The sequence below is a fragment of the Moraxella oculi genome, assembly GCF_023336735.1.
Lineage (GTDB): Bacteria > Pseudomonadota > Gammaproteobacteria > Pseudomonadales > Moraxellaceae > Moraxella > Moraxella oculi.
The window spans coordinates 1-57,671 of record NZ_JAMBAQ010000006.1 but is presented as its reverse complement, the minus strand read 5'-3'; the positions used below and the strand labels follow the sequence as shown (position 1 = coordinate 57,671).

General features: G+C 42.6%; 49 protein-coding genes and 6 tRNA genes (1 of these 55 running past the window's edge). 31 read left to right on the top strand and 24 right to left on the bottom strand.

What is annotated here, in order from left to right; genetic code table 11:
- Nucleotides 1-130, bottom strand: partial view of a DUF2382 domain-containing protein gene (locus M2R47_RS04315; RefSeq protein ID WP_249099475.1) — the beginning only. It extends 722 nt beyond the left edge of the window; only the first 130 of its 852 coding nucleotides appear in the window; it begins with the start codon at nucleotides 128-130; its stop codon lies beyond the left edge, outside the window.
- A gap of 438 nt (nucleotides 131-568) precedes the next feature.
- On the opposite strand from M2R47_RS04315, the gene M2R47_RS04310 reads away from it, so the two are divergent.
- Nucleotides 569-970 carry a ribosome-binding factor A gene (locus tag M2R47_RS04310; RefSeq protein ID WP_249099474.1) on the top strand — a complete coding sequence of 134 codons (402 nt, stop codon included), beginning with the start codon at nucleotides 569-571 and terminating at the stop codon, nucleotides 968-970.
- Entirely contained in the window at nucleotides 970-1,887 is a 918-nt protein-coding gene (gene truB / locus M2R47_RS04305; protein ID WP_249099471.1) for a tRNA pseudouridine(55) synthase TruB, read from the top strand. Before M2R47_RS04310 ends, truB begins: the two co-directional genes overlap by 1 nt.
- 102 nt (nucleotides 1,888-1,989) lie before the next feature.
- Here truB and M2R47_RS04300 read toward each other — a convergent pair whose 3' ends face one another.
- Complete coding sequence (locus tag M2R47_RS04300) at nucleotides 1,990-3,405, bottom strand: amino acid permease (RefSeq protein WP_249099468.1); 1,416 nt, start codon at nucleotides 3,403-3,405, stop codon at nucleotides 1,990-1,992.
- A gap of 198 nt (nucleotides 3,406-3,603) precedes the next feature.
- Nucleotides 3,604-4,458 carry a taurine dioxygenase gene (tauD, locus tag M2R47_RS04295; RefSeq protein WP_249099465.1) on the bottom strand — a complete coding sequence of 285 codons (855 nt, stop codon included), beginning with the start codon at nucleotides 4,456-4,458 and terminating at the stop codon, nucleotides 3,604-3,606.
- Between the two features lie 219 nt (nucleotides 4,459-4,677).
- On the opposite strand from tauD, the gene M2R47_RS04290 reads away from it, so the two are divergent.
- The 8 genes from M2R47_RS04290 (at nucleotide 4,678) to pnp (ending at nucleotide 12,564) form a co-directional block, all read left to right on the top strand.
- Nucleotides 4,678-6,372 carry a nitrite/sulfite reductase gene (locus M2R47_RS04290; RefSeq protein WP_249099463.1) on the top strand — a complete coding sequence of 565 codons (1,695 nt, stop codon included), beginning with the start codon at nucleotides 4,678-4,680 and terminating at the stop codon, nucleotides 6,370-6,372.
- A gap of 8 nt (nucleotides 6,373-6,380) precedes the next feature.
- Nucleotides 6,381-6,896, top strand: a complete 516-nt coding sequence (locus tag M2R47_RS04285) for a DUF934 domain-containing protein (RefSeq protein WP_249099460.1) — start codon at nucleotides 6,381-6,383, stop codon at nucleotides 6,894-6,896.
- Nucleotides 6,897-6,905: 9 nt separating this feature from the next.
- Nucleotides 6,906-8,294: a siroheme synthase CysG gene (gene cysG, locus M2R47_RS04280; RefSeq protein ID WP_249099456.1), complete on the top strand. Its 1,389-nt coding sequence runs from the start codon at nucleotides 6,906-6,908 to the stop codon at nucleotides 8,292-8,294.
- A 162-nt stretch (nucleotides 8,295-8,456) separates the two neighbouring features.
- The gene (locus tag M2R47_RS04275) at nucleotides 8,457-8,747 is read left to right on the top strand and encodes a Bor family protein (protein ID WP_249099453.1); all 291 of its coding nucleotides are present in this window, start codon (nucleotides 8,457-8,459) and stop codon (nucleotides 8,745-8,747) included.
- 20 nt (nucleotides 8,748-8,767) lie between these two features.
- The gene (locus M2R47_RS04270) at nucleotides 8,768-9,061 is read left to right on the top strand and encodes a Bor family protein (protein ID WP_249099451.1); all 294 of its coding nucleotides are present in this window, start codon (nucleotides 8,768-8,770) and stop codon (nucleotides 9,059-9,061) included.
- Nucleotides 9,062-9,190: 129 nt separating this feature from the next.
- On the top strand, nucleotides 9,191-9,793 hold the full coding sequence (locus M2R47_RS04265; protein WP_249099447.1) for an opacity family porin: 603 nt from the start codon (nucleotides 9,191-9,193) through the stop codon (nucleotides 9,791-9,793).
- A 178-nt stretch (nucleotides 9,794-9,971) separates the two neighbouring features.
- Nucleotides 9,972-10,238: a 30S ribosomal protein S15 gene (gene rpsO, locus M2R47_RS04260; protein WP_249099445.1), complete on the top strand. Its 267-nt coding sequence runs from the start codon at nucleotides 9,972-9,974 to the stop codon at nucleotides 10,236-10,238.
- 235 nt (nucleotides 10,239-10,473) lie between these two features.
- Nucleotides 10,474-12,564 carry a polyribonucleotide nucleotidyltransferase gene (gene pnp / locus M2R47_RS04255; RefSeq protein ID WP_249099442.1) on the top strand — a complete coding sequence of 697 codons (2,091 nt, stop codon included), beginning with the start codon at nucleotides 10,474-10,476 and terminating at the stop codon, nucleotides 12,562-12,564.
- 166 nt (nucleotides 12,565-12,730) lie between these two features.
- Here the strand turns inward: pnp and M2R47_RS04250 are convergent, their stop codons facing one another.
- From M2R47_RS04250 to M2R47_RS04240, 3 genes are all read right to left on the bottom strand, one after another.
- Complete coding sequence (locus M2R47_RS04250) at nucleotides 12,731-13,732, bottom strand: adenosine kinase (protein ID WP_249099439.1); 1,002 nt, start codon at nucleotides 13,730-13,732, stop codon at nucleotides 12,731-12,733.
- Between the two features lie 56 nt (nucleotides 13,733-13,788).
- Nucleotides 13,789-14,241 (bottom strand): universal stress protein, encoded by a 453-nt coding sequence (locus M2R47_RS04245; protein ID WP_249099436.1) that lies wholly within the window; start codon nucleotides 14,239-14,241, stop codon nucleotides 13,789-13,791.
- 208 nt (nucleotides 14,242-14,449) lie between these two features.
- Nucleotides 14,450-15,949 (bottom strand): mechanosensitive ion channel, encoded by a 1,500-nt coding sequence (locus tag M2R47_RS04240; RefSeq protein WP_249099434.1) that lies wholly within the window; start codon nucleotides 15,947-15,949, stop codon nucleotides 14,450-14,452.
- A gap of 341 nt (nucleotides 15,950-16,290) precedes the next feature.
- Here M2R47_RS04240 and M2R47_RS04235 point away from each other — a divergent pair, with 341 nt between their 5' ends.
- From M2R47_RS04235 to recG, 3 genes are all read left to right on the top strand, one after another.
- Nucleotides 16,291-17,127, top strand: a complete 837-nt coding sequence (locus tag M2R47_RS04235) for an FKBP-type peptidyl-prolyl cis-trans isomerase (protein ID WP_249099431.1) — start codon at nucleotides 16,291-16,293, stop codon at nucleotides 17,125-17,127.
- Between the two features lie 175 nt (nucleotides 17,128-17,302).
- Entirely contained in the window at nucleotides 17,303-17,869 is a 567-nt protein-coding gene (locus M2R47_RS04230) for a hydrolase (RefSeq protein WP_249099428.1), read from the top strand.
- Between the two features lie 252 nt (nucleotides 17,870-18,121).
- Complete coding sequence (gene recG, locus M2R47_RS04225; RefSeq protein WP_249099424.1) at nucleotides 18,122-20,227, top strand: ATP-dependent DNA helicase RecG; 2,106 nt, start codon at nucleotides 18,122-18,124, stop codon at nucleotides 20,225-20,227.
- Nucleotides 20,228-20,276: 49 nt separating this feature from the next.
- Here recG and M2R47_RS04220 read toward each other — a convergent pair whose 3' ends face one another.
- Nucleotides 20,277-21,590: a S41 family peptidase gene (locus M2R47_RS04220; RefSeq protein ID WP_249099421.1), complete on the bottom strand. Its 1,314-nt coding sequence runs from the start codon at nucleotides 21,588-21,590 to the stop codon at nucleotides 20,277-20,279.
- Nucleotides 21,591-22,004: 414 nt separating this feature from the next.
- Here M2R47_RS04220 and M2R47_RS04215 point away from each other — a divergent pair, with 414 nt between their 5' ends.
- Nucleotides 22,005-23,018, top strand: a complete 1,014-nt coding sequence (locus M2R47_RS04215) for a homoserine kinase (protein ID WP_249099420.1) — start codon at nucleotides 22,005-22,007, stop codon at nucleotides 23,016-23,018.
- A gap of 354 nt (nucleotides 23,019-23,372) precedes the next feature.
- Nucleotides 23,373-24,260: a class II glutamine amidotransferase gene (locus tag M2R47_RS04210; RefSeq protein ID WP_249099416.1), complete on the top strand. Its 888-nt coding sequence runs from the start codon at nucleotides 23,373-23,375 to the stop codon at nucleotides 24,258-24,260.
- 181 nt (nucleotides 24,261-24,441) lie between these two features.
- On the opposite strand, the gene M2R47_RS04205 is transcribed toward M2R47_RS04210, so the two are convergent.
- A complete protein-coding gene (locus M2R47_RS04205) occupies nucleotides 24,442-25,521 on the bottom strand; it encodes a zinc-dependent alcohol dehydrogenase family protein (RefSeq protein ID WP_249099413.1) in 1,080 nt (359 codons plus the stop codon).
- 409 nt (nucleotides 25,522-25,930) lie between these two features.
- On the opposite strand from M2R47_RS04205, the gene htpG reads away from it, so the two are divergent.
- From htpG to M2R47_RS09485, 4 genes are all read left to right on the top strand, one after another.
- On the top strand, nucleotides 25,931-27,868 hold the full coding sequence (htpG, locus tag M2R47_RS04200) for a molecular chaperone HtpG (RefSeq protein WP_249099411.1): 1,938 nt from the start codon (nucleotides 25,931-25,933) through the stop codon (nucleotides 27,866-27,868).
- A 3-nt stretch (nucleotides 27,869-27,871) separates the two neighbouring features.
- On the top strand, nucleotides 27,872-28,015 hold the full coding sequence (locus tag M2R47_RS04195) for a hypothetical protein (RefSeq protein ID WP_249099409.1): 144 nt from the start codon (nucleotides 27,872-27,874) through the stop codon (nucleotides 28,013-28,015).
- A 171-nt stretch (nucleotides 28,016-28,186) separates the two neighbouring features.
- The gene (locus M2R47_RS04190; RefSeq protein ID WP_249099406.1) at nucleotides 28,187-29,032 is read left to right on the top strand and encodes a DUF3025 domain-containing protein; all 846 of its coding nucleotides are present in this window, start codon (nucleotides 28,187-28,189) and stop codon (nucleotides 29,030-29,032) included.
- Between the two features lie 94 nt (nucleotides 29,033-29,126).
- Nucleotides 29,127-29,261: a hypothetical protein gene (locus M2R47_RS09485; protein ID WP_283162907.1), complete on the top strand. Its 135-nt coding sequence runs from the start codon at nucleotides 29,127-29,129 to the stop codon at nucleotides 29,259-29,261.
- Nucleotides 29,262-29,357: 96 nt separating this feature from the next.
- Here M2R47_RS09485 and M2R47_RS04185 read toward each other — a convergent pair whose 3' ends face one another.
- The 3 genes from M2R47_RS04185 to M2R47_RS04175 all read right to left on the bottom strand — a co-directional run bounded on the left by M2R47_RS04185 (nucleotide 29,358) and on the right by M2R47_RS04175 (nucleotide 30,257).
- Entirely contained in the window at nucleotides 29,358-30,032 is a 675-nt protein-coding gene (locus M2R47_RS04185; protein WP_249099403.1) for a metal-dependent hydrolase, read from the bottom strand.
- A gap of 55 nt (nucleotides 30,033-30,087) precedes the next feature.
- Nucleotides 30,088-30,163, bottom strand: a tRNA-Gly gene (locus tag M2R47_RS04180).
- An 18-nt stretch (nucleotides 30,164-30,181) separates the two neighbouring features.
- Nucleotides 30,182-30,257, bottom strand: a tRNA-Gly gene (locus M2R47_RS04175).
- Nucleotides 30,258-30,536: 279 nt separating this feature from the next.
- Here M2R47_RS04175 and pgsA point away from each other — a divergent pair.
- Nucleotides 30,537-31,184 (top strand): CDP-diacylglycerol--glycerol-3-phosphate 3-phosphatidyltransferase, encoded by a 648-nt coding sequence (pgsA, locus tag M2R47_RS04170; RefSeq protein ID WP_249099400.1) that lies wholly within the window; start codon nucleotides 30,537-30,539, stop codon nucleotides 31,182-31,184.
- Nucleotides 31,185-31,338: 154 nt separating this feature from the next.
- Here pgsA and M2R47_RS04165 read toward each other — a convergent pair whose 3' ends face one another.
- From M2R47_RS04165 to nadR, 3 genes are read right to left on the bottom strand one after another with little or no spacing between them, the layout of a single operon-like run.
- Nucleotides 31,339-31,767: an Mpo1 family 2-hydroxy fatty acid dioxygenase gene (locus M2R47_RS04165; RefSeq protein ID WP_249099398.1), complete on the bottom strand. Its 429-nt coding sequence runs from the start codon at nucleotides 31,765-31,767 to the stop codon at nucleotides 31,339-31,341.
- A 54-nt stretch (nucleotides 31,768-31,821) separates the two neighbouring features.
- On the bottom strand, nucleotides 31,822-32,565 hold the full coding sequence (gene pnuC, locus M2R47_RS04160) for a nicotinamide riboside transporter PnuC (protein WP_249099395.1): 744 nt from the start codon (nucleotides 32,563-32,565) through the stop codon (nucleotides 31,822-31,824).
- Between the two features lie 46 nt (nucleotides 32,566-32,611).
- Entirely contained in the window at nucleotides 32,612-33,616 is a 1,005-nt protein-coding gene (gene nadR, locus M2R47_RS04155; RefSeq protein WP_249099394.1) for a multifunctional transcriptional regulator/nicotinamide-nucleotide adenylyltransferase/ribosylnicotinamide kinase NadR, read from the bottom strand.
- Between the two features lie 301 nt (nucleotides 33,617-33,917).
- On the opposite strand from nadR, the gene M2R47_RS04150 reads away from it, so the two are divergent.
- Complete coding sequence (locus M2R47_RS04150) at nucleotides 33,918-34,160, top strand: PspC domain-containing protein (RefSeq protein ID WP_249099391.1); 243 nt, start codon at nucleotides 33,918-33,920, stop codon at nucleotides 34,158-34,160.
- A 65-nt stretch (nucleotides 34,161-34,225) separates the two neighbouring features.
- Here M2R47_RS04150 and M2R47_RS04145 read toward each other — a convergent pair whose 3' ends face one another.
- Together M2R47_RS04145 and M2R47_RS04140 are read right to left on the bottom strand one after the other, a co-directional pair.
- Nucleotides 34,226-34,558 carry a Bax inhibitor 1 family protein gene (locus M2R47_RS04145; RefSeq protein ID WP_249099388.1) on the bottom strand — a complete coding sequence of 111 codons (333 nt, stop codon included), beginning with the start codon at nucleotides 34,556-34,558 and terminating at the stop codon, nucleotides 34,226-34,228.
- Between the two features lie 75 nt (nucleotides 34,559-34,633).
- Nucleotides 34,634-34,777 (bottom strand): hypothetical protein, encoded by a 144-nt coding sequence (locus M2R47_RS04140; RefSeq protein WP_249099386.1) that lies wholly within the window; start codon nucleotides 34,775-34,777, stop codon nucleotides 34,634-34,636.
- 585 nt (nucleotides 34,778-35,362) lie between these two features.
- On the opposite strand from M2R47_RS04140, the gene glyQ reads away from it, so the two are divergent.
- Nucleotides 35,363-36,295 (top strand): glycine--tRNA ligase subunit alpha, encoded by a 933-nt coding sequence (gene glyQ, locus M2R47_RS04135; RefSeq protein ID WP_249099383.1) that lies wholly within the window; start codon nucleotides 35,363-35,365, stop codon nucleotides 36,293-36,295.
- 230 nt (nucleotides 36,296-36,525) lie between these two features.
- Nucleotides 36,526-38,604 (top strand): glycine--tRNA ligase subunit beta, encoded by a 2,079-nt coding sequence (glyS, locus tag M2R47_RS04130; protein ID WP_249099378.1) that lies wholly within the window; start codon nucleotides 36,526-36,528, stop codon nucleotides 38,602-38,604.
- Nucleotides 38,605-39,012: 408 nt separating this feature from the next.
- Here glyS and M2R47_RS04125 read toward each other — a convergent pair whose 3' ends face one another.
- The 6 genes from M2R47_RS04125 to M2R47_RS04100 form a co-directional block, all read right to left on the bottom strand.
- On the bottom strand, nucleotides 39,013-39,495 hold the full coding sequence (locus M2R47_RS04125) for a DUF411 domain-containing protein (RefSeq protein WP_249099376.1): 483 nt from the start codon (nucleotides 39,493-39,495) through the stop codon (nucleotides 39,013-39,015).
- Between the two features lie 164 nt (nucleotides 39,496-39,659).
- A tRNA-Thr gene (locus tag M2R47_RS04120) sits at nucleotides 39,660-39,734 on the bottom strand.
- Between the two features lie 11 nt (nucleotides 39,735-39,745).
- A tRNA-Gly gene (locus M2R47_RS04115) sits at nucleotides 39,746-39,819 on the bottom strand.
- Nucleotides 39,820-39,847: 28 nt separating this feature from the next.
- Nucleotides 39,848-39,931, bottom strand: a tRNA-Tyr gene (locus M2R47_RS04110).
- A gap of 80 nt (nucleotides 39,932-40,011) precedes the next feature.
- Nucleotides 40,012-40,087 (bottom strand) — tRNA-Thr (locus M2R47_RS04105).
- A gap of 292 nt (nucleotides 40,088-40,379) precedes the next feature.
- Nucleotides 40,380-40,619, bottom strand: coding sequence for a helix-turn-helix domain-containing protein (locus M2R47_RS04100; RefSeq protein WP_249099374.1), 240 nt, complete (start codon nucleotides 40,617-40,619; stop codon nucleotides 40,380-40,382).
- A gap of 110 nt (nucleotides 40,620-40,729) precedes the next feature.
- Between M2R47_RS04100 and M2R47_RS04095 the strand changes: the two genes are divergently transcribed.
- From M2R47_RS04095 to M2R47_RS04070, 6 genes are read left to right on the top strand one after another with little or no spacing between them, the layout of a single operon-like run.
- Complete coding sequence (locus M2R47_RS04095) at nucleotides 40,730-41,590, top strand: helix-turn-helix transcriptional regulator (RefSeq protein ID WP_249099367.1); 861 nt, start codon at nucleotides 40,730-40,732, stop codon at nucleotides 41,588-41,590.
- A gap of 10 nt (nucleotides 41,591-41,600) precedes the next feature.
- Nucleotides 41,601-45,143: a dynamin family protein gene (locus tag M2R47_RS04090; RefSeq protein ID WP_249099364.1), complete on the top strand. Its 3,543-nt coding sequence runs from the start codon at nucleotides 41,601-41,603 to the stop codon at nucleotides 45,141-45,143.
- A 10-nt stretch (nucleotides 45,144-45,153) separates the two neighbouring features.
- On the top strand, nucleotides 45,154-46,131 hold the full coding sequence (locus M2R47_RS04085) for a hypothetical protein (protein WP_249099361.1): 978 nt from the start codon (nucleotides 45,154-45,156) through the stop codon (nucleotides 46,129-46,131).
- Nucleotides 46,132-46,146: 15 nt separating this feature from the next.
- Nucleotides 46,147-49,404 carry an ATP-binding protein gene (locus tag M2R47_RS04080; RefSeq protein WP_249099356.1) on the top strand — a complete coding sequence of 1,086 codons (3,258 nt, stop codon included), beginning with the start codon at nucleotides 46,147-46,149 and terminating at the stop codon, nucleotides 49,402-49,404.
- Nucleotides 49,362-50,078 carry an HNH endonuclease gene (locus M2R47_RS04075; protein ID WP_249099354.1) on the top strand — a complete coding sequence of 239 codons (717 nt, stop codon included), beginning with the start codon at nucleotides 49,362-49,364 and terminating at the stop codon, nucleotides 50,076-50,078. Before M2R47_RS04080 ends, M2R47_RS04075 begins: the two co-directional genes overlap by 43 nt.
- Before the next feature lie 15 nt (nucleotides 50,079-50,093).
- A complete protein-coding gene (locus M2R47_RS04070) occupies nucleotides 50,094-50,489 on the top strand; it encodes an SMI1/KNR4 family protein (protein WP_249099350.1) in 396 nt (131 codons plus the stop codon).
- Between the two features lie 137 nt (nucleotides 50,490-50,626).
- Here M2R47_RS04070 and M2R47_RS04065 read toward each other — a convergent pair whose 3' ends face one another.
- Nucleotides 50,627-52,132 carry an anthranilate synthase component I family protein gene (locus M2R47_RS04065; RefSeq protein WP_249099571.1) on the bottom strand — a complete coding sequence of 502 codons (1,506 nt, stop codon included), beginning with the start codon at nucleotides 52,130-52,132 and terminating at the stop codon, nucleotides 50,627-50,629.
- Between the two features lie 273 nt (nucleotides 52,133-52,405).
- A complete protein-coding gene (gene polA / locus M2R47_RS04060; protein ID WP_249099348.1) occupies nucleotides 52,406-55,315 on the bottom strand; it encodes a DNA polymerase I in 2,910 nt (969 codons plus the stop codon).
- A gap of 168 nt (nucleotides 55,316-55,483) precedes the next feature.
- On the opposite strand from polA, the gene M2R47_RS04055 reads away from it, so the two are divergent.
- Nucleotides 55,484-57,067: a peptide chain release factor 3 gene (locus tag M2R47_RS04055; protein WP_249099347.1), complete on the top strand. Its 1,584-nt coding sequence runs from the start codon at nucleotides 55,484-55,486 to the stop codon at nucleotides 57,065-57,067.
- Nucleotides 57,068-57,574: 507 nt separating this feature from the next.
- The coding region (locus tag M2R47_RS04050) for a GTP-binding protein (RefSeq protein WP_079393000.1) at nucleotides 57,575-57,671 on the top strand (97 nt) is incomplete at its 3' end.

Genomic DNA, 57,671 nt, shown 5'->3' with positions numbered 1-57,671 from the left:
CTTCTACTTTACCAATTTTTTCTTGTCCAATGCCATAAGCATCTTTACCGATTGGGTTGTAATAACCTTCGCCCAATACTTCTTGATTGGTAGTTTCAATGTCGTGTAAGCGTACTAATTTACTCATCATCTGTTCCTTTTATTAAATTATTAAAGTTGGCTTGATCCAACCAAATGAACGATTGGCGGCCCTATCCTCATATTACTAGTAAGGAATGTAATCACATGTCTGTGGCTACACATTCTAGTATAGGCAATTTTAGGTTCAATGATAGGCTTTTTTTGTCAAAAGATAAGAGGGTTGGTTGGTATTGTGCGACCCAAAGTAAATCAATGTAAAGTTGAGTAAATTTTGTGTTTGTTAAAATAACTGCATCAATGATGAGTGCCGATGCTTTTTTGAAAGTGTATTGCCATGTCAAAAAATGCGATTGATATTTAGGTGGTGTCGGTTAATTGGGTTTCATTGGTTTAATTTGTCAAAATAAGCTATACTATGAGTCATGCTACTAAGGAGGAGTGCTTCACGCTTAGCATGTCCAGTTTCAAACAATGATAGGAAAAGCTTATGAACCAACGACTACAACGCTTAGCTGATCAAATCCAGCGTACTTTGTCGGTATTGATTCGTGATGAGATTAACGACCCACGCTTAACAGGTTTTGTTACCATATCAAGTGTTAAAGTCAGTCCTGATTTGGGCTATGCTGATGTGTATGTAACGATTTTAGAGCCTGCTAATGATGGTGGCATGAATGCTGATGCTCATCGTGAAAGTCTTGAAGTGCTTAAAAATGCCGCAGGGTTTTTGCGTACAGAGTTATCCCACACCATGAAAACTCGCACCACGCCACGCCTAAGGTTTCACTATGATGAAATCACCGCTCATGGTAACTACATGACCAACTTGGTCAACGAAGCGATGAAAAAAACAGGTGAAAACCAAGCGAATGATACGGAAAATGGTTAATGGTAAAACACATCGTTTCTGGCGTACTGCTACTTAATAAACCAAACGGCATCAGCTCACATACGGCACTGAATCAAGCAAAACGCCTATTCATGTCTGAAAACTTTGACAGTAAAAAAGCAGGGCATACAGGCACGCTTGATCCAATGGCGACAGGATTGCTGCCAATTTGTTTGGGTCAAGCAACCAAGTTTACCGCCTTTGGACTTGCAGCTGATAAGGGGTATCATGCCGTCATCAACCTAGGGATTCGTACCGACACAGGTGATGCTGATGGGCAAGCTATGATTACCTCACCCATTCCTAAGATTAATCAACAGAGGTTGGATGAGATTGCCAAGCAGCTACTTGGCAAGCAGATGCAAGTTCCGCCCATGTATTCAGCTCTCAAAAAAGACGGTAAAAAATTGTATGAGTATGCCAGAGATGGGGTGGAAATTGAGCGAGAGGCTCGTGCGATTTTTATCCATCATTTGTCGTTGCATAAAGTCAGTGATGCCAAAATTGCCCTCAATGTCATTTGCTCTAAGGGTACTTATGTGAGAGTTTTGGGTGAGGCGATCGCTGAGCGTCTTGGGACGGTTGGGCATTTGAGTGCTTTGCACCGCACACAGACAGGTGGTTTTGATGTGAATGATGCCATCAGTCTTGATGAGCTTGCCAATTTGCCTTTTGATGAGCGGTTTACCAAACTTTTACCCATCGACGCATTATTGACGCATTTGCCCATCGTGATGTTGAATGAGGTTGAGGCGGTACGCATTGGCATGGGGCAACGACTTAATGTCAAGCATCACATGGAATGCTTGGGTATGAATGATGGTTGTCAAGTTCGCCTTTATCATCATGATAAATTTTTGGGTGTTGGTCAAGTCAGTTCAAGTGCAAGGCTACAACCTACTCGCTTGGTGGCATGATTATTACTTGAAAAAAACGGCTTGAAAATGCCAATCGGATTTGTCATGCAAGAGGTTGCTTGGTTGTGTTGATTGAGGCTGGATTTTACATCGCACCATCCATTATTTTTGATGAGTTGTTTTTTTGTGCTTATGATTGACATGATGAATGATGAATAGTGATACCAGCCATATGGGTACAAGTTTTATTCCCAATGATGTCTCATTATTTTGTAAAAAAATCCATAGCACGCCACCAAAAAACAGTAAGCACAAAACACACAAAGACCTGCCCAAAGGCATCTGATACACTGATTTGCTATGCAAGTCAGGAGCAGTATATCGATAACGCAAATATGCTGTAGCTATCGTCGCCCAGATGAGTATGAAGCATGCTGATGAAATGGTGCTGATGATCGTAAAGGCTTGCATGATGCTGTCTGTGCCATACAATAGTACAAAACTGATTGACAAATAAATTGCTGAATATACCACGCCATAAGCAGGCACGCCTGAGCGGTTTAATTGCCCAAAGCACTTAGGTGCGTTGTTTTGTTGGCTAAGCCCGTAGACCATTCTGGCAGACGAATACAGCCCGCTATTGGCAGATGATAAGGCTGCTGATATCGCCACAAAATTAATGATGCTTGCCACACCCACAAAGCCGATGAGTTCAAATAACTGTACAAATGGACTTGTGCCAACTTGGATATTGGCCAAAGGAATGTTCATTAAAATCACTGCCAAAGAGCCGATGAAAAATAACGCCACTCTGATGGGAATTTGATTGATGGCTTTGGGGAGATTTTTGGTAGGGTTATTGGTTTCGGCTGCTGCCGCTCCAACAAGCTCAGCACCTGTATTTGCTTGTACTGCCAATTGAAAGGCGGCAAAAAACCCAGTCAGTCCCATTGGCATAAAGTTGTCTTTATCAAATAAATGCCAAACAGAGGCTTTTTGTGCACCGACGGTATGACCCACCACCGCCAACCATATTCCCACGCCGATGATGGCAACAATGGTGATGACTTTAATCAAGGTTAGGTATTTTTCTGCCTCGCCAAACCATTTTACCGACAATAAATTAATCAATACAATCACACCAATATTCAATAAAGCAGGTAGCCAAAGCGGCATATCAGGATACCAAAAAAGCACATACCCTGTGATGGCAACCGTATTGGCAATGGCAATAATCAGCCAGCATAACCAATAAGTCCAACCGACCACAAAAGCCATGCCACTCCCCAAATATACATAAATCACATCAATAAAAGAGCGATACGACAAATCAGAAAGTAGCAGCTCGCCCATCGCACGCATCACCAAAAATACAAACACTCCCACAATGCCATAGACAATCAGCACCGAGGTACCAGCCAAAGCGATCGTCTTGCCTGCACCCAAAAAAAATCCTGCCCCAATCACACCCCCAATCGAGACGAGCTGTAAATGGGTGGCGGTCAGCTGGCGTTTCATTGTCGGTCTGGTGGATTTTTTATTGGTTGAAATGGGCATTTTTGAACTGTCGGCTGGCATTTGGCTTAACCTTTTTAATTTTTGGTAAATAAAAACCACCAACCCCAATTTTTTTAGAAGGGTTTGTATGGATTGGTGGGTTTTTGAATGGATGAATTTAACATTATCGAAAAAACAGGTTGGATTTTGACCATTGCTTTTGTTGAATGAATTACAATTTGCCTTGATGGTTGGCTTTCATTTTAAATTCCGTTACTTTTATACGACTTTCTTTTGATGTTGTTGGTCATAAAACGGCACATCGCCCACCACTGTGGCACGGTGCATAATCCGATGATTGTCGCCGTAATCAAACAGTGCTTTGTGCTGGGTGGAGCGATTATCCCAAATCACCACATCGCCTTCACACCACTTGTGGCGAATGACAAAATCGTCTTGGATGCTATGAGCGAATAACCTGTCCAAAAGTTCACGACTCGTCTGCTCATCAAGCCCGTCAATATGGCTGGCAAAACCTTCCGTAACAAACAAAATCTCTTTGCCTGTTTCAGGGTGGGTACGCACCACAGGGTGGCTGATGGGTGGGTTGTCTGCGATGGCTTTTTGTAATTTTTCATCGTCTGCTTGGCTTTGCCCAAAGCGTTCTGGCGGAAACGACAGGCGAATGTCGTGAGTGGCGGTCTTGCCACGAAGCAAATTTTTGATGTCATCGTCAAGAGCATCAAATGCTGATGTTTGGCTTGCCCATAGCGTATCGCCTCCTGTAGGTGGAATTTTAACCGCTCGTAGCACACAGCCAAGCGGCGGAGTTTTACTAAAAGTAACATCGGTATGCCAAAGCTCATTATCTTTGAGGTTGGTCTGATGGCTATCAAGCACAATGATTTCTGGCACATCGGGGACGGTCGGAAATACAGGGTGAATGTGCAACTCGCCAAAAATGCGAGCGATCGCCACTTGTGCTTGAGTGGTTAGACGCTGATCTTTAAAAAATAGCACTTGATGACTTAAAAGAGCTTTTTTAATCGTGTGTCGATCATCATCGGTCAACTGGTTTAGGTCTATGTCAGAGATGATTGCACCGATGGTAGATTTAAGGGGTGTGATGTTCATATGTTTGTCCAAAATGAATGGCTTTGGATTTATTAAAGCAGATATTGTTTGGCAATATAAAGCTGTTTTTTAGGATTTTGATATTCTATATTTGAATAAATGTTATATTTATCATCATTGGATATTCCAATTAGTAATAATAAAACTGTGAATTGGCATTTAATAAATCATTTAAGAGCGACTATCATATTGGTGCATTAGCCACATAGGATCAGCCAAATGTATCAATATTCTTACGCCGACCAAACTTTGGTGAATGAACGAGTTGCTCAATACCGTCATCAAACCCAGCGATTCTTGGCAGGTGAGTTGTCAGAAGAAGAATTTTTACCCATCCGCCTACAAAATGGGTTGTATATTCAACGCCACGCACCAATGCTGCGTGTCGCCATTCCTTATGGGCTGATGGCAAGTCATCAATTACGCACGCTGGCAAAAGTTGCTGATGAATTTGATCAAGGTTATGGGCATTTTACCACTCGTACCAACATTCAGTTTAACTGGGTTAATTTGGAACAAGTGCCTGACATTTTGCAATTATTGGCAGACAATCAAATGCACGCCACTCAGACATCGGGTAATTGCATCAGAAACACCACCACCGATCCTTTTGCAGGAATAAGCCCTGACGAAATCGCCGACCCACGCCCTTATTGTGAAATCATTCGCCAATGGAGTACTTTTCATCCAGAATTTGCCTATTTGCCACGCAAATTTAAAATTGCGGTGATTGGCTCAAAAGCCGACCGAGCCGCAAGTCAGCTACACGACATCGGATTGCATTTGGTTCGACAAAATGATGAGCTTGGCTTTGAGGTGATTGTCGGAGGTGGGCTTGGACGCACGCCCATTATCGGTAAAGTGATTAAAGAGTTTTTGCCACGCCGTCATTTGTTAAGCTATTTGGATGCGATTTTGCGTGTCTATAATCTAGAAGGCAGGCGAGATAATAAATATAAAGCTCGCATTAAAATTTTGGTAGAAAGCTTAGGGGTAAAAGAATTTGCCCAAAAGGTGGAAAATGAATGGCAGTTTAGTAAGGATGGCGAACTGACCCTATCCGACGATAATTTTGATAAGGCACAGCGTCATTTTACATCGCCTGATTATGAACGCTTGGATCTATTAAGTGCAACCGACAAATTAAACTCTCAATTAAATGACGATCAGGATTTTAAAAATTGGTATGAGCATAATACGGTTGGTCATAAAGTTAACGGCTATCGTGCGGTTGTGATTTCTTTAAAAGCAGGCTTAATTAAACATAAAGACGGCACGGAAAAATTTGTACCGTCTGGCGATATGACAAGCTCACAGATGAATGCCTTGGCGGATTTGGCGGACAAATACAGCTTTGGCGAAGTTCGTGTTACCCATCAGCAAAATGTGATTTTATCCGACATTAAGTTTGGCGATTTGTATGCGTTGTGGAAGGCTTTAAATGAATTGAATTTGGCACGCCCAAACATTGGCACACTCACCGATATGATTGTTTGCCCTGGCTTTGACTATTGTTCTTTGGCAAATGCCACGACGCATAATATTGCCGAAAATATTGAACAAGCCTTTGACGATCTGGATTATTTATATGACTTGGGTGATATTCGTCTGAATATGTCGGGCTGTATGAATGCTTGTGCGCATCATCATATTGGCGATATTGGCATTTTGGGCGTGGACAAAAAAGGCGAGCATTGGTATCAAATCAGTCTTGGTGGTAATGGTGGAGCAGACGCAAAACTTGGGAAAATCTTAGGAAGAGCCGTGCCTGCTGATGAAGTCGCTAATACCATTTTGACCATTGCCCAAGTTTATAAAGCAGGTCGTCGAGAAAATGCCGATGAGGTTGAATGCTTTGGCGATTTTGTGAGTCGTGTGGGCATTGAACCGTTTAAAACGGCGGTTTATGGTTGATTGGAGTAATGACAATGTATTTGGTTGAATTTAAAAATCAAAAAATCAAGCAAGAAATCGTCAATCTGTCTTTATTAACCAACAAGCTTGATGAGTTGGCAGAAAGTCTGATGACGCAGTTTTTGGCAAATGAACACGCAGAAGACACCCTTGATTTGGCATTATTAGATGAATTTGATAAGCTTGCCAGTCGCACCAAAAACATCTTACTGACAGCCGATAACACGACAGATGAGATTGATGAACTGCTCAAAAAACCGATTGATAAAGCAGTGTTTTTTGTCAAAGATTTTAAAGATGGACGGACATTTAGCCTGATTCGTTATTTAATAAATAAAGGTTTTGATAAAGAAATTTATCTTTTGGGTAACTATGGCTTAGACCAAGCCAATTATTATCTTAAATCAGGGGCGACAGGATTTTTTGTCAAAGATGAACAGTTAGACACGCTTTTAAAAACCCTCAGTGATTTAAAGAGTGGGCATTTTGGACAGTCGGCAAAGGCTTTGCCAATGTTTCAATAGGGAAGTCAGATGAACACCTTGCCATTATTTTTTAATTTACAAAATCGCTCTGTGCTAATCATCGGTGGTGGCGAAGTTGCCATTCGTAAAGCTGGCTTGATAAAATCGGCAGGGGCGAACATTACGGTCATTGCCAAAAATATTCACAATGATTTAAAGGTCTTATTAAACAATGATGGGCTAGCAGATAGCAATCATCGGCTGATGATGAAATCTTATGACAAAACCGATTTAAATGCTGATTTTGCCTTTTGTGTTGTTGCCACTGATGACAATCAGTTAAACCGCCAAATCTACTACGATTGCAAAAAAATTCATCTGGCGGTGAATGTGGTGGATACGCCAGCATTGTGTGATTTTATTTTTCCTGCGATTGTGGATAGAAATCCAATTACGGTGGGTATTTCATCAAATGGCAATTCCCCTGTATTGGCACGCCTTATCCGTGCCAAAATAGAAACGCTGTTGCCTACTAATATCGGTGTGTTGGCAAAAATGGCAGGCGAATTTAGAGACACGATTAAAAAACGCCTGCCTAATGTCAATGCCAGACGCAAGTTTTGGGAAAAAATCTTTGGCGAAAATTTAAATGGTGTAGGCGTGTTTGCTGATGCTCAAAACATCAATCTTGAAGAATTACACGCTCAATTAGCCAACTTTGAAAAAGCCAGCCATCATCAGGGCGAAGTGTATATTGTTGGAGCGGGGGCAGGTTCGGCTGATTTGCTGACTTTCAAGGCATTAAGATTGATGCAGCAAGCCGATGTGGTGTTGTATGATGCGTTGGTGCCTGATGAGATTTTGGATTTGTGTCGGCGTGATATTGATAGAATTTTTGTGGGTAAAAAACGCTCGTGCCACGCCAAAAGTCAATCTGACATCAATCAGCTGCTGGTGGATTTGGCAAAGCAAGGCAAAAGAGCATTGCGCCTAAAAGGCGGAGATCCTTTTATTTTTGGGCGTGGTGGCGAAGAAATGCAGGCGTGCCAAGTCGCAGGCGTGCCATATCAAGTCGTGCCTGGCATCAGTGCAAGCCTGGCAGGGGCAAGTGGTGCAGGCATTCCTTTGACACATCGTGGCGTGGCGACCAGCGTGCGATTTTTGACAGGGTGCTATCAAATGGGTAAGAGTTTTGATGGTCTAAAAAGCACCTATCAAGCCGATGAAACGCTGGTGTTTTATATGGGATTGCACGCCCTTGACAAGGTTGTGGCAAGTTTGACAACGGAGTTACCAAGTGATATGCCTGTGGCGATCATTTCGCACGCCAGCCTACCAACTCAAAAAGTATTGGTGGGGGATTTAAGTAATATTGTAGAAAAACAAGCAATTGAAGGTTTGCCAGCCCCTGCAATCATCGTGGTGGGAAGGGTGGTTGATTCATACCTAGGTGCTTGATTTTGATGCTGCCATGATTCACAAAAAAAACAATTTGATGACAATCCAGACGGAAAAGTCAAAACCTAAAAACCTATTTGTTGTTAAGTGAGTTGTCATTGCCTATTCGTTGATTTTTTGTTAAAATAAATTTTGCATTTATTTTTATTTAGGATTAATGTTATGAAAAAAGCATTTCTTGTGGCCATGCTGGCTGCTTTAAGTACTGGCTGTGCAACCCAAACTTATCTGCTTGCACCAAAAGACACCAGCGCACAACCGACTTATGACAAGGCACAGACATTCTTCGTTAGTGGCTTGGCTCAAGAGCAAAGTGTTGATGCCAGTAAGGTTTGCAATGGTGCAGAAAATGTTACTCGTATTGAAACTCAAAAAAGCTTCATCAACGGTCTTTTGGGAACACTTTCTTCTGGCATTTACACACCTCTTCAAATTAAAGTTTATTGCAAATAATTCTAGACAGGAATCGATGTATGAAAAAGTTAGCCACTGTTGGATTACTAAGCCTAGCGACCATTTTGTCAGGCTGCGCAGCCCAAACTGCTCTCATTCGTGATACTAATAAAACCACCCCAGCTTATAGCCAATCTCAAAGCTTCTTTATTGGTGGCATCGCCCAAGAAAAAACCATAGATGCTGCTAAGGTGTGTGGTGGTGCTGATAAAGTTGCTTCTGTACAAAGTAAGGATGAGCCAAAAGATTTGTTACTATCTATCGTAACCTTAGGCATCTACTCTCCAAAGACTTCAACGGTTTATTGCCGTTAATCAAAAAAAGGCTAAGACACCCTTAAAAAAGCCAAGCTGCTTGGCTTTTTTATTTTTATGTGAGTTCGTTCATTTTTATTTGATGAGTTGATCGACATATGATCAATGATAGAATCTAAGGTACTGATTATGAGAAAGCTATTCCCAGCACTATTCATTGCAAGTCTGTCTGTTGTTGCTAATGCTAAAATCAATCACCCCTATGTGCAGGCTTCTTTGGGGTTGTCAACAACTAATGCCAAAGAATCTCAAGCAGATGTCAATCTTAAAGATTCTGATAAGGCATTTTCTGTGGCTGTGGGCGGTAAACTCAATGCGGGTCGCTATGCACTAGATTACACGAATTTTGGTGAGGTTGAGCATGAACAAAAAGGCTTTGATGTTGCGACAGACTATTCAAAGCGTAAACTAAAAACACAATCTGTGGGCGTGTCTGCGTTTTATGATTTTACTCCAGTTGCACAGTTCACTCCTTATGTGGGCGCTCGCTTGGGTGTGAATAAAATGAACTTGGATGCCAAGCACAGAACGACCATTGGTAGCAGTGTTTATTATGCATCTACCGCTCAAAAGAAAACTCAAGCAGGTCTTGGGGTGGTGGCGGGTGCTTCTTATGAGGTGAACCCAAAATGGGTGATTGATGGCAGTGTTCAATATAATTATTTGGGTAAGTTACAAAATACTAAAGTTGATGAGCATGGTGCCAAAATCGCTGTCAGATACAGCTTCTAATCCTGCCTGACCATGGATTGAGAGCATTTGTTTTTTTATGCCACTTGGCATTAACAGTTGTTTTAAAATGACTTTTTAAAATTTGTGTGCTATAATACACGCTTTGTATCATTAGGCAAGCTTTGGCAATGCAATGCTTGCCTGTATCATTCGCATTGCATTATTTTAAGGATTGGTTATGTTAACTAACAAAGATCGTGAAGACATCATCGCCAAATTCAAGCGTGGCGAAAATGACACTGGTAGCCCAGAGGTTCAAGTTGCTCTATTAACTGCTCGCATTAACGACCTGCAGGGACATTTTAAGACGCATAAAGCTGACCACCACAGCCGTCGTGGTCTGATCCGCATGGTTAACCAACGCCGTAAGTTACTAGATTACCTAAAAGGTAAGGATCTGGATCGTTATACTGCATTGATTGGCGAGCTTGGATTACGCCGTTAATCGGCTTTGGGTTTAGGTTGGTTTTTTACTGACACACCCTAAGATAAAACGGTGTTTTTTTATAAAACGCCGTTTTGTTTTTTTAATTTGAATCGTTGTGATCACTGGTTACCCTAGAATGCTAATCGATGGGTTTTGCTCCTGATAATAATGATGAGGCAGTGGATTGATGACTTAAAATTCATTGATTAGCCTTTTATGGTAAGGTGATTGAAAATTTTTAAAGGAAGTATGTATGTTTAATATCATTCGTCAAGAATTTCAATACGGCAACCAGCAGGTTGTTTTAGAAACGGGTCGTATTGCTCGCCAAGCCAATAGTGTGCTTGTGCATATGGGTGATGTCTCGGTATTGGTTGCAGTGGTGGTACGCCCAGAAGCGGTGGCTGGTCAAGATTTTTTCCCATTGACCGTAAACTACCAAGAAAAAATGTACGCATCAGGTAAGATTCCTGGGGGCTACGGCAAGCGTGAAGGCCGTGCGTCAGAATTTGAAACCTTGACCAGTCGCCTGATTGATCGTCCGATTCGCCCGCTATTCCCAGAAGGCTACTATAACGAAATTCAAATCACTGCCACAGTCATTTCAAGTGGTAAGACCCAAGATGCCGACATTGCGGCAATGATTGGTGCTTCTGCAGCACTTGCGATTTCTCCTGCGCCATTTAATGGCCCCATTGGTGCCGCCCGAGTGGGCTTTATTGATAATGAGTATGTACTCAACCCAAATTTGGCTCAAATGAAAGCAAGCCAGCTTGATTTGGTTGTAGCAGGTACAAAATCAGCTGTTTTGATGGTTGAATCTGAAGCTGATGAACTGAGTGAAGATCAGATGTTGGGTGCAGTGCTTTATGGTCATGCCCAGCAACAAACGGTCATTGATAACATCAATGCCTTTGCAACGGCGGTGGGTAATGCCAAAGCCGAATTCATCGCTCCTGCCATCAATGAGGCATTGGAAACCCAACTAAAAGAGCAGTTTACTGCTAAGGTGAGTGAGGCTTATACCATCACTGTCAAACAAGATCGCTATGCACGCCTTGATGAGCTTGCTAAAGAAGCATTGGCTTTGGCAGGAGATGAAAATGCAGAGGATTATGCCCAAAAAGCCAAAGAAGTCAAAGAGTTGTTTGAGACCTTAAAATATCGTACTGTGCGTGATAACATTTTATCTGGTAAGCCTCGTATTGACGGTCGAGACTTGGAAACGGTACGCGCACTTGATATTCAAGTAGGAGTTTTGCCATACACGCATGGTTCGGCATTGTTTACTCGTGGAGAGACCCAAGCTCTTGTAACCACGACTTTGGGCACAAGCCGTGATGTGAATTTGGTTGACAGTTTGGCTGGCACCAAGCAAGATCATTTCATGCTACATTATAATTTTCCACATTATTCAGTGGGCGAGACAGGTCGTGAGGGTGGTCCAAAACGCCGTGAGATTGGGCATGGTCGCTTAGCACGCCGTGGCGTTCAGGCAATGTTGCCAGCAGCAGATCGTTTCCCATACACCATTCGTGTGGTCTCAGACATTACCGAGTCGAATGGCTCAAGCTCAATGGCGAGTGTGTGCGGTGCGTCTTTATCTCTCATGGATGCAGGTGTACCTATGAAAGCACCTGTTGCAGGTATTGCCATGGGTCTGGTGAAAGAAGGCGATAGATTTGCCGTGCTTTCAGACATTTTGGGTGATGAGGATCATTTGGGCGACATGGACTTTAAAGTGGCAGGCTCAATCAATGGCATCACTGCATTGCAGATGGACATTAAGATTGAGGGAATTACTGCTGACATCATGGAGCAAGCACTGCGTCAAGCACATGCAGGGCGTATCCACATTCTTAATGCCATGAATGAAGTCATTGCCACTTCTCGCACCGAAATCAATGCTCACGCACCAAACTATGCCACCATTGAGATCAATCCTGAGAAAATCCGTGATGTGATTGGTAAAGGCGGTGCAACCATTCGTGCTTTGACAGAAGAGACTGGTGCGACGGTTGATATTGATGATAATGGCGTGATTCGCATCTTTGGTGAGTCGAAAGCGTCTACTCGTGCGGCGATTGCCAAAATTGAGGCCATTACTGCTGAAGTGGAAGTTGGTATGGTCTACGAGGGTACGGTTGCTCGTATTGTTGAATTTGGTGCGTTCGTTACCATCTTACCTGGTACTGATGGTTTGGTACACATCAGCCAAATCGCCGATGAGCGTGTAGAAACCGTCAGCGATTACCTAAAAGAAGGGCAGGTGGTTAAAGTGCAAGTTCAAGACATTGATAATCGTGGTCGCATCAAGCTCACCATGAAAGGCGTGGAGCAGTAAGCCATCATAAATGTGCATGCCAACGCTTTTTTGTGATTGGCTTGTGGTGATTTCTGATCTGTTGAGTGTCATGGAGCTTGTATGGGTTCGATGACACTTTTTATTGCTATTAATCAAAAATGAGAAAAATCGCTCAATGGGTGAGCGATTTTTTTGTACCGAAGGATTAGCCTAAAACTTTCATTTTAATCGCTTGATATTCTTGGCTTGTCAAGCGTGGTCCAAACTGTGCTACAACAGAAGCTGCGACATGGGCAGCAAGCTGTCCGCATAGATCTGGTGCGTGATTGCGAGTTAAGGCGTACAAAAAAGCCCCAGCGTAGTTATCGCCTGCACCATTGGTATCCACCACCTTATCAATAGTCATGGACGGCACGCTGATGACATCACCTTGGTTGGCAATGAGAGTTGGTTCACTGCCATTAGTAATCACGACCAAACCGGCAAGTTTTCCTAAGCTTTTTATGGCAGATTCTTGGCAAGTTGTACCTGTGTATGTTTTGGCTTCTTCCAGATTGCAAAATATGGCATCAACGCCACCTAAGAGCATCTCATCTAGGCCGGACTTGGCAAATTTGACCACGGCAGGGTCGGCAAAGCTGACTGCAACTTTGATGCCGTTTTCTTTGGCAAGCTGGCGAAGCTGCATGATGCCTGTGGTAATTGATGGCGACATGGCAAGATAGCCTTCAAGATACAGCCAGCTGGCATTTTTGAGTGTGTCGAATTTGATATTGTCTTGATTGATTTGGCTGCTTGTGCCTAAGTGCGTCTGCATGGTACGCTCACCATCTGGCGTAACCAAGACTACGCATGAACCCGTCGTACCATCATGGTCAATGGCGAAAGCTGCGTCTGTCGATACGCCCGATGCTTTCAAATCATTTAAGTAAAATTTGCCCTTGTCATCATCACCAACCCTGCATTGATAAAATGCCTGACCACCTAAAGAAGCAAATGCTACCATGCTGTTGGCGGCTGAGCCACCACCTGCTTGTTTGGCGATTTGATTGCCTGTTTGGCTAAGCGTGGCAAATAACTCATTTTGAGCATCAAGGTCGGCAAGTGTCATGTTACCACGAGTCAATCCTGTTGCAGTCAGCGTCTCATCTGTAATTTGAAATTCGGTGTCCAAAAGAGCGTTGCCAATGGCGATGATGTCGTACATAATGATCCTAAATAAGGTAATAAATCAACTAAAAATACTAAGATGGTCAATATCCATCAATTGGACGATGTCAGCTGAACTACAAGTAAATCACTATCAATATCGGGCAAGATGCTGTCTGCTGTCGCACCTGTCAGCCATGCCGATAAACCTGTACGCTTATGGCGACCAATGACGATCAGATCAACAGCATGTTGATGACAATAATCCACAATGCCTTTATGTCCTGAAATGGCGGTTTTGATATTGACATGATGGGCGTGCAACTCATTTCTGCTAAGAATCTGCGCTAAGCGTAGTCGAGCTTCTTGACAGCGTTGGTTGTTGATGTTTTCACTTAAGGCAGATGAAGGGATGGATTCATAGCCGAAGCCAATCATGGTTTCTTCAACGACATGCAGCACGGATAATTGGGTGTTTGGCGATGTATTTAAAATCCATTTTGCTTTGGCAGCGACCAAATCAGTATCATCTTGCAAGTCGGTTACCAATAATACATGTTGATACATTGCCTTTCTCCTTTTTTAAATGCTGGCCATCAACAATTAACCAATTGAGCGTTTGGCTAGTATAACAAAATTCATGAGTACCGTCAGCTTGTTTTTTAATCATGATTGGACCGTTTTTTTGGTGATTGAATATGACTTGGACAATAAAAAAACAAACGGCATTTGACGCCGTTTGTTTAAAATGAAATGGCTTGATGAAAATGCGACATCAATCATCGTTTTTTACATCATTTTTAAGGTGATTGGGTGGGGTGATTTGATTGTCAGTGCGATCTTGTGCTTTGTCCTGGATACGCTTTAATAAGGTTGCGGCTGCCTCACGACCACCCAAACCAAATGCTAGGGCAAATGCCACTGCTACCGCACCTAATGTCAGACCAAAAGCAAGATTGACAATGCTATCAGCGATGCCCATTGCTTTTAGACCCATTGCCAGTACCAAGCCCATGATGAGCACACGGACGATATTGGCAAGGAATTTACTGCCTTGTTCAGAGCGTTCTACGACGCCTGCGATGATGTTTGCAAGCCAAAAACCGATGGTTAAGATAATGGCACCTAAGATGATTTGACTACCAAAAGCAATGAACATGGTGATGATGCCGCTGATGTGATGGAATCCTAACAAATCCGCCGCTGCGATGCTGGCAAATAGCATGGCGAAAAACAAGATGGCACAGCCAATGATGTCAGAAATCTGTTTACTGCCGAATACGCCTTGCAGTCCAAGCTTAGCAGGCAAAGAGTCAATTTGTGTGTTAGCCAAAATGCCTTTAACGATGTTTGCAAGCATGCGTACCACATAATAAGTGATCACCAAGATTGCGACTGCTGTGAAGATGTTTGGCAGAGCCTCTAAGATTTTATTGAGCATGTTGGTTGCAGGACGAGAGATGGTATCAACCTTCAATGCGTCCAATGCGGCAATGGTGAATGGTACGATGATGAGCATGAACGACAGTGAGCCTGCAATTGACGGTAGGCTGTTTTTTTCACTGATGCCTGCTTTGCTGGCAAGTGCTTGAATGTTGAATCCTGCAACCAGATTGGTAACAATGCCACGCACCACTTTGGCAACAATATAACCAATGAAAAACACCAAACTTGCCATCAAGGCATTGGGTATGAAATTAAATGTTTTATCAATCATGTTGGTCAATGGGGCAAACAGACCATTAAGCCCTAGGCGACCTAGCACCATGGTCATTACCATGAGCATGATGAACCAATATACGATGTCAGTGATTGTGCCACTCATCGGTTTTACGCCAGCTTCTTGCGACAGCTTTTCATCCAGTGTCGTTTTGGCAAGTGCGGTATTTAGTGCGTTGCGAGCGATGGTTGCGATTACCCAACCTATCACACCGATGGCAACAGCTGCCAACATGTTTGGTAGGAATGACAGTACTTGGTTAATCATGTTGGCAAAAGGGGCGGAGACTGAGTTGAGGTTTAGCTGATTGAGTGATGCAGACACCCCAACGGCAAGCACAAACCAAAAAACGATTTTGCCAATTAGGCTGTTAAGATCATAATGGCTACCTGTTGACTGGTGCATGTACTCGTTTAGGTTTAATTTGGTCAAACCTTTTTTGGTCAATGATGCCAAGATGAGAGCGGCAATCCAGCCTAAGATGAAAATTAAGATGGCACCAACAATAGAGCCGATCGGGCTTTGTAGGTATTGGTTAAAAATGGCGAAATTCATATAATGCTCCATGATTGAGTATGCTCCAAGTTTAAAGTTTGTGTTTCCTTGATGATGTCAAAATCGTTGAGGTATGCTAATCAACTTTCTGATTTTGGACACATCATAAACGACCATTCATTGTTAAATAATAGCATTAAAATCGCCCTAATCTTGCCTACTGATAATTTTTTATAACAATATTAACAATTCCTATACAGTCAAGCTTTAAATAGCCATTAAAATAAACTCAAAATCATGGCGGCTGGGCATTTTTTTTGGTATGATGTGCTTTCTAGGTCTAGGTGCAGTGCTTTTGTCGCTATTCACCGATTTCATTAAGTTTATTTTTTGAGAGTGTCATGAAAAAATCCACCCTATTGATTGCAAGTCTGATGGCAACGATGGCATTGGCTGGCTGCGATAAAAACAAAAGCCAAGCAGCTGATACTACCACTGCCGTCAAATCTGAAAAATCCACTGTGGTTACTCAAAATAGTACCGAAACCCAAAAAATCAGCTACATCATCGGCTATCAAGAAGGTCTTCACTTAAAAAACAACGCCAAACAAATGAATGAAGAGCTGGATGTGGACATACTTGCCAAGGCGATCAAAGATGCGTATGTGGGCAAACAAAGTGCTTTGACTGATGAGCAAATTGAGGCAGTTGGCAAAGCTTTTGAAGAGCGTAAAATCAAAGAATCTGAAGATAAAGCTGCTAAGAATAAAGCAGATGGCGAGCAATTTTTAGCAGAAAATGCCAAAAAAGACGGCGTACATACCACGGCTTCAGGTTTACAATATAAAGTCATTAAGGAAGGTACAGGTAAAAAGCCGAAAGCTACCGATGTGGTAACGGTGAATTATGAAGGTAGGCTGATTAATGGCGAGGTTTTTGATTCATCATACGAGCGTGGCATGCCAGCACAGTTTAAGCTTAATGAGGTCATTAAAGGTTGGACTGAGGGTCTGCAATTGATGAAAGAAGGCGGTAAGTATGAGCTTTATGTACCCAGCGAGTTGGCGTATGGCGATGTGGGTAGTCCTGGCATCGAACCTAATAGCACATTGATTTTTACTGTGGAATTGCTTGATGATGCCGCTGCCAAAGCTGCCATGGATAAAGTCAGGCAGCAGATGGCCGCCGCCCAAGCTGCAAGCCAAGCACAAGATGCCAATACTCATACCAACAAATAAAATCCCCCCCCCCTTGAATAAACAAGGGGGTTTTTATTGGATGATAAAATGATGAAAAGATGATTGTATTGTGTTAAGCACATGGCGTGTTTTATGATATGGCACAAAAACCTTGACCGACCGCAAAAAGTCTAGTACATTGAATGAGGATTGCATCATAACCTAAGGAGCTTTTATGACTGCCGTTTTAACACGCACTCATCGCATACACCAAGAAGATACTCAGGCGTTACTCATTGACATGCAAGATAAATTTGTGCCGCACATTCATGAGATGGGCAGAATCACCCATCAAGCAAAAATCCTCATCAAAGGACTGTGTCAACTTGGCATTCCTTTAACGGTCAATGAGCAATATCCAAAAGGATTGGGGCGTACGGTGAATGAATTATCAGAGGCATGGAATGAAGCGAGCGTTTTTGAAAAATCATCATTCAGCTCGGTCGATGATGAGCCAACTTGGCGACATCTCACCATGCACAATCGACGGCATGTTATATTATTTGGCATAGAAACCCATGTCTGTGTGCAACAAACAGCCCTTGATTTGCTAGATCGTGGCATGCACCCTGTCATCATCAGTGATGCCACCAGTTCACGAAATCCTCATGATCGTAAAGTTGCTCTAAATCGCATGCAGGCAGAGGGTGCAGTGATAACAACTGTCGAATCAATACTCTTTGAGTTGATTCGTTTTAGTCAGCATCCTGATTTTAAAGCCATCAGCCAACTAATCAAATGACGATCGTGATGAAAAACAAAAAAACCATGATTTTTGTGTCTCATTATCAAATTTAAGCAGTTTGGGGGGTTCATGTGAAATGCTGTTCAACACATCACCCAGTCATCTCAATCATCATTCTGCCACGATACGGCTTGTATGTTGACGCATCATCAGAACAACGGTACAATGACAAGATCCCTTAGTTGATGGGTCAGTAAGTTTGGTCGTCTTATAAAAAATCTCTGTGGTTTGGCGAAGGTGGGGCATGTCATGCCAAATTCATCAATGAATCTTATGGTTAATCTGCCCATGACAGCACTGTCAGGGGTGGGCGATGCGTTGGCTGGTCGCCTAAAAGAGCTGGGCATTCATCGAATTTTTGATATGTTACTGCATTTGCCACGAGAGTATGAAGATCGCAGCCATCTTGTACCGATTCGTGATGTTGAGCATGGCATGAGCGTGTTGGTCAGTGGCGTGATTACTCATGTTGATGACAGTCGTACAGGCATGAGTGCGACACTTGATGATGGCACAGGCGTGCTGGTTTTACGCTTTTTTAAAACTTACGCAACATTAAAAAGTACAATGGTGGTGGGGGCAAACATCACGGCGTTTGGTGAGATTAAAGTCAGTCGCTATGGTGTGCAGATGGCTCACCCGGATTATCACATCACAGGCACCAAGACCTTTGAGAGTGGACTATTACCCATCTATCCTGCGGTCAAAGGCTTGCATCAAAATAAAATTCGCCAGCTTGTGCGTCTTGCCATCAATGCCGTATCGCACCAAGCTTTGTGTGGTTTATCGGTAGAGCAGCTTGAGAATGCAGGCGTTAAAGACGCACGAGCTGATTTATGGACAGCTCTAAAATACATACACTTACCTGATCAAAATGCAGATATTTTTAGTCAGACGGCACTGCTAAATGGACTAAAAGAACGCACTCACCCAGCGTGTCGGCGTATCATCATTGAGGAGTTGGTGGCTCATCAATTGGCATTTTTGTATCGGCGTAATGATGTCTATCGACATCAAGCACCAAGATGTCAGAATGCCAGTCCTATGGCGGATGCCTTGATGTCGGGTCTGCCATTTGAGTTGACTTGTGCTCAGAGGCGTGTGATTGGTGAATCTGTGGCGGATATGGCAAACAGCAAACCCATGTTAAGGCTTGTACAAGGAGATGTTGGTGCAGGTAAAACCTTGGTGGCGGCATTGACTGCATGCCATGCGTTAGACAGTGGTTGGCAAGTGGCAGTCATGGCACCTACGGAGATTTTGGCGGAGCAGCATTTTATTAATTTTCAAAAATGGTTTGAGCCTTTGGGTGTGGGTGTGGGTTTTTTGGTGGGTAGGCAAACCATAAAAGAACGAGACGCCATGCTAAGACAAATACTTGCTAATGATGTGCAGATTGTTGTGGGGACGCATGCGTTGTTTCAAGATGGTGTTGAGTTTGCCAAATTGGGCTTGGTCATCATTGACGAGCAACACCGTTTTGGGGTGGAACAAAGACTTCGCCTCACCAATAAAGGAGTGGCTAACACCACGCCTCATCAACTTGCCATGACTGCAACACCCATTCCTAGAACGCTTGCCATGAGTATGTATGGCGACATGGATGTGTCGGTGATTGATGAGTTGCCACCCAACCGAACCCCAATTACGACCGTAACCATCAGTCGTGATCGTCGCGATGAGGTAATTGAAAGAATTCGTGTCAATTGTAAGGCAGGTAAGCAAGCCTACTGGGTATGCCCCTTGGTAGAAGAGTCTAGCGTGCTGGATGTTCAGTCGGCAGAGCTGTTGTATGAGGATTTGTGTGAACGGCTGGATATTAAGATTGGGCTGGTGCATGGCAGAATGAAGGCTACCGACAAACAAGTCGTCATGAATGAGTTTAAATTGGGTAATATTGACCTGTTGGTGGCGACCACAGTCATTGAAGTGGGTGTGGATGTGCCGAATGCGTCCTTGATGGTTATTGAAAATGCTGAACGCTTGGGACTTTCTCAGTTGCATCAGTTGCGTGGGCGTGTTGGTCGTGGCTCTACCAAGTCGTTTTGTGTGTTGTTATACCAAACGCCGTTATCGCCTACAGGTATTGAACGCCTTAATGTTCTAAGGGATAGTACAGATGGATTTGTGATCGCCCAAAAAGATTTGCAACTGCGTGGGGCGGGAGAATTATTGGGTAAGCGCCAAACAGGCGATATGGGTTACTATCTGGCCGACATTGTCAGAGATGAAACGCTGTTGGAAGCCGCCCAGATCATCGCCCATCAGCTCATCAACGATGCCAGTCAGCAACAACTGGCACGGCAAATCATTGATACTTGGCTGCCTGATGTGAAAGAGTACATCAATGCTTAGTCTGTTTTTAGCCCTGTTGTGATACCTTTGAATGACTGTAATGAAGTTATTAAAAACCCGAAAGCTCAATGGCTTTTTTAATCGCAGGGTCATCGACTAATCGAGTGTGCTTGGCAGACCCACTGGTATGTTTGACCACATAATTCGGCATGGTGGGGTGAAATTCATTGATATTGCCCTCTGGATCGACACCCAATTGTTTACTAAATCGCATGGCAAAATGCGTGTTTGGCAGTATCACAATCATTGGGTCTGTACCAATGCCATCACCACCAGTTTGCTCACCAATCAGTGTGGCAAAATGCGTATTTTTAGCAAAAATGGCCAATGTTTCAGCAGAGCTGTACACCTGATGATCCACCAATAAATAAATCTTGCCGTTAAAATGAATACTTTGCGGACTGGGATTGACTTGTATGTCTTGTGTCAAATATCCCTCAAAATTTGTCAAAATATCCGCCAAGGTGTTGGAGACAGGTATGATGCGTTTGATCTCATCAAGATTGATGGGTTTTAGTTCTTTGTCTTTTGTATAAGCTTTGATGTGTGGACCATTTTTATAAAAGCTAAGCAGTTTTAATGAATAGGGTTGTTTGATGATTCTGGGTAATAAAAAATTTGTCCAGTAGCGAGTATCCCCACCTTCATTACCTCGAATGTCGATGATGAGTACAGGATAGTTTTTGGCAGTGGTCAAATAACCCATCAGTGTTGAGACATCTTCGTCATACAGCTGCGAATAGTGTGTCATCTCAGGCACCTTGAGATAAGCCAGTTTGTCATCAATCACTGAAAAAGACAGCGATGGTGGGGGTTGATCCGATTGTAACTTGGCGTCATGTTCTGCGATTTTTTGTTTTCTTAATTCGGCTTCTTGCTCCTTGGTTAAGCCAATTTCAGTGGCGTAATTTTGTTTTAGAATGGGGTCGCGTGTCAAATCGGTATAAATCTGCCAGCGATAGTCGTCATGACGACTTTGGCTATAAATGCCGATGCCATATTCCACATCAGCTTTTGTCATCATGTGCGTGTGTTGGTTGTTGAGTTTTTTTAGCACATCATCCATTAAAAAGAAAAATTCTGTTTTGTTTTTTGCCTGCATCACATGGGCTTTGTGTTTATCATAATCTGCTAAAAAGTCATAGCCAGTATATTGCTTTAATGCTTCGGTATAAGGATAGTCATTTTTGATGATGTCAAACACATAGTCAAAATCTTGCTCAATCTGCGTCTTAAATGGCATGGTTTGTTTGGGTATTTGTCGTGTGTTAATATCAAAAAAACCACTCAAAAAATTTCCAGCGACAAATAATATCGCCAAAGACAATGCTGTGCCAAAAATGATCAATGCTGCTTTTTTCATTACCTACCAGCCATGAATATTTATGAAAACTTTTCATTATAGCATAATCTTAAACCGTAAAAATAAATAAATCAATCAAGATCAGTGTGGGCGGTGTATTGGGGTTGGGTATTGTTGATGTGAAAATGAGGGGTGTTTTTTTATGTTCTCATGTATGTTTTTTATTATGGCAAAATCAGCCAAAAAGATTTAAAATACCCCGGTATTGAGTTGTTGATGTTCTTACAAAAAAACGCCCTAAATAATCACCCTAAAACCCCAACAGATGACATGGCTTTTAAAAAGATGGTCATGTTTATTTTAAGGGGTGAGCGGTACTTGGATGTAGCAATTTGACATCTTAAATCTTGATGGATCATGGATTTGGAGTGGTTGTTTAGAAAATTTTTTAATATTTATTGGAAAAAAGCCGTCATGTCAGTCTACACACACCTTTCGGATGATGAATTTTTTGCGTTTTGTGGCTTATTTGGGGTGGCATTCAAAAAGGCCATGCCAATCACGCAAGGCATCAAAAATTCCAATTGGTTCATTCAGGCCGATACAGATGGTGATGATGAGTATGGCTATGTCTTTACGCTGTTTGAGGAGAGAATGCCAGCTGACATCATCAAGATGGCAACCATCATGCATGCCTTAAAAGACAGATTGCCCATCGCCACACCACTCATCAAGCGGACCGCAAAAGGTCAGGATATTGGCTCTGATTGTGTCATGCGATACGAAAATAAAGCCATTTTAATCGTGCCAACATTGTCAGGGCGGCACCCAACTCATACCGATGAGGCGATGTGTTTTGAGATGGGAAAAGCTTTGGCAACACTTCATCAGACTCTCCAGACACTCAAGCCCATTGAAAAGTATGCTGTGCCGCTTTATGATTGGGTAAGAGTTAAGGAGCGTGAAGTCAGCTTCATGCCTGCTGATGAGGCTTGTTTGATGAATGATATTTGGGCGGCGTATACCAAGCTACCAAAGGATTTGCCACAAGGATTATGCCATCTGGACATGTTCACTGATAATACGCTGTGGGATTTTTCGGATAAAGCAGCCACTTTGACAGGACTGCTGGATTTTACTGAAGTTTCCATTGAGCATTATGTGATGGACATTGCCATTACCATCAATGATTTTTGTACCACTTGGGGGAATGCGATTGATGGCGAGAGTGTTAATTTTAATACTGATAAGATGATCGCCTTTATTAATGGCTATGAGTCTATTCGTTCTTTGACAGCCAATGAAAAAAACGCCTTGCCCATCATGCTGGCGTATTCTGCCACAATTTTTTGGCTGCTTCGGCTTAATGTCATTCATCATAACCGAGAGCAAGGTCGAATGGGTGATGACATCATGGTGAAAAATCCAGACCTGATGAAGCGATTGGCGGCGTATCATTGGGGGCGTATTGCTTGCTCACCGTTTTAAGCGCCTTTATTTGTTGGTTGGTTAAGAGCTGGCAGTGTTGTGGAATTTGGGGTATCTTTGATTGAAAGTTATGTCGCCAGTGAAGAGCGGATTGCCGTGATTGTAAAGAGTGTGTCAAATGAGAAAAGTTTGGCGATGACTTTGTCGTCAATCTAAAAGTTGCCTATGCCTGAAACAATGTACTAACGGCGTGGGCATTCTTATTTTTAACGGTAATTTTAGAGGCAGCCTAAGATAAGATGGAGTGATGATGACGAACAATCATTATTGACAATCATCCCAAAAGGGTGCTTTGTCGCATGCAGGCTGATCAAAGCGACTTCTTGGAAATGTTTAGTGTTAAGTAGGTAATTTATGTGCCAATTATTGGGAATGAGTTGTAATACACCGACTGACATCGGTTTTAGTTTTGCAGGTTTTCGGCAGCGTGGTGGTGCTACTGATCATCATGAAGATGGTTTTGGTATTGCTTTTTTTGAAAAAAGCGATTCTGGAGATATTGGCCTGCGTCAATTTCATGACAATCAGCCGTCTTATCTGTCGCCTGTGGCGGATCTGGTCAATCACTATCCAATTCGTGCGATGAATGTCATTGCCCATATCAGAAAGGCAACCACAGGCGAAAAAAATAACTTGGCAAATGTACACCCTTTTGTGCGTGAGGTGTGGGGTGAACAGTGGGCATTTGCTCACAATGGACAAATGACCGACAGCTTCATTCGTCGCACTCACAGACTTCATACCAATGGTAATGCTGAGCATTATACGCCCGTGGGAACGACCGACAGCGAACTGGCTTTTTGCTATCTGTTAAACCGCCTAAAATCGGCATTCAAAACTCGCCCTTCAGACGAGACTTTGTTTACTTTTTTGACTGCACAGTGCCGATATTTATCTGCGAATGGTCTGTTTAATTGCCTGATTTCCAATGGTCGGTGGCAGCTGGCGTATGCGGGCAGTTTGCTGTTTTATTTGATTCGTCAAGCACCCTTTGGTGAAGCGTATTTGTCTGATGGGGAGATGAGCGTGGATTTTAAAGATGTCACCACCAGCAAAGATAAAGTCGCCGTCATCGTAACCATACCGCTTACCAGTAATGAACACTGGCAACAGATTGCGGTTGATGAATGTTTGGTGTTTAAAGACGGTGCGATAGTTTTTCGTGATACCCCTAGTAAGAAAACCTACATGACCATTGAGGAGGGTATTGCCTTGGCGCGCAGTGTGGGAGCAAGCGTTTAGGGGGTTTTGCTAGGCTTGATGAGATGATGGCAAATGCCACATCTTTCCAAACATTTATTGATAAGCTGTTTTACAAGTGATGATTTGATTGATGGCAATCATCTGTCATGACCATCAAGCTGTTATGACAAAGCGACCAAGGTGATATGGCCGCTTTGTCAGAAGGGATTGATGCAGATGATTAATATTCAATCACCACTTTCATCGCTTTTGTTTCTGAGGCGTGTTTGAACACATCATAAGCTTTTTCAATTTCGCTGAATTTAAAATGGTGTGTTGCCAGTTTGTCCATTGGTAATTTACTGCACTCACATGCCTTTAATAGCATGCCAGTTGTGTTGGCATTGACCAAGCCTGTGGTAATTTTTAGGTTTTTAATCCAAAGTTTGTTCAACTCAAAGCTTACTGGTTGACCATGAACACCCACATTGGCAATGTTACCGCCTTCTTTAACGATTTTTTGGCAAATATCCCAAGTTGCAGGATAACCGACAGCTTCCATGGCACAGTCCACGCCACGACCGCCAGTGATTTCTAACACCTTGGCGACAGCGTCTTCCTTGTTTGGGTTGATGATGTGTGTCGCACCCATCTCTTTTGCCATGGCTAGGCGGTTTTCATCCATGTCAATCACGATGATGGTAGATGGTGAGTACAGCTGACCTGTCAATAGACAGCCCATGCCCACAGGACCTGCGCCTACGATGGCAACAGTATCTCCTGGTTTGACATCTCCGTACTGCACACCGATTTCATGTCCTGTTGGTAGGGCGTCTGATAGGAATACAGCGACATCTGTATTTAGATTGTCTGGCAGGATATACAAAGAGTTGTCGGCAAAAGGAGTGCGTACATATTCAGCTTGTGTACCGTCAATCATGTAGCCCATGATCCAACCGCCATCTTGCTGGCAATGAGAGTACAGTTGCTTTTGGCAATTTTCACAAGAACCGCAGCGGCTCACACAAGAAACGATGACTTTATCGCCTTTTTTGAAGTTTTTGACGGCAGAGCCAACTTCTTCAACAATGCCAATGCCTTCATGCCCTAAGATGCGACCATTCCATTCGCCTGTTTTTTCACGAGCAGTGGCTTCGATTTCTGGGTTTTTGCCTTTCCAAATACCCAAATCTGTACCGCAAATGGTGGTTTTGGTCATTTTTATGATGGCATCTGTTGGGTCGATGATGGTGGGCTTTGGACGGTCCTCAAAACGAATGTCATTTTCACCATAGTAGGTCATCGCTTTCATGGTAGTCATGGTATGCTCCTTTTGTATTGAAGTGATGGACTAAAAACTCATTATTACATTAGCATAATTTGACCATTAGGTAAAGAAAAAAATTTAATAAAATCAATATGTTATATTATATCAAAAAAAGAAATGATCAAAAATATGTGGTGGCATTGACTGTTTGCTTTGCTTGTCATCTTAATGAATGTAACTTTGACAAAAAGTGCATATGAATTTTTTCCATGAAGTGTTGGGTTGGACGGATTGGTAAAAACGGTGGTTTTATGAGAGGCTGGGCTGGTATGTGCTTATTCATTTTTAATTATGAGATGACGGTTGATAATTTTATCATCAAATATCATCACCTACTCTTGAAGAATCCTACCATCAACCCTAAATCATACAAGTTCAAAATCAACCATAATGGAGCAATGACATGAGTGTAATCAACCATCAATTTGAAGCTGAAGTTGCCAAACTTCTGCACTTAGTAACACATTCTTTATACTCAAATCCCGACATTTTTATCCGTGAGCTCATTTCTAATGCGTCTGACGCATGTGATAAGTTGCGTTTTTTGGCAACCACCAATGGCGATTTGTTTGAAAATGATGGCGAGTTGGCGATCAAGCTTGACTTTGACCGTGATGCCAAAACATTGACCATCAGCGACAATGGCATTGGCATGACTGAAGCTGAAGCCATTGAAAATCTGGGAACAATTGCCAAGTCGGGCACCAAAGCATTTATTGATAACCTATCCGAATCTGATAAAAAAGATGGGCATTTGATTGGTCAGTTTGGTGTGGGTTTTTATTCTGGCTTTATCGTGGCGGATAAAATTACCGTTGAAAGTCGTAAGGCAGGCGAGCCAGTCGCTAACGGCGTACGCTGGGTGTCGGATGGTACAGGAGCATTCACCACTCAAACCATTGAAAAGGCAAATCGTGGTACGACCATCACCCTGCACTTAAAAGATGAATACGCAGGGGCAGATGAAGATGGTGATAAAAATTACCTTGACCGCTACAAAATCAAATCCTTAGTTGCCAAATATTCCGATCACATCAGCTTGCCCATTCAAATGCACAAAGAAGAGTGGCAAGATGAACTTGATGACAAGGGCGAAGTGGTTGCAGGCAAAGGTCAATATGTGCTGACCGATGAATGGGAAACCATCAATAAAGCATCTGCCCTGTGGACAAAAGACAGCTCTGAGATTTCTGATGATGAGTATCGGGGCTTTTATAAGAATCTAAGCTATGACTTTAGTGACCCTTTGGCATGGACGCACAATCGTGTGGAAGGGCGTGTGCAATATACCCAGCTTTTGTACATTCCGACCAAAGCCCCATACGACCTATATGCCCGTGAACAGCAACGAGGGCTTAAACTGTATGTGAAGCGTGTGTTCATCATGGATGATGCCGAGCAGCTTCTACCGATGTATCTGCGTTTTGTTAAAGGCGTGATTGATACTGCTGATTTACCGCTGAATGTCAGCCGTGAAATCTTGCAAGAATCTCGTGATGTTAAGGCAATCCGTGATGGTAACGCGCGTCGTATTTTGACTCTTTTAGCAAGCTTGGCAAACAGTGAAGATGATGAAAAACAAGACAAGTTTAAGGCGTTCTATGCCGAATTTGGCGATGTTTTAAAAGAAGGCTTAGGTGAGGACCGAGCCAACCAAGAACGCATTGCCAAACTGTTACGCTATGCCACAAACCAAAACAGCGAGATTTCCACAGGTTTTGCTGATTATAAGGCAAGAATGAAAGAAGGACAGAGTGCGATTTATTATCTGACCGCCGATCATTTAGCGAGTGCCAAAAATTCACCACAGTTGGAATTGTTCAATAAAAAAGGCATTGAAGTGATTTTGATGACCTCAAAAGTGGACGAGTGGGCGATGAATTTCTTGACCGAGTTTGACGGCACGCCGTTAAAAAACATTGCCAAAGGGGCGGTGGATTTGGGCGATTTGACCGATGAAGCTGAAAAAGAAGAAGCCAAAAAACAAGAAGAAGCATTCAAGCCTGTTGTTGACCGCTTAAAAGGGGTTTTGGGTGAGCGGGCCAAAGATGTGCGAGTGTCGAGCCGTCTGGTAGATAGTCCTGCTTGCCTTGTGGTGGGCGATGGCGAGTTGACTCCGCAAATGGCTCAAATGCTAAAAGCAATGGGTCAGCCTGTGCCTGATGTCAAGCCAACGCTTGAAATCAACCCAATGCACCCCCTTATCACCCGCCTTGAAAACAGTGGCGACTTTGATGATCTTGCCCAAGTCATCTTTGACCAAGCGGTGTTGTCAGATGGTGGACAGCTTGATGACCCTGCGGAGTATTTGAAGCGTATCAATAAGCTGTTGCTTAAATGATCGATGGCAGTCCTCATACCCATAAAAAACGCTCAAGCCATTTTGGGCGTTTTTTTATTGCCAGTGTCAATCGGTACGGCACAGCATTCAAGCACTCCTGATACAGCATTGTTTAGGGTAAGTGTTTGGGGTAAGCCAGATGTTTAAAGCTTTATGGTGGGTTTTATGGTAGAATGAGAATTCATCAGCCAGTCATTCTCAAATGGTGCTTTGATGATACAGATTTTCTCATCTGATGTGTTTGCATTGATGATGCTTTGTGAGCGGCGGTAATGATGTTGCTGCTTTAAGAGTTCGTGTTAATTTTAATGTATGATTATGAGTGATTTTTTGACCCAATTTGGCATGATCGATGCTCAAGTGCCATGGCTGATGCCTTATAGACATATTCATCATGCGTTTAAAGACAGCGTGCTAGTGGACGAGCTTTCCGATTGGTTAAATGCTTATTTTAATCAGCAAGCCATCACGCCGATGCTCCACAACACCAATCAGCGTTTAATTTTCGTCAGCCAAGATGATTTGCCGCATGGCACGGCTTATGAAATGCACATTCATCAAACAAGAAACATTCCCACCAGAAACAATCTGCACGACTGGTTCGGTGCTTGCATTTGGTCGGTATTTCCCAAATCAAAATCACTGCTTAATCATGCTCACATTCGTGAGATGGCAAAAGATATGAATGCCCGTGGACGCAATCGTGTTCGTGATGCCATTACGGTTTTTGATGAAAATGGGGTGATTTTGGCAGTCAGTGATGATTGTATTGCTCAAGCATTAAAGCAGTTTGATTGGCAAAATGCGTTGATCGCTCCAAGGCATCACTGGCATGACCCCAAGCGTTCAAGTGCTGATGACAAAGCACAAGTATTTATTTTTGGTCATGCTTTGTTAGAACAGCTGGTTCGCCCCAGAAAGTCTTTGTGTAGCCATGCCCTGACAGTTAAGGTGTCCGCTACTTTTTTTGCTAAAAGTGAAGCGGAGAAACTGACTGCTTTGGATAATCTACTTGCTCAAAAACTTGATGATTGGCTGATTGATGGGGCGACGCCAAAAGACTTATCACCGCTACCGATTTTGGGCGTGCCTTATTTTTGGGAAGGTCAGGACGCATCTTTTTATGATGATGACTTTGTGTTTCGCAAGGGTAGGAGGGCTTGATTTGACACATGTCATTGTGTGATTGGGGCGTATTTCACGCCCATCACATCTAGGAATGTTGCGACAGCATCTTAAATAACACCCAAGATCATCAATGGCAAGGTTAAAAAATTCAGACAGCTGGTGCTGGGCGATTGCCATGATAAAGTTCATCAACGACTTGCTCGTGCGTATCAAAGGACGAGCCATCTGTTTTAATTGCACAGACAGAGTGATTGCCAAAGAGTAAAATGCCCAAGCGCGATTTGTAAAAGCAATGAAACTATCTGCCAATTCTTGAACTTAGGCGGTAATTTATTCAATAATTGAAGTTGCGACATGGGGGTTAGCTGATGAGTCTTTTTAAATTTTGCCAAAATTCTTGATGGGGAGGTGCGTAGATGAATAGCACCCCTATCAAGCCATATAATGCAACATACTGCAAAGGCTTGCTAAATTCAAAAAACTTAAACGCTGTGCCAAAAGATTTTTTAAGACGCAGATTGAGTACATTGACGCTATAGATCTCATCAAGCAGCAAATGCACCATACTACCAACAAACAAAAACGCCCCAATCATCCAGCTGGTGAGTGCTGTCAGATTCATGCCAAAGAATAACCCATGTATCAATAAGAGTGCAAATATTGCCATGTATGGTACGGAATGCACGATGCCACGATGCACTGTCAATCGACTAAAACTTTCAAGCAACAGATACCGAATGATGACAAAGCTACATATCCAAAGCATGAGTGAATTTGCCGCAAGATTGTTGCTATGATTAGCATTGACATGCAAGATGACAATGAGAGTAGAAGTGATCAAGCTGCCTATGAGAAAGCCGTGCTTGGCAGATATCGAATGATCAAGATCAATGTCGGGTAAAACACCACCAATCATACCAGCAATGACGCATAAGATGGCAGTGGTGAATTCAAAAATTTCGGCGTGCATGCCAGTGGTGGCAAGTGCCATGCTAACGATGGCGGCGACGGTCAAATGGGTGCGAAAGTTTGCCATATGGTTGGAAATTAAAATAAAAAACCCAATTCTTGCGAATTGGGTTTGAGATATTTGGAGCGGGAAACGAGATTCGAACTCGCGACCCCAACCTTGGCAAGGTTGTGCTCTACCAACTGAGCTATTCCCGCAGTGATTCATGCAATATTTGGAGCGGGAAACGAGATTCGAACTCGCGACCCCAACCTTGGCAAGGTTGTGCTCTACCAACTGAGCTATTCCCGCAATTGTCAATAGATGACATACATCATTGCATGGGGCGTATTATATAGATTTTTTAATATATGTCAACAACTTTTTTCAAAAAAATAAAAATTTTTGGTATTTTTTGACAATCTTACCAATCCTAGCAAATTTTATCTAAAAAATGGCACAAATAAATCGCCAAAACGGTCTAAAATAAGGTATCATAAACTGCCATGAGCCACTCAATTATCCATTAGTGCATCAACCGCCCAACCAATGCACTATCTAAATTCGAACTTACCAAAATATCCAGTTGTCATGTCTGAGTCAAGCCAAGCTAAGCATACGATTTTTAATCTGCCTAATAATCTGACCATCGCACGCATCGTGATGATTCCTTTATTCATCATCATCGCTTATTGGCCACCAGCACTGGGGATTGGCATGCCTGCGATCACCAATAATGCCATTGCACGCTTTGGCATGCTTGAATATAGCGACAGCATGCTTAGGCATTTTTTATTGACATTTTTATTCATTTTGGCGGCGATGACAGATTGGCTTGATGGCTATCTGGCACGAAAGCTTCAAATCACTTCGGCGTTTGGGCGGTTTTTAGATCCTGTGGCAGATAAGCTGATGGTTGCTGCTGCTTTGGTCATCTTGGTGCAATGGCACGCCAATATCATCATGGCGGTATGTGCCATCGTCATCATCTCACGAGAGATTGCGGTATCAGCACTGCGTGAGTGGATGGCAGAGCTTGGGGCGCGTACAAGCGTAGCAGTGTCATATGTGGGTAAATTAAAGACGGCTTTTCAGATGATTGCCATTTCAGTGTTGCTATTAAATTGGCAAAGCCTTGAAATGATTGGCTATGTATTAATGGTGATAGCGGTCATACTGACACTGTGGTCGATGGTGATTTATCTAAGAGCCGCTTGGCCGTATCTAAAACAGCCGTGATTGATTAATAAACACGCACCATTGAAGCTTTTTGATGGGTGCTTCACACTCAACACGGCAAAGGCACGCCAAGAATCAAGCGGAGTGTTTTCACGATGATTTGGTGATTGGTCGGTGGGTTGATTGGTGGTCATCTGACGGTTTGGTCAGATTGCTAGGTGGCGGGCATAAAATTCATTGCAATCCAGGCAGGTCCGATCAGCAAAAACTGCAAATCTTCAAAAAAAGAGGGTTTTGCACCTTCAATTTTATGTCCGATGAATTGACCAATCCAAGCAAATATGAAGATGCCAACCCACACGCTCCAATGCCAGCTTGCCATGACCACAAGGCCAATACATAAGGCGATGAATGTTGCCATCATCATAAAAAGCACCAACGACAGTCTAAAATAAAACCATAACACGCCCAGGGTTGTCAATGCCAAAAAAATGCCACTAAGATTCATAATGAGTGCGACAATGCTGATGAAGATTGCTGGCACGCAAATGTAATGGATTCTTTTATTGCTGGGGTGTTGATGGCTGATGCTGTACTCAGCCAGCCAGGCATCAAGCGATTTTGTACTGATAAATAACGACATGGTGCCTCATTTCTTCTGAATGCTCATGTTTAGTGGTATTCATGCTTAGTTGTATTAATCATTCTCACTGTGTTGCCAGCCATACAGCCCAACCATGGCATTGACTTGATAAATCATGGTTTGGATGGCAAAGATGATGTTGCCTGACATGATATTGACAATGAGCCATACGAAATTCACCAAAATCCACAGCCACCAGTTGAATGAATAGCGTAAAATCATCGTTACTTGGGCGGTGATTGACAATACAAAAGCAATCACATTGATCCAAAAAAAGCTGATGATGCCAAGAAACTGACTGCCGTCATTTTTAATCATGCCATACCCTTGGCGGATGAGCCAGTCATTTAAAGATGGAAATAATGCCAAACCAATCACGATGAATACAAGCGTAATGCCCCAAACATACTTGCTGGCTGACTTGGGCATCATGCTGCCATCTTCATCGGTATGCTCTTGCCATTTAACCATGCCATAAAGATGAGAACAGAAATTGAATATCGGTGCCAGCATGAGCCCAACAGCACCTGATGTGCCTTGCACAATCACCTCGCCTGCAGTAGCAAGTAGTCCTAGGCCGTTACCAACTAAGTTTTTGCGAAAAGATAGTCCAACTACGCAAAGTAGACCAATGACTGACACGCCAAAATAAAACCAGTCAAGCGGTGCATGTTCTGTGGTTTGCCAAAAGCCAATAAATAACGCTGTTATACCCAGCGAAAACCATGTCAAAATCCATGGTATTGTCCAGTCCTTATCCCCATGCCCTGTGATGTTGTCCAAAAATGCCACTTTCATACCAGATTGCCTTAGCTGTTGTTGTGTTGGAAATTAAACTATAAAATCATGTTTTATGCAATACATGCTGATCAATCAAACGAACCGCCTGTTCATAGCGGCGATGATAGTCGGCATCATCAATCACAAAAGGGTTGATGTCATGGCGTGCCAATATTTCCAAGATGCGACTGGCAAATCGGCTGCGTTGAGAATGACTGCCGAGTCGTCTAATGCCATCTGCCACCCATTTGACATTATTATCAAGATAGATGGTGTGATCCATACGAACCTCATCAGCAAGTGCGGCAACCACAGGGTGAGTGCGTCCTTCATACTCTTCACAAAATGCTTGTGTGGTGGCAAAGTCGGTATCCACAAGCACGATGGGGGCGGTGGCATGTTTTTTGGCATCAAAAATCGCCTGTGTGTGATTGATGGCAATTGGTGTGTAGTCTCGGTATTGCAAGGCTGTTTCTGTACCGCCCAAATCGCTATAAGTATAAAGTCGTCCCATTTCAAGCACGACACTGGCACCATAATGCCCTGCAAGTTTGTGTACTAGAGTTGTCTTGCCAGAGCTTTCACCGCCAACGATGCATACTGTCTGCACATAGTCTGATTTGGCAGAAGGGGCAATCGCGTGAAAATGTGTGATGGGATCTTGATAAATTGTCTCATTGTCATGGTCGTGTTTAGGCAGGTCAAGTTTTGCCAGTTTGCCATTGGTTGTGGCATGTTCTTTCATAAAAATGGTAGGGTTGTCATCATGAGTGATTGCCAGCTTTTGTAGAACTGCATCATCAAAGTCAATCTCATCACCATAGTCGCCTGTCATATCAATATCAAGACTTGCTGTCGTATGTACTTTGATGAAATCAAAGTCCTGGCAAGCTACTTGCACCCAGCGTACCTTGTCTTGTAAAGTCGGCTTAAATCGAGCATTGCCTGATTTTGGGGTGATGATGATGTGTAGCGTGTTGCAAAGTCCAGCGGCCGTATTGATGTCTGCCAAATGTCCTAAGTGTAAAGGTTCAAAATGCCCAATGAGTAGTCCTATGTTGCTGGTCATATGTCGTCCTAGATATCAACGATTGATTTTAACATTATAACAAAAACGCCAATGTTCATCAGATGATTTTTTTTGCTATCGATACTTATTTGGAAAAAATACGGTTGCGACTAAGTTTGAGGTTGGCAAAATTTGACATAAAGTATCAGGTCTAAATCAACTGTGGTACTTTGGTAAAAGACAGTGCTTTTTGATTGAAATTCATCAAAAATAACCATACATTAATTTAATCATTGTCTTGTCAAATCGTGCATGAATGTTTTGGCATTGACTCAATCAGCCATCATATGGAGAAATTTTAATGAAAAAAATGACTAAGCTTCATCGTTCCGTCAATCATCGCGTCTTTGGCGGTGTGCTTGGGGGTGTTGCTGAGTATTTGGGCTGGTCGCCTATGAATGTTCGCATACTATTTTTTGTCGTCATCATTTTAAGTGCAGGCATTACATTGCCGATGGCAGCCTTGGCTTACTTTATCCTATGGCTTGTCATGCCAGAAGCGACACCAGCGTCCTATGCTGTTGAAGAGCTGCCTCGTTCATGATGCGTTGATTAAAAAAAACCACCCAATGATGTGTTTTGGTGGTTTTTTAATCGTGGCTTAAAAAATCAATCCTCTTTGGTTTTGCCAGGAATTCGTTTGATTTGAAGTGTCCATATGTGGTTACCAAAGCCTGCAAACGCTACCATGACCACGATGCCAATAAAAAATAAAACCACCAGCATTAAGTCGGAAGCACCCACCCAATCAAACAGGCGTAAAAAAATATATATAAGCCATACAATGCCTGAAAAGTACGCAAAGCTTCGCCAAGTTGAGAACTTGGACTGACAAGTTGGGCAGCTAAAAATGCCGTAGTTAGCGACAGTTGCATGATAATCACACTGACTTTGACATTCTGGGCATTGGTGTTTGGGTGGGTCCCTTAGTAGATTGCTCATGATAATCTCCCTATGTCATTGAGATTCAATCAAAATTATTGATGTCTGGCAGTGATTAAGAGTTGCTCAAATGCTTTATGTGCGGTGGTATCTGGCAGCCACTTCGGCATGTTCTACGCCACTGTCTATATTGTCTTTCACTCTCTTTAATTTGCCTTTGCATTTCTCTTTCCTCATCCCATCTTTGCTTTTGGCGTTCACCAAGGCGCTCGCCAACACGATAAGTACCCTCAACGACCTTAATTTTTGTATCAAAATGATCTCTTAACGAACCAAGACCCCTGGATCTGGGAGCTTCCATAATTCCATGGCGATTTGTAAGGTTACCCATATTCCTCTTGACTCGTTGGCAACTGATGATTTAAATCAGATGAATACCCTGGTGGAAAAAAGGGGTAGCGTAAGAGGTGTTAAGCGACATGATGCCAGCTAAGGCGATTAGCAAGAAACTAATTGGTCTTTTCATAATTAACTGTCCTTTTTGTTTATCAAGACCTGTTTTTTGCCCTATATGTCATCATTGATCTGTTTTATGGTGGCATGTAGGGCTGCTACTTACCAACTTTGAGGAAATTGGCAGGCTTGGCAAGCGAGACTGAACAACTTCATCTTTTATGATATGAAATAAAATAACAATTGGTCGATGAAAAGTCAAGGCTTTAAAATTAAAAAAGCTTTTTTTAGATAAGGTATTTTTTTAAAAATAACACCTGTATTGCTTTTTGTTAAAAAACAAGTTGCTAATTTCATGGCTTTTGTGTAGAGTAGATGATTTTTTGATGGATTTTTTAGGTATTGCTTATCATGACTTTTCAACAAATCATCTTAACCTTACAAAACTATTGGGCACAAAAAGGCTGTGTGATACTGCAACCGTACGATGTGGAAATGGGGGCAGGGACTTTTCACACCGCCACTTTTTTGCGTGCTTTGACCCCTGAAAAATGGAACGCCGCCTATGTGCAACCGTCTCGGCGACCCACCGATGGACGATATGGCGAAAACCCCAACCGCTTGCAACATTATTATCAATTTCAAGTCGTGTTAAAACCCAATCCTGCCAATATCCAAGAGCTGTATTTGGGGTCTTTAAAAGCCTTAGGTATTGACACACTCACTCACGATGTGCGTTTTGTGGAGGATAACTGGGAAAGCCCAACCTTGGGCGCGTGGGGACTTGGCTGGGAAGTGTGGCTAAACGGTATGGAGGTTACCCAGTTCACCTATTTTCAGCAAGTGGGGGGCATTGAGTGCTTCCCTGTTACAGGCGAGATTACTTATGGGCTTGAACGGCTGGCGATGTACATTCAAGGCGTGGACAGCGTTTATGACCTTGTATGGGCGGACGGCGAATTTGGGCGGATAACTTATGGCGATGTGTTCCACCAAAACGAAGTTGAGCAGTCCACCTATAACTTTGAATATGCCGATGTCGAAAAGCTCTTTGATTTGTTTGATTTTTATGAAAAAGAGGCGGACAGATTGGTTGGTGTTAATCTGCCGTTGCCAGCCTATGAAATGGTGTTAAAGGCGTCTCACAGTTTTAATTTACTTGATGCGCGTGGGGCGATTAGTGTTACCGAACGCCAACGCTTTATCTTGCGAGTACGCACTTTGGCAAAAAAAGTCGCCGAAAGCTATACTATGGCACGAGCCAAATTGGGCTTTCCATTGGCAGATGATGAGCATAAAAAAGAGGCGTTGGAGAAGTGGTTGGTGAAAGAGGGTGGTGAATGACCTACAAATGGCAATGCTCTTTAATGAATTGTAAGCTTTGTCTACGATGGGGAATGTGGGACATATTTGGACGGCATTGGTGAATAAAAGAGCTTGAAGTAGATGATGTGCAATTCGCCTATTTTTCAAACTTTTTTATATGCCCAAAAATAAGCTGGCGTGATACTCACCACCCAGGCATAGACACCCCATATTAACATACTATTAAAATTTAATTCATCAGGTAAATTATGAACACTATTTTATTTGAACTTGGCTGTGAAGAGTTGCCACCAAAATCACTCAAAACCTTGAAAAACGCCTTGCAAGACAATCTTACCCAATCATTGGGCGAGCAAAATATCGTCTTTGATGAGATTAGGTCGTTTTCTGCTCCACGGCGTTTGGCGGTGCAGATTTTTAATGTTGCCAACGATACACCTGACAAGACCGAGACTAAAAAAGGTCCGAGCATCAAGGTAAGTTTTGATGAAGCAGGCGAGCTGACAAAAGCAGGGCAGGGCTTTTTGCAGGGCTTAAATTCGCAAGGGCTGAATGTAACCAAAGACGACTTAATCACCATATCTGACAAAAAAGGCGAGTACATCGGCTATGAGCTGACCGTTAAAGGCGAAAAAGTGGACGATATCTTGCCACATCTTATTCAAAAAGCCCTTGATGAGCTACCGATTGCCAAACGGATGCGAAGTGGGGCGGACAGGCACGAATTTGTGCGACCTGTCAAGTGGGTGGTTTTGATGCGTGATGACACGGTCATTGATGCCACCATTCAAGGACTAAAAACTGGTAAGCAAACTTGTGGACACCGCTTTCATTCGCCAGAGTTTTTTGAGCTTGGCAAGGCTGATAATTACGAAAAATTGCTTGAAAATCATCAAGTTGTTGCCGATTTTGCCAAACGCCAAGCCAGCATTGTTGAGCAAGTCAGTCGGCTATCCGATGAAGTGGGGGCAGATGCCATTGTGCCTGCTGATTTATTGGATGAGGTTACCGCCCTTGTGGATTATCCTGTGGCAATGAGAGCAAGCTTTGATGAGAAATTTTTAAGCGTGCCACAAGAAGCATTAATCAGCACGATGCAAGCTGACCAAAAGTATTTTTGCTTGACCAAAGACGGAAAATTACAGCCTTATTTCATCTTTATCAGCAACATTGACAGCAAGGACAAGTCTGCCGTAATTGCAGGCAATGAAAAAGTGGTACGCCCACGCCTAGAGGATGCCCAGTTTTTCTTTTTGCAAGACCAAAAACGCCCCTTGTTTGCCTTGTCTGAAAACCTAAAAACACGCATTTTTCAAGACAAACTTGGCACAATTTGGGAAAAGTGTGAACGCATTGCCAAATTATCTGCCTTTATCGCCACGCAAATACACGCCAATGTGGACAATGCCACACGAGCAGGGTTACTCTCAAAATGCGATTTGGCAAGTACTCTGGTGGGTGAATTTCCAGAATTGCAAGGCATTGCAGGCACTTATTATGCACGGCTTAACAATGAGCCAAGTGAAGTGGCAGAAAGTATTGCCGAGCAGTACTTGCCACGCTTTGCAGGCGATGAATTGCCCAAAACCGACATTGGTGTGTGTTTGGCACTCGCTGACCGTTTGGATACGCTGGTGGGCATTTTTGGGATTGGGCAAGTGCCAACAGGTTCCAAAGACCCGTTTAGCCTACGCCGTGCCAGTATTGGGATTTTGAGAATTTTAATTGAAAAGAAAATTCCCTTAAATCTTGTGGCACTCATTGAGCAAGCCATTAAAAATTATGGCGACAAATTACCCAATCTTGATAAGACTTTTACCGATGTGATGGAATTTGTGGGTGCACGCTATCGGGCGATGTATGAAGAGCGTGGCGTGGGTGTGGATGGCATTTTGGCGGTGCAAGCGATTAATCCGCATATGCCTCTTGATTTTGATGAACGCATTTGGGCGGTGGAGCGGTTTAAGTCCGAACCGTCTGCCAAAACTTTGGCACAAAACAACAAACGAGTGGGTAACATTTTGGCAAAAGCCGATGGCGAAATTAAAGCAAGCATTGATGACAATCTGCTTGTGGAAACGGCAGAAAAGGCTTTATTTACTGCTCTTGTCAATTCTCAAACAGCGTGCCAACCGCTACTTGAAAAAGCCGATTATGAAGGCGTTTTAAAAACCCTTGTGAGTTTAGATGAACCACTCACCGCCTTTTTTGACAATGTGATGGTCAATGCCGATGATGCTAACTTAAAAGCCAACCGCTTGGCACTGTTAAAGCAAGTGCGAGAGCTGTTTTTGACGGTGGCGGATATTGGCGAGCTTACTTTGTAATATGTCATCCCCTATTCTTTTTTAGAGTAGGGGGCAGTGTTCCTAGGGGGCATTCTTTGCTTTATCGAAGTGCTTGTCATAAGGGTGTTAAGCCACTCAAAAAAAATACTCTTATTTCAAGCTGTTCCACTTTTGACTATTGTCAATTTGACGCACACGAACAAGTTTGGACTGTGCGATCGTTCATCAACTTCTGCTAAAAAGACAACCTGTATGTGTATTTTGGTTGTCTTTTAGTTTAAGCTGACCCTATTACCAACCTAATTTGCTAATTTGATGGCTCTGATTTGAATGATGATGCTTTGACTGAGGTGGGGTGTCATGTAGAGATGTTACTGCCCAGTTTTGATGCGGTATCCTTGAGCCATTCGGTCAGTTTAACTGACAACATCACTGTCATTAAAGCATTCAATAAGCGGCAAATACTTCGTGATTACCATTGTTATTTAATAAAAAAACCTTATAAGGGTCTTGTCTGCCTTGGTAGACGGCATCGTCCATGCCTGGTGTACCAATCACCATGCCAGGAACTGATAAGCCGATTGCATCAGGTTTTTGATCCAACAAACGCTTGATGTCTTGAGCAGGGACATGACCTTCGACTGCATAACCTGCCACAATCGCTGTATGACAAGAACGATGATCATCGGGTATGCCAGCATCATGCTGGATTTTTTGATTGCCTGTGTCATGTGATTTGACCGAAAAGCCATTCCTTTGCATATAGGCCACCCATTTAGAGCAACAGCCACAATTTGGATCTTTCCAAACTTCAACAGTCATGGAGTGAGATGGTTGTACAGCAAAAAATCCCATGACGATTAAGGCTGTCAAACAAACCAATCCAACACCAGCAAATGACAATTTTTTTCTGACGGTTCCAATCCGCATACAAACCTCTTCAAAACTGATAGGGCAGGCAAGAAGTCATCAACCTATTTTGGTACAAACGCTACTTGCTTGACTTATTTTTACCAAAAAAATACAAAACTGAGGGGTTATTTTATACAGATAAAAACAAACCCCTTGGCTCTTAGGCTACAAGGGGTGCAATATGGAGCTCTTATCGAGAATTGAACTCGAGACCTCTCCCTTACCAAGGGAGTGCTCTACCGCTGAGCTATAAGAGCATATTCATTAATGGAGCGGGTGGCGGGAATCGAACCCGCACTATCAGCTTGGAAGGCTGAAGTTCTACCACTAAACTACACCCGCAGGGTAGCAAATATTAGGCAGGGAATAATGGTGGTGGGGGAAGGATTCGAACCTTCGAAGCTTTCGCGACAGAGTTACAGTCTGTTGGGTTTGACCGCTCCCCAACCCCACCAAGTGGTACAGGCATATCTTTTAATGGTCTTTTAAAAGATTAAGCCCATTTGCTTGGGCTTGACCTGAAAGATTTTAGGATGGTGCCGGCTGCCGGAATCGAACTGGCGACCTACTGATTACAAGTCAGTTGCTCTACCAACTGAGCTAAGCCGGCGGTATTTCCTAAGTGGTGCGTATAATAACACAAATTTTAGATTATGCAAGCCATTTTTTTAAAAAATTTTAATAATTTTATAACCCATTGTTTTTTATATAATAATTTTATCTGGTTGACTTGCGTGAATGGGTGATGCAAATGTCAAATGCTGGACATTTTTGCTTTAGTCAGCCAGTCCATCTGCCTCAATTCATCACCCATACAGTCATCAAATTACTACCAAGCAATTTTTTTTAAACTAATGAGAAATATTTTTAAGATTGGGGACGCAACCTGTCCAACACATCATTTATTCTATGCAAAGAACCAGTTCAAGCCCTGCTCTAGGATCAATATTAAGAGCCTGGCAGTACTCGACGAATTCTACCACATCGAGACGACGATCGCCATTTTCCACCCTCTGAACAAATGAGTGTGGACGATCTAATCTTTCGGCAAGAGTACGCATGGGTAATTTTTGAGAGATGCGCGCATCCTGTAGCCATGTTCGCAAAGCGATCATTTGGTTGGTGTGAATACTTCTAGTCATGGTTAAGTATTTACACCATATTGACCCATTTACTCAAAAAAGGTACAATCAATGGTTAAGAATCACCATTTTTTGTTATAAAATGTAACAGTAAAAAAATTTACAAACATATGAGCAATAAGCATGAACGACTTGCGGATAGATTTGCTGACATTTTTATCCGCCTAAATAACAAGGAGCGCTTAAATCTTAAGGTGCTGGCAGACGAGTATGGCGTGTGCAATAAAACGATCAACCGTGATTTGACTCGCATAGAACGCCATCTACCGTTGGTGCGTGAGCGTGGAGTGGTGTATTTGAATAATACACAGCATCCTTTTACTCTAACTCATAAGGAATTGAGCGATCTTATCAGGCTTATTGGTGTTCACAACTTGTTGCCAAGTATGGATATCCGTTTCTTAAAAGCATTGCTTCAGAAGAAATCACAAAGCACATATCACATTTATCACCATACTTACGAAAATGGTCAAATATTCGATGAATTAATGAGGCGGCTGAATACCGCCATTGCCGAATGCCGAGTCATACACTGCTGTTATGGTGATAAAAAACGCACCATTCATCCTTACAAATTGATTTTCAAAGAAGGGTTTTGGTATTTGATGGGCATTGAAAACGAAAAATTAAAAAGCTATCGACTGAGCAAGATTAATGACTTGGCCATCAGTAAAGAGTGTTTTGAATGCAATGAAGAGATTGATTCACTCATCGATAACGATGATAGTATTTGGCTAGGGCAAAAAGAGATGACCGTTCTTATCAATGTCAGTTCAAAGGTCATATCCTATTTTCAGCAAAGACAGATTTTACCCAAACAAGCCAATGGCGACTGGCTTATACAAAGCACGGTTTGGCATTATGATGAATTATCGCCCATTATACGGTGTTGGATACCGCATTTGACCATAATCGAGCCAAAAGAATGGCAGGATAGGTTGGAGGGTGAATTGAGGTCTTATTTAACTTAAAAGGATATCTATGAGTAAAGATAATTTATTTGAGGTTATTGTGGTTGCCACCATGAGTGCTGGCAAAACCACTGTTATCAATTCTCTTATCGGCATGGAACTACTTCGTTCTGCCAATGAGGCTACAACTGCCACCATTACCCGTATCCATGATAAGGATAATTCCCCTTGTTTTATTGGAAAAGCATATTCATATCAGTACAGTTTATTGTACGAACAATACGATATCGATGCTCAAACCCTTAAGGACTGGAATGAAAACAGACAAATTAAACTCATTGATTTGGTAGGCGACATTCAAGCCTTACATAACGACAAGTTCGAACTTGTATTGTACGACACTCCCGGACCAAACAATAGTCAAGATGACAATCATGAAAAACTCACCATGGAGATTATTGATGACGGTAATTATGGCTTAATACTATACATACTGAATGCCACTCAACTTGGTGTTAACGATGACCGATACTTACTTGAAAAAATCAAAGAATCATTAGCAAAAGACTCACATAAAGAAATTATATTCTTACTCAATAAAGCCGACCGTCTAGACCCAGAAAAAGGCGAAACCCTATCTGGCATTATGAATAATGCCAACAGTTACTTAACTAACTTGGGTTTTAAAAATCCTATCATTATTCCTGTCTGTGCCAAAAATGCCTTGGCTGCCAATAAAGCATTAAACAATCAATCATTGACCCGCTCTCAACGTTCTGATTTGAAAATGGCTTTGGATGATCAAAACAACAGTTTTATTCATCATGCCGCCATTAATGAAAAAATCAAGCGGAACATTTTAAGAAAAATGGGGAGTGTGAAAAAAAAGTATGCAAGCTATCGCAAAAAGCAACAAAAAAGGAAGATGAAAAACAGGTCCAAGCCATCAAAAGCTCAAAACTTGATCATTAATGGGACTGTAAGCACCAACAGTCAAGACCTCAAAAAAGTTATTTATCAAAATGGCATTGGGATTGCTTCTGAGCTTTTACAAATGAAAACAAGAGAGCGTAAAAATGACCTGGCATCAATCCAAGCCAAACCTCACAAGCACAGCAACTCTCAAAAGCAGAAGTCTTCTAGCCTTATAGATACTACTAACAAAACACTGCAACGTTGCAAGCCAAGCAAGCCCAAGCAGTCCATACCCGAGCCTAGCTCAAACACTAAATCTACCAAGGAAACCACCATGAGCAATCATATTTACATTGAACACAACCCCTTTACTGTTGAAACCACTTTTAAAATCAATGGCAGTACACCAGAAGGTTCATTTTTTGAAACCAACCAAAATCGTCGCCTGCAACTGTGGGTAGAAGAGCTATTCCCCGCCCTTCATCATATTTTAAATAGTGCCATTCATTTTGATGTGGTATTTAAAGGCGTGGAAGCAGATTTTTTGGACGTCAAAGCTGCTGCCTTGGAGGCAAATAAACAAGGTCTAAACATCAAAATAGACCACCTAACCACCAAGGATAGCATTGACCGCTTAGAAGAAATGCAAAATCTTATGAGCGAAGCTCAAAACCACCCCCTATTTAAAGATAAAATCAATAATCCTGAGAGTATGATTCATCGTGATTTTGAAGCTGCTCTAAATAAGGACTTTGATGTCTATGTTGCCGCCACCATGTCAGCAGGCAAATCCACGCTCATCAATGCTATGTTAGGTTGCGATTTATTGCCTGCTGCCAATGAAGCAACAACTGCTACCATTGCTCAGATTACCGATAATGACAATATGCCACTTGGAGAATTTGTTGGTAGTCGTATCAATAAAAATGATGAGATTATTGAGAATGGACAAATCGTAACGCTAGACACACTCAAAGAGTGGAACTCAAAAGCAGATACCAAACTCATTAAGTTAGAGGGTAACATCATCGGTATCAAGGAACGTGAACATGTACGCCTTGTACTCACAGATACCCCCGGTCCAAATAACAGCCAAGACCCCGAGCATAGTCGTGTTACCATGAGTTATATTCAGGATTCTGTTCGCAATCCTTTGATTTTATATGTTTTGAATGCCACCCAACTTGGTGTAGAAGATGACCAACGGGTTTTATCTAAAATTTCAGAACTCATGCAACAAGGAGGTAAACAATCCAAAGACCGCTTTATCTTTGTGGTAAATAAAATGGACACTTTTGATCCTGAAGCAGGTGAGAGTGTAGAAAAAGCCTTAGAAAGAGTTCGTATATACTTACAAAAAAATGGGATTGAAAACCCGCAAATCTATCCTGTCTCCGCCAACCTAACACGCCTGCTTAGAAAAAGAGAGAATAATCCAGATAGCCTAACTCGCAAAGAAAGTGGCGACCTAAGCGGTATGGAAGTTTCGTTTAATGCAGAGCCGTCTATGGACTTTGTCCAATACATGACACTTAGTTCATCGGCTCGCAAGAATCTCAATGACAAAAAACTCTCAGCCGTTCTACAAAAAAGTGGAGTCCCCGCCATTGAATCCATGATAGATGAATATATCGATAAATACAATCTGCCTAACCGTGTCAATAGAGCCTACCAAGCTCTGCAAAAAGCCATTGAGATGAGTAGCAATCAGCCCAAAATCGTAGAAAGCCTAGGGGAGCATGAGAGTCAGCTTAATGAAGTTCAAAGACAACTGAGTGATCTAACCGCCAACAAAGATGCTGGGGCGAAAGCCAAAGCAAAAATGGATAAAGTTATCCAAGACAAAAAATCCTTGCAATCCCCAGAGGCGATCAAATCATTTCAAAACATTGAGATGCAAATTCGTAAACAAATATTCCAATTCCAAGATGAATTTGTTGGCAGTGGGGAGACCATGACCAAATCACAGGCGGAGAGACGGATTCGCAATCTTACCAATACCATTACTTTTGAGTCCAATCGCCTTATCAATGAGCTTGACAACGTCATCGAGGCTTCACAGCAACACACCAAACAAGTGTTGCACAAGGTATTTGAAGAGCAAGTCAAAAATATCTTTACTGACATTAAAGGCGTACCCCCCTCTATCTTGGAGGGATTGCAAGATGAGGTTAAATATATCGCCACCATGACAAATTTGGGACTTGAGAGCGATGAAGTTGATGTCAAAATTACCAAAGAGCGGGTAAAAGTCGGCACCAAACAAGAATCTTATCGTGAAAAAACAGGCACTCGCTCCACTTCCAAATGGTACAATCCATTTAGCTGGGGCAGTCGTGAAGATGTGTACGAAACAAAGTACCGAGAAGTAGATGTCTATGAAACCCAAGAACGCCGTGAAGAGAGCGTAGATGCCGATAAGCTGTGGGATAACCGTGAGTTTGAGATTACCGAGCATTTTAACAACCTAACCAAGCAAGCTCGCCACAAGATTGAAGCAGATACCGAGCAATTCGCCCGTCGATTTACAGAATTTATGGAAGGTGAGTTTAATGTCAAGTTTGACGAAATCATAAATGAACTTAACGCCAAAATTCAAGACAAAGCAACGCTTGAAGAACAAATTGCCGAAGCTAAAAACCAACTGGCAAAAATTCATGAGTTCAAGTCTAAATTAAACAACCTATTAGCCCTATAAGGAATATATTATGACCAGTCTAGATAAAAAAGCTTTTATTGACTCACTAAAAAACCATGCAGTCTCATATCAAGACAACCAGCGTCAATACGAACAACTCCAATCAAACCAGCCTGATGTTTTTCAGGCTTTCAATCCTGACGTGGTAACATTGGAAGCTCATCAACATCGCTGGGAGTGGGAGTATTTTGATTCAAAATTCAGCTTTGACGCTCCCCAGTATTTTTCTCATGAGCTTATTCGCCATTTAATTGAGGTGAAACAACATCTACAAGCACAAAACTTGGAGGCAACACCAGTTTATCAAGAGGAATTATCCAGCCCTACACCCCATGAAACACCAGTGTCCACAAAAGAATCGCAAACAGTCGCCCCTACCACACCAAGCATTGCCAAACCTGACTTAACAGGCTTTGAGCTACCTGAACGTTTGGCAGGTTTTTTACAAAGTGGCGATATTGGCAAAATTCGCAATGATTTAATCTCAATTCTAAATAATAGACGCATAAGCATTAAAGATGTGATTTGTTGTGCTTGGGTGGTTTATGAAAGCACTCCTAATGTTTTTGACGAGACAGAAGATTCTGCTTTTTTACAGGAAATGGATAGTAATACCAATAACTGGAATTTGGACTATTTTTTAAACCAACAGACATATCTTTCTCAAAATTTTACCTTAGAAAGATTGTTTCACCTTATCAATGTGCGTGAGACCCTTTTAAAGCGTGGTGATAAAGACTTTCAGCAGATTCAAGTTGCCAAGCCTCGACCTGCACCATCGCCAAGCACCACACCAAAATCACAAACAAGCACGAATACTGCCGACAGCCATCAGACTGCCAGTACCTCTACACATTCTCAAAACACCCATTCAACTTCTTATCAAGAAGAAGAGGATAAAGGCTTGGTATGTCGTTTTTGCGAAGCTGCCAAAAAAATTGGTGGAGACATTTTGGGCTGGGTGCTTGGTCTGTTTGGCAAAAGATAATAAGGGGCTATAACGATGAGCAATACTCTACCAGCCACACAATCCGCCAATGAAATTCATGAAAAGGCACTGGTGAGCTTGATTAACGGACAGCAACTACTAAACAAAAGCTATCTACCCATGCTTAGTAGCTGTCCTGCTCGTCTCATGATGTCCTACCCTAACGAAAAAATAAATACTCATGGCGATGTTAGGCTATTTAAGCTAGAACGGATTGTCCTAGAAAACAAACAATCCGTTTTGGAGAGTTTGACAGCAGGCTATACCGCATTGGGCGTGGCAGGCTATTCGGTTTTTTTACTACTAAATAGCAATGGTATAGAAACCGACATCTATCTTGGTGTTAGAGGTCAGCCGAAAAAAACACAAGGTTTGGCAGCGGGGGAACTGCTACAAAAAGCATTTCATGGGCATTTTTCAGGCAGCTCTCTAAAACCCATGAATGACAAGACTTTGGGTCTGCTTGATGGCATTGCCACCACCAAAAACAACATTACCCCTTCTGTTACTGCCGTAACAGGCGTTCCTTCATTGTCCGTAGAAGAACGTGAACACTTCATGCAGGGGCTAGAAAAATTCATTGATGCTGCCGAAGGCCGCGAATACCAAGCCCTTATCTTGGCAGAGCCTGTTGGCAGTGGACAGCTTGATAAGATTCGTATAGGCTACGAAGGCGTTGCAACACAGCTCTCCCCACTACTCAAACAATCCCTCTCTTTTGGCGAAAATCAAAGCGAAAGTGTGAGTTTGACACTCAGTCAAGGACTTAGCGAATCACTCGGCACAAGCCTAGGGCTTACCGAAACCAATGGCACCAATACAAGTGAAACAAATACTGTAACTTATGGTACCAACTCAAGCAAGACCGATAGTTACTCTTATAGCACCTCATCACCCACGACCACTAGCAAGGCAGGCATGATTGCTGGCACAGGAATTGGAGCGGGGATTGGATTTGTTTTGGGAGGACCTTTGGGGGCAGGATTGGGTGCAAGTTTAGGTGGAACATTAGGTAGTGCATTTAACAAGACCACTTCAACCAATACATCCAACAGCAACACCACAGGCTCATCTTATTCCAAAAGCACAGGTGTAACCACAGGAACATCTTACAGCACCGCACAATCTAGCACTCAAACCCAGACCAATACCACTTCTACCAATGAAAGTCTAGGACAAACAGGCACACAAGGAACAAATCGGCAAATCACGCTTGAGATGACCGACAAGACAATTGAGCAATTGCTCAAACAAGTCGATCATCATCTAGAACGTGTGGACGAAGCTCGCCGTTATGGTGGCTGGCAAAGTGCTGCTTACTTTATTGGAGACACCTCTGCCGACTCTCGCTCGCTTGCCAGTATCTTTTTGGGACTGATGCGTGGCAACAACTCCAATAGCGAGGATTTTGCCCTAACTACTTGGAAAAACGAAGAAAGTAGCAAAATTTTGCCTTGGCTTGCCAATCTCTCACACCCCCGTCTAAGTGCTGATTTTTCAAGCAGTCTTGGCATTGATTATCTAACACCTGCCACGTTGGTATCAGGCAAAGAAATGGCGATACAGCTTAGTTTGCCACGTCGCTCCACATCTACTGTATCGGTTGTAGAAGCCCAAGCCTTTGGCAGACGCATTCAGACGGTCAATGGCGAGAGTGAAACTGCCGAAAAATTTGTTAATCTTGGCAATATCCGTCATTTATGGAATGACTTACCTCAAAAGGTTGCTTTGGACATCAATAAACTGTCAAGCCATGTTTTTATCACAGGCTCAACAGGGGCGGGCAAAAGCAATACCGTTTATCAGATATTAAACGAGCTAAATCGCAACAATGTCAGTTTTATGGTCATCGAACCTGCCAAAGGCGAATATAAGCACATTTTTGGTCATAGAGACGATGTCAGCGTATTTGGCACAAATCCCACGCAAGCTCAGTTGCTAAAAATCAATCCATTTAAATTCCCACAAGGTATTCATGTATTGGAGCATATTGACCGCTTGGTAGAGATTTTTAATGTCTGCTGGCCGATGTATGCCGCCATGCCTGCTGTACTAAAAGACGCCATGCTTGGGGCTTATGAGTTGGCGGGTTGGGATTTGGAACTCTCTACCAATCAATATGGCGATGGTTTTTTTTCAAGTTTTGTGGATTTGCTTGCCATGTTGGAGCGTGTGATTGAGTCATCTGCTTTTTCAGAAGAAGTTAAAAGCAACTACATTGGCTCGCTCGTTACTCGTGTTAAGTCCCTTACTAATGGGCTTAACGGGCAAATTTTTAGTAGCGATGAAATTGACAACAACCTCTTGTTTGATAGTAATGTCATTGTGGATTTGAGCCGAGTGGGTTCACAAGAAACCAAATCTCTCATTATGGGGATTTTGGTCATGAGACTAAACGAATACCGCATGTCTTATGGCGAGATGAACGCTCCACTGCGACACGTTACCGTCATAGAAGAAGCTCATAATATCCTAAAACGCACGTCCACCGAACAAAGCAGTGAAGGGGCGAATGTGGCAGGAAAAGCTGTAGAAATGCTGTCAAATTCCATTGCTGAAATGCGTACTTATGGCGAGGGCTTTATCATTGCCGACCAATCTCCCAATGCTGTGGATATGTCTGCCATTCGCAACACAAATACCAAAATTGTCATGCGTCTGCCTGATGAAGCCGACCGCCGTCTGGTGGGCAAGGCATCAGCTGTCAATGAAGAACAACTAGAAGAAATCGCCAAACTGCCAAAAGGAGTTGCAGTTGTCTATCAAAATGATTGGCTAGAACCTGTGTTATGTAAAGTAAGTCATTGCGATAATGAAGAAAAGCCATATCGTTATCAAGCTTCGCCAACTGATTTATTGGATAAGAGAACCTTTAATACACAATTAGCTCGTCTGATTTTTTCACAAAAATTAGGGCAAACCGAGCAATTTGACTTACAAGCACTAAAGAAGGGTATTCAAAAATTTAATTTACCAATTGTGTATAAAATTGGTCTATTAAAATCCATTAAAGAAATTAGCGATACCGACAAAACTTCTATTTGGCATGACGGAACAGATTTAACCAATTTATTTGTTTCTGTACTTGGCATTAGAAAAGAAATGTTGCAAAATTTCCATAAAGCTGAGTCAGAACATGAACTAAATGCCCTACATCAGCAACTATTATTGACACATATTCACCCAAATAATAGTATTTTTGAAATACTACAACAAGATTGGGTGCAAACATGGCAAAAATCCCAACAAGAAAAACAGGAGATGATTGCATGATAGAACTTGCAAAAGCCCTACAAGAAACCCTAGGTAAAGAGCTAGGTAAAACCAGCTCGGTATTGGACAGGTTTAAAAGCGACGAGCCTTGGGGAAGAAATATCAACCCTATAAATGGCGAGCAGGCTCAAAGGATATCAGATGCAGAAAACAGCTCCACACTCCATGAAGATGTGAAGTTAAAAGAGCCTGAAAACAACCCTGACTCCATAGATACTTCCGAAAATACAGACAACAAACCTGATAATCAGGAAGCTCGCACAATCATCTGCCGAAATCAAAGTCTGGCAGGGGATGTTCATCCCATTACTGGCGTGCCGTTTGTTGAAAAGATTGTCAAGGATGAAAACGGTGAAGATGTGAGAGTGGTTGTACCTGTATTTGATTCTGAATTTGATGCTCAATTACCTGATGATATGTTGCAGTCATCGGATAAAAAACAGTTCGCCGAATGTAATAAACAACTTAAAAATAAGGTGGATAGCGCCCCTGAATTTGCCAAGAAATTCACCCCTGAACAATTAGAGCAAATTAAAAATGGCGACACCCCTGATGGATATACATGGCATCATCATGAAGACACAGGCAAAATGCAATTAGTGGATACCGACACTCATAGAACGGGACATACTGGCGGTAGAGCCATTTGGGGTGGCGGTACAGACAATCGCTAACATAGGAGCAAATACATGAACAATCTTTCTTGGAAATACGTAAAGCCTCTAACAAACAAAGACTCAATCGGTAATTTTGAACAAACCTATGGTTATTCCCTGCCAAATGATTTGAAGTTTGTTGTTGAGCAATTTAATAATGGCAGACCAAATCTCGATACCTTTGATACAACAACCGAAAAAGAGTGTCAGTTTAAAAAACTTCTCTCTTTTAATCCAGAAGATACCGAGAACATTTACGACTTTCTAGATATTGAAACCAATATCAAAAATTTAATACCCATTGCCAACACACCTTCTGGCAATCTCATTTGCTTGCATGACAATCAAATTGTGTATTGGAGACATGAGACTGATGATATTGAATTTTTGGCAAGCTCAATAGCAGATTTTTTAGCCAAATTATACTAGACCTCTTTCCAAACTAAAAATAAACCCTTATGAGTATTGGGGTTGAAGTTTTTAAAAATCCACAAAAATCAGGGTTTGGAAAGAAGTCTACTAAACAAAAAAACCTTTGCTTCATCGCAAAGGTTTTTTACCTAAATTTAAACCAAAAGCCCCCCGCACGCCATTTCCACCGCCTTGACGATTGCCAATGCCTTTTTGTTGGTTTCGTCCCACTCTGCCACGGGGTCGGAGTCCGCCACCACGCCTGCCCCTGCTTGGATATGGACTTGCCCGTCTTTTAGCACGGCGGTGCGAATGGCGATGGCGGTATCCATATTGCCCGACCAGCCCAGATAGCCCACCGCCCCACCAAACACGCTACGGCGAACAGGCTCAACCTCATCGATGATTTGCATGGCTCGGATTTTGGGAGCTCCTGACAGCGTGCCTGCTGGGAATGTCGCACAGAACACATCCAAAGCGTCCTTATCAGCCGACACCACACCTTCTACGTTGCTGGCGATGTGCATGACTTGTGAATAACGCTCAATAAACATCTTGTCGGTTACTTTTACCGTGCCAATGTCGCACACCTTGCCGATGTCATTACGCCCTAAGTCAATGAGCATCAGATGTTCAGCGATTTCTTTTTGGTCGGAGAGTAGCTCGGCTTCTAGTGCCAAATCTTCTGCCGCATCCACGCCTCGACGACGAGTCCCTGCCAAAGGTCGCACGGTAACTTTACGCTCATCACCCACCGTCTCAATACGAGAGAGAATCTCAGGCGACGCCCCCACGATGTGAAACGGCTCATCATTCACCAACTCACCTTGTATCAAAAATAAGTATGGAGAAGGGTTTAGGTATCGTAAGGCTCGATACACCGCCAAAGGATCTCCCTCAAACTCAGCAGACAGTCGCTGTGCGGGAACTACCTGCATGACATCTCCTGCTTTGATGTATTCTTTGATGTGCTTAACATCAAGGCAGAATTTATTTTGACCTGTCTGTGATACAAAATGCGGAAAGGGCTGTTTTTTGACGGTCAAATCAGGCTTGTGTGAGAGTAAATTTTCAATGATGGCAAGATTTTTTAACGCTTTTTTATAACCATCCTTAATTGTGGCGTCGGCATATACCACAACAGATAGTGTATGCTCAAGGTTGTCAAATACCACTACTTGATCAGATAGTGTCAGCCACATATCAGGCAACTTTAAAAGATTGGGTGCATCTGACATGCCAACAGATGGCTCAATCACTCGAATCATGTCATGACCAAAATACCCCACAAGACCACCGCTAAACACTGGCAAATCAGGCAGTTGCTGATTGTTAGGCGTCTTGTATTTTGCCATGAATGAACGAATGAAATCGAACGGATTTTGGGCGTGTGTGGTGATTTCATCCAATCGTCCATCTTTGACGACCACTTGACCCTCATGGTATTGAATCGTTATATGAGACCCAAGTCCAATCATTGAATATCTTGCCCAGCGTTCACCGCCCACCACTGATTCAAACAAATAGGCAGATGAAAAAAACTGACGCAAATTGGCAAAGACTGACACAGGCGTGGCATCATCCATCAAGCGTTTTTTTATCAGCGGAATGTGTGTGTATCCCTGCTTCACCAATTCATTAAATTCATCTTGAGTGATCATCATTTGTCCTTTTTTTCTATCAAATTTTCTATCAAAAAAATACTTAATCAAAAAACACTTTCACTGACTGCAAATCCCAATGATTGGCAATGATTTTTTTGGTCAAGTAGTGAGTGATTAATTTTATCATAAGCCCATGCGACCATACAATAACAGTAAAAATCAGGCTTATTCCATGTTTTTAAGCATGGCATGCAGACAACCCATCACTGGATTTGCTGCCCATCTGTGGGTGGTTGCCATGTTGATTGATGGCACATGCCCAAAGCTCAATCAATGTGCTTTATCCCAATTCTCACCCACACCAATTTCTACCACGAGTGGCACAGAAAACGCCACCCGCCAACCAAGTTCTTTTGCCGTTACTGTCAGCACATTTTGCATGGCGTTCTTAATAAGCTTGCCAATCTCATCCGCTTTGTCAGCATCGATTTCAAATACCAACTCATCATGGACTTGTAATAACAACTTGCCGTACTGCTTGGGCAAAACTTTATCAACGGCAATCATTGCAAGCTTGATGATCTCTGCTGCTGAACCCTGTAATGGGGCGTTGATACTGGCTCTTTGTGCAGCTTGGCGTATCATGGCGTTTGATGAATGGATATCAGGAGTGTACAATTTACGACCTAGAATGGTGGTAACATATCCTTCATCTTTGGCATGCGTTTTGGTGTTTTCCATATAGTCATGAATCGCAGGATAACGAGCAAAATATCGCTGAATGTATTCTTTGGCAACATCATTGGTTACACCCAGCTGTTTTGCAAGACCAAACACCCCCATGCCATATAACAGACCGAAATTCACTGCCTTTGCAGAGCGTCTTTCACTGGAGGTAACCTCATGCAACTCTTTGCCCATGATTTCACTGGCGGTGGCGGTGTGAATATCCAAATCATTATTAAACGCATGAATTAAGCCTTCATCACCACTAAAATGTGCCATCAGTCGCAATTCGATTTGTGAATAATCTGCTGCCATGATGACTCGTCCCTTGGGTGCGATGAATGCTTGGCGAATCAGTCGCCCTGTATCGGTGCGTATGGGAATATTTTGTAGATTGGGGTCGCTTGATGACAGTCTGCCTGTGCTAGTCAATGCTTGATGATAGCTTGTATGCACTCTGCCATGCTCATCACATGCCTTGACAAGTGCGTCTGTGTAGGTGCTTTTAAGTTTTGAGAGGCTACGATGTTCAAGCACAACTTCCACAAGAGGATGGTCAATCTTAGCAAGCACCGCCTCTGATGTTGAGTATTGACCTGTTTTGGTTTTTTTGCCCCCCTTAACACCCAACTTGTCGAATAAAATCTCACCCAGCTGTTTTGGACTGGCAACATTAAACTTCTCGCCTGCCAATTCAAAAGCCCGATGTTCAAGCTGATTGATTTGATTGTCAAAAACAAGCGATAATTGACTTAAAAAATCCGTATGAATCAAGATGCCGTCATGCTCCATCTGGGTGAGAATTTTGGCAGTCGGCATTTCTAGGTGTGTGAGTAACTGTCTGGCATTTTTGTCTTGTTGTAGATAGTCATCAAACACACTGTATAACCTAAATGTGATGTCTGCGTCTTCACAAGCGTAATGACTTGCCTGATCAAGTGCCACTTTGTCAAAAGTGATCTGCTTAACCCCTTTGCCAGCAACTTCTGCAAAAGTAGTGGTAGCAACACCCAAATAATGATTGGACAAATCATCCATATTGTGGCGGGTTGCTACAGAGTTAATCACATAGCTTGCCAGCATGGTATCCATGTGCCAACCAGACAAATTGATGTCGTGCTTTTTAAGTATGTGGCTGTCGTATTTGAGGTGCTGACCGATTTTACCAATACTTTGATCTTGCAATAGGGGTTTTAGGGCATTTAGGACAAAGGTTTTATCCAGCTGATTTTCAATTAAAATGTCAAAATCACCTGTATGACCCACTGGAATATAATACCCTTCATAATTGGTTGTTGCAATGGAGATTCCGACCAGCTTTGCCTTTTGCCAATCCAAATCCGTAGTTTCGGTATCAATGGCAAAATAAGGCATGGATTTTAATCTCTCAACCAGCATCAAAAACTCATCTTTATCTGTAATGGTTTGATAATGTGGTGTTTTGAGTGGTAAAGATCGCACCTCTAAAGGAGATGCTTCTTGTGATGTCAGTGCCGTCAAATCTTGATGCTCAAACTCTTTGTCAGACACATTAGGCACGCCATCATCACGGTCATCATGCCTAGATTTGACCGTGGTCAGTGCCAACAGATCAAACTGTTCTGCCATTTCTTTTTTAAATTCCAATTGAGAAAAAAGAGAATACAGTCGTTCGGCGCGTGCGACTTTTGCAGATTGGCTGTTATCAAGTCTAAGTTCATCAAATGAGATGGGTAATGTCAGATTGGTAACAATGGTTGCCAGCGTGCGATTTAGGGGAATGGTGTCGGCATACTCAATCAAATTTTTACCAACCACGCCCTTGATTTCTGCCACATTTGCCAAAATACCATCAATGTCGCCATACTCGTTGAGTAATTTAGCGGCTGTTTTTTGCCCAATTTTTGGAATGCCTGCAATGCCATCGGAAGCATCGCCCATCAAAGTCAAAAAATCAGCCATTTGAGCATTTGATACGCCAAATTTTTCAAAAACACCGTGAGTGTTCATGACCTTATTTTTAAAGCTGTCTTCTAAGACCACGCAGTCATTAACAAGCTGTGCCATATCCTTATCTCCCGTAGAGATCACCACAGGATAACCATGCTGGCAAGCAGTATGGGCAAGTGTGCCGATGATGTCGTCAGCTTCAAAACCATCAATCTTAATGAGTGGTATGCCTAAATTTTCAATCATTTGATGAACATAAGGAATTTGAACCTTCAAATCCTCGTCCATTGGTGGGCGGTGAGCCTTATAAGCCTTAGACAGCTGATGGCGAAAGGTGGGTGATTTGGTATCAAAGGTAACAGCCATGTGAGTGGGCTGATATTTTCTAATAAGTCTGGTTAAGGCGCTTAGCACGCCACGAATGGCATTGGTGGGCAGACCAGCTTGGTTCGTCAATGGAGGCGTACCATGAAAACAACGAAACAAATAATAAGAGCCATCTACAAGAATGACAGGTGGACGGGTGGCATCAATGATAGTGGTGTCAAAGGTGGCAAGGTTGGGAATGTGCTGATAGTCGGTCATGATGATTGTGTCAAGATAAAAACTTTTGACCTATTATAACCAAAAAGCACCGCTTTTGGGGAAGTGCTGACATAAAAATACCCATTCATCTTGCCCATGTTAATTATCCAAGCAAAAACATGGTATAATTACGATTCAAATTTGATGAGATAAAAACGAAATAACACCATGACAAACCTAACGCAACAAATCAACGCCCGTAGAACTTTTGCTATTATCAGTCACCCCGATGCGGGTAAGACCACCATGACGGAAAAACTGCTACTTTGGGGACAAGTCATTCAAAAGGCAGGTGAGGTTAAGAGCCGTAAGACTGACAAACATGCCACTTCTGACTGGATGAGCATGGAGCAAGAGCGTGGCATTTCCATCACAACTTCAGTCATGCAGTTCCCCTATGCTGACTGTATGGTGAATCTATTGGACACTCCTGGCCACGCTGATTTTAGTGAAGATACCTACCGCACACTGACAGCGGTGGACAGTGCTTTGATGGTGATTGATGGTGCAAAAGGTGTGGAGGAGCGTACCATCAAACTCATGGAAGTATGTCGCATGCGTGACACGCCCATCATCTCATTTGTCAATAAATTGGACCGTGAAATCAAAAACCCTCTAGAGTTGCTTGATGAAATTGAAAGTGTCCTAAAAATCAAGTGCGTTCCGTTTGCCTATCCAATCGGCATGGGACAAGATTTTGTTGGCGTGTATCATTTGCTAGAAGAAAAGACCTACTTTTATAAAAAAGGTTTTGGTTCGCAGATCACTGACATAGAAGTCCGTGATGGCTATGATCATGACGACATTAAAGAACGCTTGGGCGAATTGATGTGGAATGACTTTATCGAAGGTCTTGAGCTTGCTCAGATGGCCTTTGAGGACTGGGATGAGACAGAATTTTTAGCAGGTCGCCAAACTCCCGTGCTGTTTGGTACGGCGTTAGGAAATTTTGGTGTTAATATGATTTTAGATGTGTTGACCCGTTATGCTCCGCCCCCAAAAGACCGTACAGCCGTTGAGCGTGTGGTTTGTGCTGATGAGTCAAATTTTTCAGGATTTGTCTTTAAAATTCAAGCTAATATGGACCCTAAGCACCGAGATCGTGTCGCCTTTATGCGCATCTGTTCAGGTCGTTATGAACGAGGCATGAAGATGAATCATGTCCGCATTGGTAAAGAAGTGCGAGTTTCAGACGCATTGATGTTCTTGGCAGGTGATCGTGAAACGCTAGAAGAGGCTTATGCTGGCGATATCATCGGATTGCACAATCATGGCACGATTCAGATTGGCGACAGTTTCACGAGTGGAGAAACCTTAAATTTCACAGGAATTCCACACTTTGCTCCAGAGTTGTTTCGTCGTGTGGTATTAAAAGATCCTTTAAAATCTAAGCAGCTCCAAAAAGGGTTGCAGCAGTTATCCGAAGAGGGGGCGACGCAAGTATTCATGCCACAAATCAATAACGATTTGATTTTAGGGGCGGTGGGTGTTTTGCAATTTGAGGTGGTGGCACATCGTTTGCTCGAAGAATACAAGGTCCAATGTAGTTTTGAGCCTGTTTCTATCGCCACAGTACGCTGGGTTCATTGTGATGATAAAATTGCTTTTGAAAAATTTAAGAAAAAAGCACACGATCAGCTATCAGTTGATGGTGGCGGTCATCTGACTTATTTGGCACCAAGTCGTGTTAATCTGCAACTCATGCAAGAACGCTATCCTGAGGTGTCATTCCATGCAACACGAGAGCATTGATTGCTAATTGCCGATTCATGCTCAATCAGCCAATGATTTTGTGGAATCATGATGGTAAAGCAAAAGCCCCTTGTCATGTGGCTGGGGCTTTACCAATTTACCAGATTTGATAACCACGCCTTTAAAAACTTGTGAAAAACAATGTGTATCAAGCAAAAAATCAAAGAGCGACATATCTGTCATGGGGCGATATGCTTTTTAAGCCATAACAGTCAGAAAAAAACCCAGTCGATCAACCAAAGGACTGGGTGTTGATGGCTGTGAACCTATATAAATATGCCTGATGAGTTTGGGGTGTAACATGATGGTTGGGTTTAGCCATGCGATTGCTGATGGCGACTTTTTTTGTGGTTTTTCACTCCAACAAAAGTCATGAAAGCTTGTTTGATGGTTGCAAACACTTGGTTGTGTGTTATAATAAGAAAGATATAGCAAATAATTTGCTAGATGGTTCGATAAAATAATGACAGCGTTATTTTATTTTTTAAACAACATGAGGACATACTTATGGCCAAAGCCAAGTTCGAACGCAACAAACCACACGTAAATGTAGGCACCATCGGTCACGTTGACCATGGTAAAACCACACTAACTGCTGCGATTG

What these genes read in the sequence shown, in the direction of transcription:
- M2R47_RS04310 (WP_249099474.1), top strand. Translation starts at nt 569, where the DNA reads ATGAACCAACGACTACAACGCTTAGCTGATCAAATCCAGCGTACTTTG.
- truB (WP_249099471.1), top strand. Translation starts at nt 970, where the DNA reads ATGGTAAAACACATCGTTTCTGGCGTACTGCTACTTAATAAACCAAAC.
- M2R47_RS04300 (WP_249099468.1), bottom strand. Translation starts at nt 3,405, where the DNA reads ATGCCAGCCGACAGTTCAAAAATGCCCATTTCAACCAATAAAAAATCC.
- tauD (WP_249099465.1), bottom strand. Translation starts at nt 4,458, where the DNA reads ATGAACATCACACCCCTTAAATCTACCATCGGTGCAATCATCTCTGAC.
- M2R47_RS04290 (WP_249099463.1), top strand. Translation starts at nt 4,678, where the DNA reads ATGTATCAATATTCTTACGCCGACCAAACTTTGGTGAATGAACGAGTT.
- M2R47_RS04285 (WP_249099460.1), top strand. Translation starts at nt 6,381, where the DNA reads ATGACAATGTATTTGGTTGAATTTAAAAATCAAAAAATCAAGCAAGAA.
- cysG (WP_249099456.1), top strand. Translation starts at nt 6,906, where the DNA reads ATGAACACCTTGCCATTATTTTTTAATTTACAAAATCGCTCTGTGCTA.
- M2R47_RS04275 (WP_249099453.1), top strand. Translation starts at nt 8,457, where the DNA reads ATGAAAAAAGCATTTCTTGTGGCCATGCTGGCTGCTTTAAGTACTGGC.
- M2R47_RS04270 (WP_249099451.1), top strand. Translation starts at nt 8,768, where the DNA reads ATGAAAAAGTTAGCCACTGTTGGATTACTAAGCCTAGCGACCATTTTG.
- M2R47_RS04265 (WP_249099447.1), top strand. Translation starts at nt 9,191, where the DNA reads ATGAGAAAGCTATTCCCAGCACTATTCATTGCAAGTCTGTCTGTTGTT.
- rpsO (WP_249099445.1), top strand. Translation starts at nt 9,972, where the DNA reads ATGTTAACTAACAAAGATCGTGAAGACATCATCGCCAAATTCAAGCGT.
- pnp (WP_249099442.1), top strand. Translation starts at nt 10,474, where the DNA reads ATGTTTAATATCATTCGTCAAGAATTTCAATACGGCAACCAGCAGGTT.
- M2R47_RS04250 (WP_249099439.1), bottom strand. Translation starts at nt 13,732, where the DNA reads ATGTACGACATCATCGCCATTGGCAACGCTCTTTTGGACACCGAATTT.
- M2R47_RS04245 (WP_249099436.1), bottom strand. Translation starts at nt 14,241, where the DNA reads ATGTATCAACATGTATTATTGGTAACCGACTTGCAAGATGATACTGAT.
- M2R47_RS04240 (WP_249099434.1), bottom strand. Translation starts at nt 15,949, where the DNA reads ATGAATTTCGCCATTTTTAACCAATACCTACAAAGCCCGATCGGCTCT.
- M2R47_RS04235 (WP_249099431.1), top strand. Translation starts at nt 16,291, where the DNA reads ATGAAAAAATCCACCCTATTGATTGCAAGTCTGATGGCAACGATGGCA.
- M2R47_RS04230 (WP_249099428.1), top strand. Translation starts at nt 17,303, where the DNA reads ATGACTGCCGTTTTAACACGCACTCATCGCATACACCAAGAAGATACT.
- recG (WP_249099424.1), top strand. Translation starts at nt 18,122, where the DNA reads ATGCCAAATTCATCAATGAATCTTATGGTTAATCTGCCCATGACAGCA.
- M2R47_RS04220 (WP_249099421.1), bottom strand. Translation starts at nt 21,590, where the DNA reads ATGAAAAAAGCAGCATTGATCATTTTTGGCACAGCATTGTCTTTGGCG.
- M2R47_RS04215 (WP_249099420.1), top strand. Translation starts at nt 22,005, where the DNA reads ATGTCAGTCTACACACACCTTTCGGATGATGAATTTTTTGCGTTTTGT.
- M2R47_RS04210 (WP_249099416.1), top strand. Translation starts at nt 23,373, where the DNA reads ATGTGCCAATTATTGGGAATGAGTTGTAATACACCGACTGACATCGGT.
- M2R47_RS04205 (WP_249099413.1), bottom strand. Translation starts at nt 25,521, where the DNA reads ATGACTACCATGAAAGCGATGACCTACTATGGTGAAAATGACATTCGT.
- htpG (WP_249099411.1), top strand. Translation starts at nt 25,931, where the DNA reads ATGAGTGTAATCAACCATCAATTTGAAGCTGAAGTTGCCAAACTTCTG.
- M2R47_RS04195 (WP_249099409.1), top strand. Translation starts at nt 27,872, where the DNA reads ATGGCAGTCCTCATACCCATAAAAAACGCTCAAGCCATTTTGGGCGTT.
- M2R47_RS04190 (WP_249099406.1), top strand. Translation starts at nt 28,187, where the DNA reads ATGAGTGATTTTTTGACCCAATTTGGCATGATCGATGCTCAAGTGCCA.
- M2R47_RS09485 (WP_283162907.1), top strand. Translation starts at nt 29,127, where the DNA reads ATGGCAAGGTTAAAAAATTCAGACAGCTGGTGCTGGGCGATTGCCATG.
- M2R47_RS04185 (WP_249099403.1), bottom strand. Translation starts at nt 30,032, where the DNA reads ATGGCAAACTTTCGCACCCATTTGACCGTCGCCGCCATCGTTAGCATG.
- pgsA (WP_249099400.1), top strand. Translation starts at nt 30,537, where the DNA reads ATGTCTGAGTCAAGCCAAGCTAAGCATACGATTTTTAATCTGCCTAAT.
- M2R47_RS04165 (WP_249099398.1), bottom strand. Translation starts at nt 31,767, where the DNA reads ATGTCGTTATTTATCAGTACAAAATCGCTTGATGCCTGGCTGGCTGAG.
- pnuC (WP_249099395.1), bottom strand. Translation starts at nt 32,565, where the DNA reads ATGAAAGTGGCATTTTTGGACAACATCACAGGGCATGGGGATAAGGAC.
- nadR (WP_249099394.1), bottom strand. Translation starts at nt 33,616, where the DNA reads ATGACCAGCAACATAGGACTACTCATTGGGCATTTTGAACCTTTACAC.
- M2R47_RS04150 (WP_249099391.1), top strand. Translation starts at nt 33,918, where the DNA reads ATGAAAAAAATGACTAAGCTTCATCGTTCCGTCAATCATCGCGTCTTT.
- M2R47_RS04145 (WP_249099388.1), bottom strand. Translation starts at nt 34,558, where the DNA reads ATGAGCAATCTACTAAGGGACCCACCCAAACACCAATGCCCAGAATGT.
- glyQ (WP_249099383.1), top strand. Translation starts at nt 35,363, where the DNA reads ATGACTTTTCAACAAATCATCTTAACCTTACAAAACTATTGGGCACAA.
- glyS (WP_249099378.1), top strand. Translation starts at nt 36,526, where the DNA reads ATGAACACTATTTTATTTGAACTTGGCTGTGAAGAGTTGCCACCAAAA.
- M2R47_RS04125 (WP_249099376.1), bottom strand. Translation starts at nt 39,495, where the DNA reads ATGCGGATTGGAACCGTCAGAAAAAAATTGTCATTTGCTGGTGTTGGA.
- M2R47_RS04100 (WP_249099374.1), bottom strand. Translation starts at nt 40,619, where the DNA reads ATGACTAGAAGTATTCACACCAACCAAATGATCGCTTTGCGAACATGG.
- M2R47_RS04095 (WP_249099367.1), top strand. Translation starts at nt 40,730, where the DNA reads ATGAGCAATAAGCATGAACGACTTGCGGATAGATTTGCTGACATTTTT.
- M2R47_RS04090 (WP_249099364.1), top strand. Translation starts at nt 41,601, where the DNA reads ATGAGTAAAGATAATTTATTTGAGGTTATTGTGGTTGCCACCATGAGT.
- M2R47_RS04085 (WP_249099361.1), top strand. Translation starts at nt 45,154, where the DNA reads ATGACCAGTCTAGATAAAAAAGCTTTTATTGACTCACTAAAAAACCAT.
- M2R47_RS04080 (WP_249099356.1), top strand. Translation starts at nt 46,147, where the DNA reads ATGAGCAATACTCTACCAGCCACACAATCCGCCAATGAAATTCATGAA.
- M2R47_RS04075 (WP_249099354.1), top strand. Translation starts at nt 49,362, where the DNA reads ATGGCAAAAATCCCAACAAGAAAAACAGGAGATGATTGCATGATAGAA.
- M2R47_RS04070 (WP_249099350.1), top strand. Translation starts at nt 50,094, where the DNA reads ATGAACAATCTTTCTTGGAAATACGTAAAGCCTCTAACAAACAAAGAC.
- M2R47_RS04065 (WP_249099571.1), bottom strand. Translation starts at nt 52,132, where the DNA reads ATGATCACTCAAGATGAATTTAATGAATTGGTGAAGCAGGGATACACA.
- polA (WP_249099348.1), bottom strand. Translation starts at nt 55,315, where the DNA reads ATGACCGACTATCAGCACATTCCCAACCTTGCCACCTTTGACACCACT.
- M2R47_RS04055 (WP_249099347.1), top strand. Translation starts at nt 55,484, where the DNA reads ATGACAAACCTAACGCAACAAATCAACGCCCGTAGAACTTTTGCTATT.